Source organism: Neobacillus niacini, from assembly GCF_031456445.1.
Taxonomy (GTDB): Bacteria; Bacillota; Bacilli; order Bacillales; family Cytobacillaceae; genus Neobacillus; species Neobacillus niacini_I.
In genome coordinates this window covers 1-57,671 of the sequence record NZ_JAVDUQ010000025.1, presented here as the reverse complement: position 1 = coordinate 57,671, position 57,671 = coordinate 1, and the positions used below count along the sequence as shown (strand labels likewise).

57 protein-coding genes and 3 pseudogenes (1 of these 60 running past the window's edge) are annotated in these 57,671 nt (G+C 37.4%); 28 read left to right on the top strand and 32 right to left on the bottom strand.

From position 1 onward, the window contains the following. From copZ to J2Y67_RS18565, 3 genes are all read right to left on the bottom strand, one after another. Positions 1–116 carry the 5' portion of a copper chaperone CopZ gene (copZ, locus tag J2Y67_RS18575; RefSeq protein WP_310176362.1) on the bottom strand. Its footprint begins 91 nt before the window's first position, so the window shows 116 of its 207 coding nt (coding positions 1–116); its start codon is at positions 114–116; its stop codon lies beyond the left edge, outside the window. Positions 117–132: 16 nt separating this feature from the next. Further along, positions 133–453 carry a metal-sensitive transcriptional regulator gene (locus tag J2Y67_RS18570; RefSeq protein ID WP_310176360.1) on the bottom strand — a complete coding sequence of 107 codons (321 nt, stop codon included), beginning with the start codon at positions 451–453 and terminating at the stop codon, positions 133–135. 212 nt (positions 454–665) lie between these two features. Further along, positions 666–2,105, bottom strand: a complete 1,440-nt coding sequence (locus J2Y67_RS18565) for a multicopper oxidase family protein (protein WP_310176358.1) — start codon at positions 2,103–2,105, stop codon at positions 666–668. A 253-nt stretch (positions 2,106–2,358) separates the two neighbouring features. On the opposite strand from J2Y67_RS18565, the pseudogene J2Y67_RS18560 reads away from it, so the two are divergent. The 3 genes and pseudogenes from J2Y67_RS18560 to J2Y67_RS18550 form a co-directional block, all read left to right on the top strand. Continuing rightward, positions 2,359–2,712 (top strand): annotated as a pseudogene (locus J2Y67_RS18560) (insertion element protein); the annotation flags it as partial. Between the two features lie 111 nt (positions 2,713–2,823). After that, entirely contained in the window at positions 2,824–3,309 is a 486-nt protein-coding gene (locus J2Y67_RS18555; RefSeq protein ID WP_310176357.1) for a DUF2975 domain-containing protein, read from the top strand. Positions 3,310–3,319: 10 nt separating this feature from the next. After that, positions 3,320–3,538 (top strand): helix-turn-helix domain-containing protein, encoded by a 219-nt coding sequence (locus J2Y67_RS18550; RefSeq protein ID WP_091175162.1) that lies wholly within the window; start codon positions 3,320–3,322, stop codon positions 3,536–3,538. 662 nt (positions 3,539–4,200) lie between these two features. Here the strand turns inward: J2Y67_RS18550 and J2Y67_RS18545 are convergent. After that, positions 4,201–5,553, bottom strand: a complete 1,353-nt coding sequence (locus J2Y67_RS18545; RefSeq protein WP_310176352.1) for an Nramp family divalent metal transporter — start codon at positions 5,551–5,553, stop codon at positions 4,201–4,203. Positions 5,554–5,785: 232 nt separating this feature from the next. Further along, a complete protein-coding gene (locus J2Y67_RS18540) occupies positions 5,786–6,004 on the bottom strand; it encodes a hypothetical protein (RefSeq protein ID WP_310176351.1) in 219 nt (72 codons plus the stop codon). 48 nt (positions 6,005–6,052) lie between these two features. On the opposite strand from J2Y67_RS18540, the pseudogene J2Y67_RS18535 reads away from it, so the two are divergent. The 4 genes and pseudogenes from J2Y67_RS18535 to J2Y67_RS18520 all read left to right on the top strand — a co-directional run. Beyond that, positions 6,053–6,846 (top strand): annotated as a pseudogene (locus J2Y67_RS18535) (recombinase family protein); the annotation flags it as partial. 3 nt (positions 6,847–6,849) lie between these two features. Beyond that, a complete protein-coding gene (locus J2Y67_RS18530; protein ID WP_310176348.1) occupies positions 6,850–6,987 on the top strand; it encodes a hypothetical protein in 138 nt (45 codons plus the stop codon). Between the two features lie 635 nt (positions 6,988–7,622). After that, a pseudogene (locus J2Y67_RS18525) lies at positions 7,623–7,844 on the top strand (hypothetical protein); the annotation flags it as partial. A 106-nt stretch (positions 7,845–7,950) separates the two neighbouring features. Further along, positions 7,951–9,129, top strand: coding sequence for a M20 family metallopeptidase (locus J2Y67_RS18520; RefSeq protein ID WP_310176346.1), 1,179 nt, complete (start codon positions 7,951–7,953; stop codon positions 9,127–9,129). 180 nt (positions 9,130–9,309) lie between these two features. Here J2Y67_RS18520 and J2Y67_RS18515 read toward each other — a convergent pair whose 3' ends face one another. The 6 genes from J2Y67_RS18515 to J2Y67_RS18490 form a co-directional block, all read right to left on the bottom strand. Next, the gene (locus J2Y67_RS18515; RefSeq protein WP_310176344.1) at positions 9,310–9,858 is read right to left on the bottom strand and encodes a DUF3231 family protein; all 549 of its coding nucleotides are present in this window, start codon (positions 9,856–9,858) and stop codon (positions 9,310–9,312) included. A gap of 5 nt (positions 9,859–9,863) precedes the next feature. After that, positions 9,864–10,409 (bottom strand): DUF3231 family protein, encoded by a 546-nt coding sequence (locus J2Y67_RS18510; RefSeq protein WP_310176342.1) that lies wholly within the window; start codon positions 10,407–10,409, stop codon positions 9,864–9,866. Between the two features lie 97 nt (positions 10,410–10,506). Beyond that, the gene (locus J2Y67_RS18505; protein ID WP_310176341.1) at positions 10,507–11,229 is read right to left on the bottom strand and encodes an EcsC family protein; all 723 of its coding nucleotides are present in this window, start codon (positions 11,227–11,229) and stop codon (positions 10,507–10,509) included. 344 nt (positions 11,230–11,573) lie between these two features. Continuing rightward, positions 11,574–11,762: a hypothetical protein gene (locus J2Y67_RS18500; protein ID WP_310176340.1), complete on the bottom strand. Its 189-nt coding sequence runs from the start codon at positions 11,760–11,762 to the stop codon at positions 11,574–11,576. Between the two features lie 552 nt (positions 11,763–12,314). After that, positions 12,315–13,526, bottom strand: coding sequence for an ABC transporter permease (locus tag J2Y67_RS18495; RefSeq protein WP_310176339.1), 1,212 nt, complete (start codon positions 13,524–13,526; stop codon positions 12,315–12,317). Further along, positions 13,519–14,259, bottom strand: a complete 741-nt coding sequence (locus J2Y67_RS18490) for an ABC transporter ATP-binding protein (RefSeq protein ID WP_310176338.1) — start codon at positions 14,257–14,259, stop codon at positions 13,519–13,521. Before J2Y67_RS18490 ends, J2Y67_RS18495 begins: the two co-directional genes overlap by 8 nt. Before the next feature lie 613 nt (positions 14,260–14,872). On the opposite strand from J2Y67_RS18490, the gene J2Y67_RS18485 reads away from it, so the two are divergent. The 3 genes from J2Y67_RS18485 (at position 14,873) to J2Y67_RS18475 (ending at position 16,883) form a co-directional block, all read left to right on the top strand. Further along, positions 14,873–15,292 carry an HIT family protein gene (locus J2Y67_RS18485; RefSeq protein WP_310176337.1) on the top strand — a complete coding sequence of 140 codons (420 nt, stop codon included), beginning with the start codon at positions 14,873–14,875 and terminating at the stop codon, positions 15,290–15,292. 136 nt (positions 15,293–15,428) lie between these two features. Further along, positions 15,429–15,959, top strand: coding sequence for a tryptophan transporter (locus J2Y67_RS18480; RefSeq protein ID WP_310176335.1), 531 nt, complete (start codon positions 15,429–15,431; stop codon positions 15,957–15,959). Positions 15,960–16,310: 351 nt separating this feature from the next. After that, positions 16,311–16,883: an HTH-type transcriptional regulator Hpr gene (locus J2Y67_RS18475; RefSeq protein WP_310176334.1), complete on the top strand. Its 573-nt coding sequence runs from the start codon at positions 16,311–16,313 to the stop codon at positions 16,881–16,883. Here the strand turns inward: J2Y67_RS18475 and J2Y67_RS18470 are convergent. Continuing rightward, positions 16,880–17,224 carry a DUF1878 family protein gene (locus tag J2Y67_RS18470; protein ID WP_310176332.1) on the bottom strand — a complete coding sequence of 115 codons (345 nt, stop codon included), beginning with the start codon at positions 17,222–17,224 and terminating at the stop codon, positions 16,880–16,882. The genes J2Y67_RS18475 and J2Y67_RS18470 overlap by 4 nt on opposite strands. Positions 17,225–17,445: 221 nt before the next feature. Here J2Y67_RS18470 and J2Y67_RS18465 point away from each other — a divergent pair, with 221 nt between their 5' ends. Beyond that, entirely contained in the window at positions 17,446–17,625 is a 180-nt protein-coding gene (locus tag J2Y67_RS18465) for a hypothetical protein (protein ID WP_026574454.1), read from the top strand. 87 nt (positions 17,626–17,712) lie between these two features. Here J2Y67_RS18465 and J2Y67_RS18460 read toward each other — a convergent pair whose 3' ends face one another. Next, on the bottom strand, positions 17,713–17,808 hold the full coding sequence (locus J2Y67_RS18460) for a YjcZ family sporulation protein (protein ID WP_310176331.1): 96 nt from the start codon (positions 17,806–17,808) through the stop codon (positions 17,713–17,715). Between the two features lie 196 nt (positions 17,809–18,004). Here J2Y67_RS18460 and J2Y67_RS18455 point away from each other — a divergent pair, with 196 nt between their 5' ends. Further along, complete coding sequence (locus tag J2Y67_RS18455) at positions 18,005–18,880, top strand: peptidylprolyl isomerase (RefSeq protein WP_310176330.1); 876 nt, start codon at positions 18,005–18,007, stop codon at positions 18,878–18,880. A gap of 60 nt (positions 18,881–18,940) precedes the next feature. Here J2Y67_RS18455 and J2Y67_RS18450 read toward each other — a convergent pair whose 3' ends face one another. The 6 genes from J2Y67_RS18450 to J2Y67_RS18425 form a co-directional block, all read right to left on the bottom strand. Further along, positions 18,941–19,129, bottom strand: a complete 189-nt coding sequence (locus tag J2Y67_RS18450) for a sporulation YhaL family protein (RefSeq protein WP_310176329.1) — start codon at positions 19,127–19,129, stop codon at positions 18,941–18,943. Positions 19,130–19,237: 108 nt separating this feature from the next. Further along, positions 19,238–20,182 (bottom strand): 3'-5' exoribonuclease YhaM, encoded by a 945-nt coding sequence (yhaM, locus tag J2Y67_RS18445; protein ID WP_310176326.1) that lies wholly within the window; start codon positions 20,180–20,182, stop codon positions 19,238–19,240. Positions 20,183–20,237: 55 nt separating this feature from the next. Next, a complete protein-coding gene (locus tag J2Y67_RS18440; protein WP_310176324.1) occupies positions 20,238–23,240 on the bottom strand; it encodes an ATP-binding protein in 3,003 nt (1,000 codons plus the stop codon). Positions 23,241–23,258: 18 nt separating this feature from the next. Next, entirely contained in the window at positions 23,259–24,479 is a 1,221-nt protein-coding gene (locus tag J2Y67_RS18435) for a metallophosphoesterase family protein (protein WP_310176323.1), read from the bottom strand. Positions 24,480–24,598: 119 nt separating this feature from the next. Continuing rightward, on the bottom strand, positions 24,599–25,849 hold the full coding sequence (locus J2Y67_RS18430) for an ABC transporter permease (RefSeq protein WP_310176322.1): 1,251 nt from the start codon (positions 25,847–25,849) through the stop codon (positions 24,599–24,601). Then, a complete protein-coding gene (locus tag J2Y67_RS18425) occupies positions 25,842–26,741 on the bottom strand; it encodes an ABC transporter ATP-binding protein (protein ID WP_310176321.1) in 900 nt (299 codons plus the stop codon). The genes J2Y67_RS18430 and J2Y67_RS18425 overlap by 8 nt, the downstream gene beginning before the upstream one ends. Positions 26,742–26,867: 126 nt before the next feature. On the opposite strand from J2Y67_RS18425, the gene J2Y67_RS18420 reads away from it, so the two are divergent. After that, positions 26,868–27,053, top strand: coding sequence for a YhzD family protein (locus J2Y67_RS18420; protein WP_310176320.1), 186 nt, complete (start codon positions 26,868–26,870; stop codon positions 27,051–27,053). A gap of 39 nt (positions 27,054–27,092) precedes the next feature. Here J2Y67_RS18420 and J2Y67_RS18415 read toward each other — a convergent pair whose 3' ends face one another. The 4 genes from J2Y67_RS18415 to J2Y67_RS18400 form a co-directional block, all read right to left on the bottom strand. Continuing rightward, positions 27,093–27,881, bottom strand: a complete 789-nt coding sequence (locus J2Y67_RS18415; RefSeq protein ID WP_310176319.1) for an enoyl-CoA hydratase — start codon at positions 27,879–27,881, stop codon at positions 27,093–27,095. Positions 27,882–28,006: 125 nt separating this feature from the next. Next, positions 28,007–29,518: a coproporphyrinogen III oxidase gene (locus J2Y67_RS18410; RefSeq protein ID WP_310176409.1), complete on the bottom strand. Its 1,512-nt coding sequence runs from the start codon at positions 29,516–29,518 to the stop codon at positions 28,007–28,009. 115 nt (positions 29,519–29,633) lie between these two features. Continuing rightward, positions 29,634–30,503 (bottom strand): Cof-type HAD-IIB family hydrolase, encoded by an 870-nt coding sequence (locus J2Y67_RS18405; protein ID WP_310176318.1) that lies wholly within the window; start codon positions 30,501–30,503, stop codon positions 29,634–29,636. A gap of 141 nt (positions 30,504–30,644) precedes the next feature. After that, entirely contained in the window at positions 30,645–30,992 is a 348-nt protein-coding gene (locus tag J2Y67_RS18400; RefSeq protein ID WP_310176317.1) for a YlbF/YmcA family competence regulator, read from the bottom strand. A gap of 199 nt (positions 30,993–31,191) precedes the next feature. Between J2Y67_RS18400 and J2Y67_RS18395 the strand changes: the two genes are divergently transcribed. From J2Y67_RS18395 to J2Y67_RS18360, 8 genes are all read left to right on the top strand, one after another. After that, a complete protein-coding gene (locus tag J2Y67_RS18395; RefSeq protein ID WP_310176314.1) occupies positions 31,192–32,556 on the top strand; it encodes a YheC/YheD family endospore coat-associated protein in 1,365 nt (454 codons plus the stop codon). Positions 32,557–32,559: 3 nt separating this feature from the next. Continuing rightward, entirely contained in the window at positions 32,560–33,672 is a 1,113-nt protein-coding gene (locus J2Y67_RS18390) for a YheC/YheD family endospore coat-associated protein (RefSeq protein ID WP_310176313.1), read from the top strand. Further along, positions 33,650–35,014, top strand: coding sequence for a YheC/YheD family endospore coat-associated protein (locus tag J2Y67_RS18385; protein WP_310176312.1), 1,365 nt, complete (start codon positions 33,650–33,652; stop codon positions 35,012–35,014). The genes J2Y67_RS18390 and J2Y67_RS18385 overlap by 23 nt, the downstream gene beginning before the upstream one ends. Then, a complete protein-coding gene (locus J2Y67_RS18380) occupies positions 35,011–36,186 on the top strand; it encodes a YheC/YheD family endospore coat-associated protein (protein ID WP_310176311.1) in 1,176 nt (391 codons plus the stop codon). Before J2Y67_RS18385 ends, J2Y67_RS18380 begins: the two co-directional genes overlap by 4 nt. Before the next feature lie 89 nt (positions 36,187–36,275). Then, positions 36,276–36,488 (top strand): YheE family protein, encoded by a 213-nt coding sequence (locus J2Y67_RS18375; protein WP_310176407.1) that lies wholly within the window; start codon positions 36,276–36,278, stop codon positions 36,486–36,488. 74 nt (positions 36,489–36,562) lie between these two features. Then, a complete protein-coding gene (locus tag J2Y67_RS18370) occupies positions 36,563–36,754 on the top strand; it encodes a hypothetical protein (RefSeq protein WP_310176310.1) in 192 nt (63 codons plus the stop codon). 103 nt (positions 36,755–36,857) lie between these two features. Further along, positions 36,858–37,763: a PucR family transcriptional regulator gene (locus J2Y67_RS18365; protein WP_310176309.1), complete on the top strand. Its 906-nt coding sequence runs from the start codon at positions 36,858–36,860 to the stop codon at positions 37,761–37,763. A 111-nt stretch (positions 37,764–37,874) separates the two neighbouring features. Then, positions 37,875–38,984, top strand: coding sequence for an ABC transporter ATP-binding protein (locus tag J2Y67_RS18360; protein ID WP_310176308.1), 1,110 nt, complete (start codon positions 37,875–37,877; stop codon positions 38,982–38,984). Positions 38,985–39,020: 36 nt separating this feature from the next. Here J2Y67_RS18360 and J2Y67_RS18355 read toward each other — a convergent pair whose 3' ends face one another. Next, positions 39,021–39,173, bottom strand: coding sequence for a hypothetical protein (locus J2Y67_RS18355; RefSeq protein WP_310176307.1), 153 nt, complete (start codon positions 39,171–39,173; stop codon positions 39,021–39,023). Between the two features lie 338 nt (positions 39,174–39,511). Here J2Y67_RS18355 and J2Y67_RS18350 point away from each other — a divergent pair, with 338 nt between their 5' ends. Beyond that, positions 39,512–39,721, top strand: coding sequence for an alpha/beta-type small acid-soluble spore protein (locus J2Y67_RS18350; RefSeq protein WP_026574432.1), 210 nt, complete (start codon positions 39,512–39,514; stop codon positions 39,719–39,721). Between the two features lie 88 nt (positions 39,722–39,809). On the opposite strand, the gene fumC is transcribed toward J2Y67_RS18350, so the two are convergent. After that, positions 39,810–41,189: a class II fumarate hydratase gene (gene fumC / locus J2Y67_RS18345; RefSeq protein WP_310176305.1), complete on the bottom strand. Its 1,380-nt coding sequence runs from the start codon at positions 41,187–41,189 to the stop codon at positions 39,810–39,812. A 314-nt stretch (positions 41,190–41,503) separates the two neighbouring features. Here fumC and J2Y67_RS18340 point away from each other — a divergent pair, with 314 nt between their 5' ends. After that, positions 41,504–42,127, top strand: a complete 624-nt coding sequence (locus J2Y67_RS18340) for an NAD(P)-dependent oxidoreductase (protein WP_310176304.1) — start codon at positions 41,504–41,506, stop codon at positions 42,125–42,127. A 272-nt stretch (positions 42,128–42,399) separates the two neighbouring features. Here J2Y67_RS18340 and J2Y67_RS18335 read toward each other — a convergent pair whose 3' ends face one another. The 7 genes from J2Y67_RS18335 to J2Y67_RS18305 all read right to left on the bottom strand — a co-directional run bounded on the left by J2Y67_RS18335 (position 42,400) and on the right by J2Y67_RS18305 (position 51,675). Then, a complete protein-coding gene (locus tag J2Y67_RS18335) occupies positions 42,400–44,415 on the bottom strand; it encodes an ABC transporter ATP-binding protein (protein WP_310176303.1) in 2,016 nt (671 codons plus the stop codon). Beyond that, entirely contained in the window at positions 44,412–46,169 is a 1,758-nt protein-coding gene (locus J2Y67_RS18330; protein WP_310176302.1) for an ABC transporter ATP-binding protein, read from the bottom strand. Before J2Y67_RS18330 ends, J2Y67_RS18335 begins: the two co-directional genes overlap by 4 nt. 389 nt (positions 46,170–46,558) lie before the next feature. Beyond that, positions 46,559–48,598, bottom strand: a complete 2,040-nt coding sequence (locus J2Y67_RS18325) for a transglycosylase domain-containing protein (RefSeq protein WP_310176301.1) — start codon at positions 48,596–48,598, stop codon at positions 46,559–46,561. A 109-nt stretch (positions 48,599–48,707) separates the two neighbouring features. Further along, positions 48,708–49,166 (bottom strand): helix-turn-helix transcriptional regulator, encoded by a 459-nt coding sequence (locus J2Y67_RS18320; RefSeq protein ID WP_310176300.1) that lies wholly within the window; start codon positions 49,164–49,166, stop codon positions 48,708–48,710. A 104-nt stretch (positions 49,167–49,270) separates the two neighbouring features. Further along, a complete protein-coding gene (locus J2Y67_RS18315; RefSeq protein WP_310176299.1) occupies positions 49,271–49,426 on the bottom strand; it encodes a FeoB-associated Cys-rich membrane protein in 156 nt (51 codons plus the stop codon). A 21-nt stretch (positions 49,427–49,447) separates the two neighbouring features. Continuing rightward, positions 49,448–51,451 (bottom strand): ferrous iron transport protein B, encoded by a 2,004-nt coding sequence (feoB, locus tag J2Y67_RS18310; RefSeq protein ID WP_310176298.1) that lies wholly within the window; start codon positions 51,449–51,451, stop codon positions 49,448–49,450. Next, entirely contained in the window at positions 51,451–51,675 is a 225-nt protein-coding gene (locus J2Y67_RS18305) for a FeoA family protein (RefSeq protein WP_310176297.1), read from the bottom strand. The genes feoB and J2Y67_RS18305 overlap by 1 nt, the downstream gene beginning before the upstream one ends. Positions 51,676–52,028: 353 nt before the next feature. Between J2Y67_RS18305 and J2Y67_RS18300 the strand changes: the two genes are divergently transcribed. The 5 genes from J2Y67_RS18300 (at position 52,029) to J2Y67_RS18280 (ending at position 57,474) form a co-directional block, all read left to right on the top strand. Then, on the top strand, positions 52,029–53,159 hold the full coding sequence (locus J2Y67_RS18300; RefSeq protein ID WP_310176296.1) for a histidine kinase N-terminal domain-containing protein: 1,131 nt from the start codon (positions 52,029–52,031) through the stop codon (positions 53,157–53,159). A 270-nt stretch (positions 53,160–53,429) separates the two neighbouring features. After that, positions 53,430–53,972, top strand: a complete 543-nt coding sequence (locus J2Y67_RS18295; RefSeq protein WP_310176295.1) for a GNAT family N-acetyltransferase — start codon at positions 53,430–53,432, stop codon at positions 53,970–53,972. A gap of 193 nt (positions 53,973–54,165) precedes the next feature. After that, the gene (locus J2Y67_RS18290) at positions 54,166–55,473 is read left to right on the top strand and encodes a hemolysin family protein (protein ID WP_310176406.1); all 1,308 of its coding nucleotides are present in this window, start codon (positions 54,166–54,168) and stop codon (positions 55,471–55,473) included. 158 nt (positions 55,474–55,631) lie between these two features. After that, the gene (locus J2Y67_RS18285) at positions 55,632–56,060 is read left to right on the top strand and encodes a MerR family transcriptional regulator (protein WP_310176294.1); all 429 of its coding nucleotides are present in this window, start codon (positions 55,632–55,634) and stop codon (positions 56,058–56,060) included. 61 nt (positions 56,061–56,121) lie between these two features. Next, positions 56,122–57,474, top strand: a complete 1,353-nt coding sequence (locus J2Y67_RS18280; RefSeq protein ID WP_310176293.1) for a hemolysin family protein — start codon at positions 56,122–56,124, stop codon at positions 57,472–57,474. Positions 57,475–57,671: the final 197 nt, after the last annotated feature.

Sequence of the window (57,671 nt, the reverse complement as noted above, 5' to 3'; positions counted from 1 at the left end):
TCATTTAAATGAACTTTTACAGATTTTACACCTGCTAATTTACCAACACTGCCTTCAATAGAATTTACACAATGACCACAAGACATTCCCTTAACCTTTAATGTTATTTTTTCCATTTATAATCACTCCCAATTATTTTTTTATTAATCTTTCTATTGTTAAAAGAACCTCATCTAATACTTCTGTATCACCCTCGTTAATTCGTTCCAACACACAAGTTTTTAAATGTCCTTCTAGAAGAATCTTTGCAACACTGTTTAAAGCTGACTGTGTAGCTGCGATTTGCGTAATGACATCATCGCAATATGTGTCTTTTTCAATTAATCCTTTTATACCCCGAATTTGACCTTCAATTCGATTTAAACGGGTAACCAGATTTTTCTTGACTATATCGGAATGATGACTTTTTCTTCCTTCAGGAAGGTGACATTCATGATTAATGTTTTGATCCATTATATCGCCTCCACAATTACATTATACTATACCCCCCTACTGTATATGAATGATTTTTAAAAAGTTTTTTAACTAAATTAACCATTTTTAAATAAGGAGGATTAGTAGGTTAATTTTTCTACTTTCTACGTAAAATTAATTTTTAAATGTTAAAATCAATAAAAGGAAGAGCAAAATCTTAAAGAATTTGCCCTTCCTTTTTCAAATTAATCTTAGCTGTATTTTACCAAACTAACCATTCCACTTTCTGCATGATGAAGTTCATGGCAATGGAACAGCCAATTCCCAGGATTATTCGCTACGAATTGAATTTCATACGTTTCGTTTGGTTTGACGTTTAATGTATCTTTCATTACTTCAGATCCAGTAAATGGTTCACCGTTTCTTGATAGCACTTGGAAATGTTGTCCATGTAGATGCATTGGATGGTCTACTTTGGTCTCATTTTTTATTGTAAATCGAACTACATCGCCTTTTTTTACATTATAAGTTTCTGGATTCGGCATTTTTTTGCCATTTATCGTAAATGTAGTTCCGCCATCATTGGTACCTAAAATCATTTGATAATTTTTTGTTGGAGCCTGAATTTCCTTCTTACTGCTTTCTCCGTAAGTCGCAAAATCAAAGTATTTGTTTATTGTTCCTTCAGTTTTCACCTTTTGATTTTCATAACCTTTATAGGTTAAAGGGATAACGGCTTTTAATTTGTCATTACTTTCAGCGTAGATCTTAATACCCCAATTACCTAAATGATTTGCTTTAAATTCGACATCATAACGTTCTCCAGGTGCAATTTGTATAAGTTGATTACTAATCAATGCTGGTTTATTTACTTTTTGTCCATCATACCCTGCTACTTTGAATTCATGAGCTGGAATTTGAATATTTTGTGTAAACAAACCAGCATTCACAAATCTTAATTTAACTTTATCGCCTTTTTTCACCAAAATGGGTTGAATGTTTGGTGAAGCTTTTCCGTTAATAATTGGAGTGCCATACATATTCATCATCATATCGGATTGATTAGAATCCATTGTTTTGGAGTGATCTGTGCCTCCCATATTACTCATGTCCATATTGCTCATATCACCCATTCCATCCATTGAACCCATAGATGAACGTTCGCTTATTGTAATTGATTTATCAACATCTACTTTTTCACCATTTTTGGATTCGACAATTAATACACCATATAATCCATTGCCTATCTGGGTAGATTCATTAAGGTGAGAGTGATACCAATATGTTCCTGGCTTGGGTGAAGTAAATGTATAATCAAAACTTTCCCCCGATTTAATTGGTTTTTGTGATAAATCAGGGACACCATCCATTTTATTATCAAGTGATAATCCATGAAGATGGAGTGTAGTATCTTCTTTTAATGAATTTTTGAAATGAATGGTAACCTTTTGACCTTCCTTGACTTGTATTTCCTTACCAGGCACTGATCCATTGTAGGTCATCGCTGTTTCCACTAAATTATTGTTATACTTAATTTTCATCTCCTTTGCCTCTAAATTGAAAGAGACGGTGTTGCTTTTGCTGCTGCTCTTTTTATTTGCTTTGGCTGTGTTTTGATTATTGGAACATGCGGCTAAAAAAACAGACAAAATAATCAAAAATAATGGAATCATAAATCGTCTTCTTTTCATTTTTTTACCTCCGTAAAAGATTTAATTAATTTAATAAGTTAACAATAGTAAAAAATTGTGCAGAAAATATGAAATTCAGAAATAATTTGATTTAATTTTCCACTAATCCTATATTGTTCATTATTTCTTCTAAATTTAATAAAGTTTATTGGTCTAACACTCTTAAGTAATAATGCTATTAAAATACAAGATACTTTCCAAAAAAGGTCCTAAAAAACGAAAAATTGTATACGGGAGAAATCAAGCTTCCTAGGATAGAGGATTTCATACAGTAGATTGTACGACTGATTTATCATCTTATGAACCCAGCGATGTTGCAAGGATGCTTCTAAATGTAAATGACCATTCAACAAACAGCTTTATTCAACTTGTCAGGAGGAGAATTTCGCTGCTGGAACGACCTTTAACAACAGCTCGTGGGGATAAAAAAAGTTACATCTATGCTAATTTCAATCCTAAATATGCTCAGTATATGGTAACTATTTTGAGAACATATTATAACTTCTGCCGACCAATGAAAATGGGTAGTAAAAAGTTAACACCTGCACAACGATTAGGAATCACTGAAAAAGAATTTGATTTAAACGATATTATTTACTTTAAATAAAAAGGATATTCCATTAACAATAATAATATAATAAAAAACAATACTAATTTATTGTAAATCGATAAATTGTATGCTAAAATCATGTTGTCATTAAATAAGTGAGGTGTTTAAATGAATGGTAAACGAGGTTCAACCACTTTCTTAAAGGTAATTATTTTTCTGGCTGGAATTGCAGTGCTTGCTTTATGTATATTTTTAGTGCCCCGTATGGCGAATTTTGCAGCAAAATTGTATCCAAATATTGCCCCAATGAAATATCTCATTTTTATCGTGATGTATGGAGCGGCTGTGCCTTTTTACTTTGCTCTCTATCAGGCTTTCAACCTTTTACGGTACATTGACGAGAACACAGCGTTCTCGGAATTATCTGTAAAGGCGTTAAAGAACATAAAATGCTGTGCGATTACAATCAGTGGTTTGTATGTATTAGGTTTGCCACTCTTTCATTTTATAGCGAAGAAAGTTGACCCTCCTATTGGATTAATGGGACTCATCATCATTTTTGCTTCGTTGGTTATCGCCGTTTTCGCTGCTATCCTCCAACGGCTTCTTCAAGAAGCGATTAACATAAAATCAGAAAATGATTTGACGGTCTGAGGTGGAGGATATGACAATTATTATTAATATTGATGTGATGTTAGCAAAACGAAAAATGAGCGTAACGGAGCTTTCGGAGAGGGTTGGAATTACTATGGCGAATCTTTCTATTCTGAAGAATGGGAAAGCAAAAGCGGTTCGTTTTTCAACATTAGAAGCGATATGTAAGACTTTGGATTGTCAGCCAGGTGATATTTTGGAGTACAAAAGCGACGAAGACACTCAATAAAAACAGACAACAAATTTATTTAACGGGAGTCGATAGAGAATTTAAGGGATAGTCATTAAGCTATCCCTTCATTGCGTTTATTGATGTTATTTACTCAGAGAATTCCATTGAGAATTGCATTGATATTAGTGACAAAAAATATGATGTGATTAGCAATGTTTGCACCTCAAAAGGTAACCCGTTAATAAAATACCATCTTAATTTTTTTAGTAAAACCAACAAATTCCACCCGTTTTTACACAATAAGGTAATATTCTAGGGATATTTAGTAAAATCCCTTTCATTTGGAATTATTTTTCAACAAAATGACTGTTGTTTGTTAAAGTCCTCCGTAATTTTTATTCCAATCTACTCTTCAAAATTATACGAATTAGCATACGATTCATATTACGGAAAGCATATAAAAAAGTAGTTCGTTTTGGAGTGTTATTTTACATTTTGTACTCCAAAACTGAACTACTTATTATCAAAAAGTTGGTGCCTTTTTATTTTTCTATTTTGTTTTATTCACTAATTCTTTCAAGGCATCTGTTAGTTGATCGTTCAACGTACCCAACGCTTCTTTATCAAGAGTTTTTACTTCTGAACCAGTTATTGTTGGGTCAAGAGATTAACGGATAACAAATAAAAGGGCATAGAATGTTTCTATGCCCTTTTATTTGTTATCCAAAAAATGTCTGAAATAGTAAATATACATTTAAGCAGATAATCACCGTTGCTACAATCCAAGCAAGAATTTTAAGCCACAACGGATTGACAAACTCCCCCATTTTCTTTTTGTCGCTTGTAAATTTGATAAGAGGGACGACTGCAAATGAAAGCTGTAAAGATAGGATTACCTGACTCAAAATAAGAAGTTGAGCTGTCCTACTTTCTCCATAAAGAGCCGTTACAATAACGGCTGGAACGATGGCAATGAGTCGGGTGATTAGCCTTCTAAGCCAAGCAGGGAGGCGAATATTTAAAAATCCTTCCATGACAATTTGACCAGCCAAAGTACCTGTCAACGTTGAATTTTGCCCAGAAGCCAGCAATGCAACTCCAAATAAGATGCTCCCAAGTGTTGTTCCAAGAATGGGAGTTAGTAAATGGTATGCATCATTAATTTCTGCAACCTCCGTCATCCCCGCTTTATGGAATGTAGCAGAGGAAAGAATAAGGATAGCAGCATTAATAAATAAGGCAAAAAATAAGGCGATGGTTGAATCCCATGTTGCATATTTTATTGCTTGCCGCTTTCCCGAACTGTTTTGTGCATACTTGCGAGTTTGAACGATGGAAGAATGAAGGTACAAATTATGTGGCATAACCGTTGCACCTAAAATTCCAATCGCGATATAAAGCATAGTCGGGTTACTTATGATTTCTGAACTTGGTACAAACCCTTTTAATATCCCACCTACATCAGGCTTTGAAAGAAAGATTTCGGTTGCAAAACAACCTCCAATCGTAATAATTAGGACAATGACTAGCGTTTCAATATAGCGAAAACCCTTATTTTGTAATAATAGAACCACCAATACATCAAGAGCCGTAATGACGACACCATAAACCAACGGGATCCCAAATAACAGATTTAAAGCAATTGCTGAACCAATCACTTCCGCCAAGTCACAAGCTGCAATCGCTAGTTCACATAAAATCCATAATCCCATCGCAACTGGCTTACTGTAATGGTCACGGCACGCTTGTGCTAGATCCCTACCCGTCACAATTCCAAGCTTTCCAGCCAACGCTTGAAGGAGAATTGCCATCAAATTGGACAATAAGATAACAGAGAGTAATGTGTATCCAAATAACGATCCACCCGCAATATCCGTTGCCCAGTTACCTGGGTCCATATAGCCTACGGCGACTAAATATCCAGGGCCTGCAAAAGCAAGGAATTTCTTTATCCAGGATCCACTCTTTGGAATGCGAACAGTTCGATGAACTTCTGGTAATGTAGGCTGTGTTCGTTTATTCCTCCAACCATTATCCGTTGCCAATGGAAGTTTTTTTACATCTTCACTCATGAATCTCCCCCCATTATTGGTACACACTAATTTTTTTGCATCAGGTAAACTTTTTAAGTGAAAAAATTGCTCTTACACTTCGGATTAAATTATATGTTAGTTCAACAAAAATGTGAATTAAAAATTGCGTAAATGCAAAATATTTTCCCGAAAGGAAACTTTTTGGAGAATAGAAAATCATGAATTGAAAACATTTCATGAGTCTAATGAAAAATAAAATATGCATATCCTCTCAATTATAAAAAAACTGCCATTTCCTCATGGAAATGGCTGTTTCGTTTATTCTTTTTAAGAAAACGAAGAGCATTCTCATGATGAATCTGCTATTAGTTCGACGAACAATGACAATAACTCCAGCGGAAGCCATGGCGTCCTCAATCATATGTAGTAAAGCACTTTTTACGTTGATATTGTCTTCATTAAGTAAATCCAGACCTAAATATAGATTCATGATTAATCCAACAGAAGCACTTATACTAGCTTAGGAAGGAGAAAGTAAATGAGACTTCCAAGGAAAGTAAACTTCGCAGCCTTGTACTTACGGAAAAGCCGTCAAGATTTAAAGTTAGAGAAATTAACAAATGAAGATACCCTGCAAGCACAACGGATACTCATGCGAAACTTTTTAAAGGATGCTCCCTTTCCATACCATACATTTGAAGAATTTGTAACAGGGTCCAGCCTTGAGAAAAGACATGAAATGAGAATGATCATTGAGAGGATTAAACAAGAAAAATATGATGCCATTGTCGTTAAAGACATTTCTCGTTTAAGCCGCGGCAGCCAAAAAGAAGCTGGTATTTTATTTGAACTCTTGACCCAAAATGAAATTCTTATCATTACCCCTGACCGAGTGATTAATTGCACGGATGAAAATGACCTTCGAATGTTACGGATGGAACTCTTTTTATTCCATGAAGAATGGCAAATCATCCGTGGAAGGATGGTATCTGGAAGAAAGGCTGCTGCTGAAAGAGGATTTTTTATCGGTGGTCCTATTCCCTATGGATTTCAATTGGATGCCAAAACTAAAACACTTATTCCAAAAGAAGGTGAAAAAGAGATCGTTGAACAGATTTTCAAATGGTATACAGAAGATGGTTATGATTATCAGCGAATAGCTGATTTGCTAAATCGACAGCAAATTCCTTCCCCTGGAGGAAAACAATGGTTGAAAACTACCGTTAAAAGACTTCTAACAAATGAAAGTATGCAGGATTTTCAATTTACGGTAAAACGAAACTAAAGGGTGAAAAAGTAAAACTCCAACCGAAAGAACAGTGGACGGTTGCGGAAATGAATGACCATATGATTGATGAGGAACTATTCAAAAGCGCTCAGGAGCGGATCCAATCCATTAAAGTAAAACATGCCCCCCATTCATCCTTTAAGCAAATTGGTAAAATGTTCTCTATGTGGAAAGAATATGACTAAAAAACATACGAAAAGTTATTATACCAATGTCAAGGGTGAAAAAAATCCTATGCCCTTTATATGCTCTCCTGTTGCCAAAGATATATTTCTTATGAACGCGTTCTGGAACGAATAATCGATATTTTAAAAAACTTTGAAGAATTAAATGAAAAACTTCTTTTGAAAAAAATCCAGGAAAATGTTTCTGTTCCGAAACAGGAAAATCATTCATTATAAGCAATTGAAGAACTCCAAAAGCGATTAGAAAAACTCAAAAAAACTTCGTCTTCGCCTTTATGATGACTATGCGGAGAAAGGGATCATTGACCAAGATATATACCAAACCAAAAACAATCAATATGTGCAACAAATCGAAGAAACCCAGGTCAAAAGGAAGAGATACAAAAACAAGCAGAAGTAAAAGATAAACCTTTTTCCATTGATGCAGCCCAATCCCAAAGGAAAATTGGAAGTGTTTTGGATACCTTTGAATCATTAGAACCCCCATTCTAAAATGAACTTTTACATTTTATCTTTGATCGAGTGGAGTTAACGATAACAAATAGAACGAAAGAACAAAATCGGATTTTGAGTTGCACGTTGTATTAAACCTCCCTTTTTTCCAATAAAAAATTCCATAGTCACAAGTTGCAAACGCCCATCTCTTTGCCATCGCGATTGGCAAAGGTGCAGCAACGCTTACGGCTCTTGGGCAAATTGCGGCCATTTGGGTTGGGGGCGGAACCCTTGTCCCGTGGGCACTGATCCCTGCTGCAGCCATTTGTAAAGTGGACCCTTTTGATTTAGCAAGGCGAAATTTGGTCCCTGTATTAATCGGCTTAGTTGTCACAACAATTGTGGCGATGTTTTTAATTTAAGTGCAGAAAGAGGCTGAATGAACCAGCCTCTTTCTCAATTATTCTACATATATATTAAAAAGTGTTAAAATAGTATGAAAATAGTAAGTGATCTTGGAGGGATTTCATGCTTAATACGCTTTTTGCTAAGTTGGAAGGTTACTATGATGATATGGTTTCAGTTCGCCGTTATTTGCATCAACATCCGGAACTATCTTTTAAAGAGTATCATACGGCAAAATTCATTCAAGATTTTTATGAAAAACTGGGAATTGAGGTTAAAGGAAATGTTGGCGGCAATGGAGTGGTCGCAAAAGTCTATGGAAATAGACCTGGAAAAACCGTTGCTTTACGGGCTGATTTTGATGCTCTGCCCATTCAGGATGAAAAGGATGTTCCCTATAAATCCACTGTTCCAGGAGTGATGCATGCTTGCGGTCACGATGGTCATACCTCTACTCTCCTATTTCTTGCAAAAACTTTAAATGAACTTCGTGATGAACTAGCCGGAAATTATGTTTTCATCCATCAGCATGCAGAAGAATACGCACCGGGTGGAGCCATTTCGATGATTGAAGATGGCTGCTTAGATGGAGTAGATGTTATTTTTGGAACCCATTTATGGGCAAGTGAACCTACAGGTAAAATTCAATATCGAACAGGTCCAATCATGGCTGCTGCCGACCGATTTGAAATTGACATCCAAGGCCAAGGCGGTCATGGTGCCCAGCCGCACAAAACAAAGGATGCCATTGTTACGGCATCACAGCTTGTCCTAAATCTGCAGCAAATTGTCAGCAGAAAAGTAAATCCGGTAGATTCAGCCGTGGTTACGGTTGGTTCTTTTACTGCGCAAAACGCCTTTAATGTCATTGCGGATAAAGCAAAGCTTGTCGGTACGGTGAGAACATTTAACGAAGAGGTTCGCTCGTTTATTGAAAAAGAAATGAATCGAATCATCCACGGAACATGTTACCTGGCTGACAGCAGTTATGAATTTGTCTATGAAAGAGGTTATCCAGCTGTTGTGAACCACGAAAAAGAAACTGAATATCTTATCGGCTGTGCCAGTAAGGTTTCTGAGGTTCAAATCATTGAGGAAACCGAACCGCAAATGGGCGGAGAAGATTTCGCTTATTATTTGGAAAAAGTCCCAGGTACATTCTTTTTCACCGGGGCAAAACCGGTCGGAGTGGAAAAGCCAGCCCCGCACCATCATCCTAAATTTGATATCGATGAAAAAGCAATGTTAATCGCTGCGAAAACGCTCGGTACTGCCGCTTTACTGGTCAATATGAACGAATAAAAACTATTTCCCTGAACCAAATACTTATCAAGACCTAACTACAAAAATCCTCTTAAAAAATATAGGTAACAACATATTCATCATGGTCAATATGTTGTTACCTTTTATCTATGCGTAATCTGTTTAAACCTATTGTCAAAATTCGCTCTGCCTTTATCAAAGGAATTGTTTTCTAATCTTTCAATGTATCGGTGATCCAGGTGGATGAAAGAAAGGTGGAGCTTTAAGCCATCCACGTTTTTTTAAAAGGGGCTTCATTGTTGCCCCAAAAGTCATGTATTCCTGTAAAAATTTCAGCCAAATCAAACTAACATCGCTGCGTACTGACTGAGTTAAGGCATCTGCACAAAAGGTAATCCCAAGAACTAATTTAATATTAAGACTGTTTGCCAGTTCGTCATCCGTCAACTTGACACCGGGCGGAACTTCAAGTGGAAGTGAGACTGGCTTAGATTCATTTAAGGGTGGTAAGGGCACTCCTTCTGAACGCATAAGTATTATAAGCCGTTCTTTTTGCGACTTCAACATTTTTGCTACTTCATGAAATGCTTTACTCAATTCCGGATCAGTTGTGCTATTAATCCCAGCTTCTGAATGGACTAGCTCAGCTGCAATTTCAGATAGGAATGACCAGCACGACATAACTTCACCAACATGCAAGGGTGATTTGGGTTTTTCATCCATAAATGATTGCACGACACTTTTAACTGCTTGTATAATTTCTGGCAACAATTTCACCTTCCTGTATCAGATGTATAATACAGTGGCGGAACATTAAGCCACCCTCGTTTTTGCATCATTGATTTTAATATAAATAAATAGGTTATATGTTCCTGCAAAAATTCAGCCCACATCAAACCAACATCACTACGAAGGGTTTGAGATGAGGCATTTGCACAGTTTGCAATCGTCATCGATATTTTTTTCTTAATGCTGTTTGCCAGTTCACTATCCGTCAACTTGACACCGAGCGGAACACTATTTGGATCTGAGATTGGCTTAGATTCACTTAAAGGAGGTAAAGGAATTCCTTCAGACAGCATAAATTTTGTCAGCTGATCTCTTTGCGATTTGAACGTCTTAACAGCTTCATGAAGTGCTTTTTTCAATTCAGGGTCGTTTGTGCTATTCATTCCTGCTTCGGTCTGCACTTGTATCTCCGCACATAAAACCACATGAATCCAGCAACCCATGGCTTCACCGATGTGTAGAGGAGGCTTGGGCTCATCGTCTATAAACGATTGGACTACATTTTTAACAGCTTGTAATAGATCTGGCAAATACTTCACCTACCTTTCTTTCATTTAATTTGTCCTAAAGGTATATTTCTAATGCAGAACAGGTACTGAAATATATTCTTAAATTTTTTGTTAGAAGTTATAGTTCAGGGGCTTTTGTTAGTATCCGCAGCCTGTAAGCATTCATCGCGGTTTCGCCTAAATGTTTGAGGAGATTGTTGTTGGCATAAGCACCGACAAAGGCACCGATTCCCGGAACAAGCTGCAGCATTTTAGCAAAATCGATATAATCACGGTATTCCTGCTGGAACTTACGCCAATCCATTTCCATGAGCGTCTGCTTCCGTTCTTCCCAATTTTCTATTTCATTTAATGTCTTCCTTCGAACTTCATCACTTGAAAAAGCCAACTGAAAAACATGAAGAATAAACAGTCTTTCTTCATATTCATTCGTATTAAATCCATAAATTGAAGCTGCTTCAAACAAGAATTTCATTTTAATGGACAATAATAAGGGAAAGTCCGCTAGGCCCAGTAAGATTCCCCCTGCACCAGTTCCCGCCCCCTCAATCAATGCCGTCTTTTGAAACACAGTTGTTTTCCTGCGCATTAATTCATCCCGGTCTGCCAAGGTTAATCCGACTGCTTGATTTTTATTTGTGGTTATTTTCGAGCCGAATAAAGTGGTTTTCACCATTGCTTTGATACTCTCAGTAATGACCTGATGAACTTTTTCGGGAATCAATCCGTTTATTTTCCCTTGTGCTTTTTTTGAAAATCTACTTACCATACCCGAGCGTTTCGTGATTTTAAATTTCCAATCCGTTACCTCATCAAAAACCTTTAATTCATATTCATTCATGGAAACACAACCTTTTTATACTGCCTTTTATTATTTTACGGAAATCACTTCATAAAAGTTTCATTCGGCGGTTGATGGTAAACACAATCCTTGAATTTTCCGGTAAACGGTAAATGTGAATTAGTAAGAATATTATTTGCAACTTTAATGGAATCAATTTTTAAGATACGTCGGAGTTCTGAATTTGTTATTGTGGGCTTAATTAGGAGAAAGTAATCATTAATCTGTTGTATATGTGCATTTTTACCCTCCACTTCTCATTTAACTACTAAAATCAGGTATCCTTCTATAAAAATTACCATTTTGAGTGAATTTTCAACTCCAGATTGGGCACCCGTTTCATCCTAATTTCGTTTACCCACTGGTTTTGGCTCTTTACCCACCGGTTTTGGCTCTTTACCCACCGGTTTTGGCTCTTTACCCACCGGTTTTGGCTCTTTACCCACCGGTTTTGGCTCTTTACCCACCGCTTTAGGGAGTTTACATTCCGGTCCTCCCTTTTTACCCACCACTTTTTGCCTTTTACCTTCCACTTCTCATTAAAGCTACTAAAAATCAGGTATCCTTCTTTTAAAATTACCTTTTTAAAAGAGAAATTACCATTTTCAGTAGATTATTACCTACAGATTAGCCCCAAATTCAGCCTATTTTTGTTCACCAACCGGTTGTGGCTCTTTACCCACCACTTTCGAGAGTTTACATTCCGGTTCTCCCTTTTTACCCACCACTTTTTGCCTTTTACCTTCCACTTCTCATTTAAGCTACTGAAAATCAAGTTTCCCTCTTTCGAAATTACCATTTTCAGTAAATTCCTAACTCCAGATTAGGCACCCGTTTCATCCTAATTTATTTACCCACTGGTTTTGGCTCTTTACCCACCACTTTAGGGAGTTTACATTCCGGTCCTCCCTTTTTACCCACCACTTTTTGCCTTTTACCTCCATAAAAAACGCCAGGCATTTGCCTGGCGCAGGTCATTTTCAATTCATTTTTGGAGATATTTTCTTAATTTTAGATCCCTAGTTCAGGCTCACTTTCCACTTTCATCAAAATACTTTCCACTTCTGCCTAACCACCAACCCCGATCAAGCTTTTAACCGTTTCCTGCTATATACGTATACAAACATATAGGAGAAGGCCAGTCCTGCTGGAAGTTCAAGCAATGCAATCATGGTGTCTCCTTTTAGTAAAATAAATAAGGAGAACAGGGCAGCTTGCAATGCTAAGACGACCAACAATAATGATTGGAATGCAGCTGCCTTAAATAGTGATGAAACCGGATAAAGATCAACCCAAAGCTTGTTTTGATGGTGATTCCAAAGCGGAAGCAATTGGAATCCAGTTAAATATAGGAATAAAACAGCTAGCAAAATTTGCCCAAACCCAAACGAAATAAAATACAAAGCAAGAGCCCCAATAACCGTTAAGCGAACAAAAAGACCCAGGTAATCTGAGGAACGCAAAAACGTCCGTGAAAATAAATACAAATAAGTATTTTTCTGCAGAAAACGAATACGTTTCAATAAAAAATCGAGCCATTTTCTTCTTTTTACCGTATCCTTTAACTTTGGAACATCTGTGAACAGATTAGCGAGACGATAAAAAGCCGCCATTCTCTTCTCTTCTTGTTCAATCAACAAGTCCCATTTCAACCCGACCCTTCTCGTGCGAGCCCAAAACGACCAATAGTAAAATCCCATTACCAAAAGCATAACCAACAGGATAAAGAAATTTGCTTGTTTAAACAAAAGGAAGGTAAAAACAGCATTGATAAAATAGCGAACAACCATGTCCCAGCGATAAATCGATGGCTGAACAAAGTAGTGTATTTTCCAGCTCACCGCGATATTCCAGACTTTAACAATCAGTAGTACCGCAAAAAACAGTAAAAATGAATGAAAACCATTAGAGCTTACATGGGCATACATGGGCATCAAAACAGCTTGAACCATTAAAAGAATATACCCTTGAAAAACAAGGCTTACTATTCCCGAACGCCAAAAATAATCTCGCAGGCGGGTTTCAAGCGGAATGAGGAAAACCCGATCTGCCTCAAGCAAAAAATTATAGACAGGACTGTACGTTAAAAATCCCCCGATTAATACAGCAATAATCAGTTCCGCCGGGAATCCGGAAGAAAGCGTCTTAATCCAGTTCTGATAATAAAAAGCAGCTGCCCCAATTAGAAATACCAAGACAATTACAAGATGACCATTAAAAATATAACGCAGATAACTTCCTAACTCCTTCAGCCGGTGTCCAAAACGCTTATTCCAAAGACTTTTTTCATCAAACATATTTTTCTTCCTTTGTTAATTGAATATACAGATCATCTAAGGACGCATCCGGCATAGAAAATTCCCTGCGTAACTCAGCCAAGGTCCCCTTTGCACGGATTTTCCCCTCATGAAGAATGACAAACCGGTCGCAATATTTCTCAGCGGTGGCAAGGATATGGGTCGACATGAGAATACCTGCCCCGTTTTCTTTCATTTTTTTCATCCTATCCAAAAGCGATTGGATTCCGAGTGGGTCTAAACCCACAAATGGTTCGTCGACAATATAAAGTGCAGGCTGAACTAAAAAGGCACACATGATCATGACCTTCTGCTTCATCCCTTTTGAAAAATGAGCAGGAAACCAATTTAATCGCTTTTCCATTCGAAATTCCGAAAGCAATGGAGCCACCCTTGACTTATATTCCGTTTCATTCAAACCATAAGCCATCGCGGTTAACCGCAAATGTTCATCCAATGTAAGTTCTTCATATAATATCGGTGTTTCCGGTACGAAGGTGAACAGCCTTCGATAGGCCTCTTTATTGTCCGTAAAAATTTGATCCTTAATTTTTATTTCTCCGCTTCTCGGCTCCATTAACCCAATAATATGTTTAATCGTGGTACTTTTTCCGGCACCATTTAAACCAATTAGCCCGACGATTTCTTTTTCCTTTACTTCAAATGAAACATCTTTTAAGACGGGATTCTTTGTATAGCCCCCGACAAGGTGTTCAATCGTTAATAAAGACATGTACAACGTCCTTCCCTTGCATGATATTAATTTCCATTTTAACAAATTGAGCGCGATAAAAATAGAAATTCAATTTTTTAAGATTTTTTGTATAGAACTCGTCAGATGGGATATTATAATATTCGAAGGGGAAACAACTTACTTCGATGAAGAAATTCATCAAAACTTGAAATGAGGTGTCTGTTAAAGACAATTTCCTTTCAAACAAGTAGCTTCTATTCGTTTCAAAATAAGGGGATGGTTGTTTTGTACAATGTGCATGCTAACCATTTAGAGTTCATTAACACCAAGGTTTATTGAAAAATAAACCAAGTTTATTCACAAATAAACTACAAATGAGGTGTTTACCGCAGATCGCCACCTGTTTTTATAAGTTGAGATAACATATAAAAACAAACATAGGGGATGGTCAGCTTGAACAATGATGTTTCTTTATAAAAACACTCTAAGGAAAAATGAGGTGTTTATCAAAGAACACTCCTAAATGAACGTTCCAATTGAAGCAATTCCCCTTCGAGAGGGCGGAATCCTATACGGATTCTGCTCTTTTCTTTTGTATTGGTTCTGAATCATGGTAAAATAAGACAAACGTATTGGAAAGGTTGTGCATATAATGAGCGATTGTATTTTTTGCAAAATTGTTAATGGTGAAATCTCATCCGCAAAGGTATTTGAGAACGAACATGTATTGGCTTTTTTAGATATTAGCCAAGTGACAAAGGGACATACTCTCGTTATACCGAAAGTACATAAAGAGAATATTTTTGAGTTAACACCTGAAATCGCCCGAAACCTCTTTGAAGTTGTCCCGGAAATTGCTAAAGCCTTAAAGCAGGAATTTGAACCCGTTGGTTTAAATGCTGTGAATAATAATGGAGAGCAAGCAGGACAAACAGTATTCCACTATCATTTGCATTTAATTCCGCGCTATGGAAAAGGTGATGGCTTTGGTGCCGTTTGGAAAAATAACCAAAGTGATTACACGCCTGCTACCTTGCAAGAAATGGCGGTTGAAATCAAAAGGCATTTTTAATTTTTAAATTCTCTGAAAACTATTTCTTTATCATTTTAATCATAATGTGGTATAATGATTTCAAGTTTTTCGCTGCAGGCAATGAGTGCACTGCAGGAGAAACCAATAGCAGAGATTAGAAGAGGAGAGTTGAGAAATGAATACAAAGAATCTGGTTGCTTTAGCATTACTCGTGGGGATTGGGGCTGTTTTACACGCGGTGATTCCGCCAATTTTTCTAGGCATGAAGCCGGACATGATGTTATTAATGATGTTTTTAGGAATTATTTTATTTCCTGAGTTTAAGAATGTTTTACTTTTAGCCATTGTTACAGGAATTATTTCCGCATTAACAACCGGTTTCCCAGGAGGTCAAATTCCGAATATCATTGACAAACTTGTCACTGCTTCCGTGTTTTTTGGCTTATTTGCAGCTTTAAAACAATTCCGTAATTCCGTGATTAGTGCTGCTGTTTTAACGGCTCTTGGTACATTAGTATCTGGAACTGTCTTTTTATCGTCCGCTTTTGTAATTGTTGGATTACCTGGACCTTTTGTTGGACTTTTTGCTGCAGTTGTTTTACCTGCAACTGTTGTAAATACTGTCGCTATGGTAATTTTATATCCAGTTGCACAATCAGTCGTTAAAAGAACAAAATTGGCCTCACCGTCTGTTATTCAAAAATAATGTTCGGATTACGATCTAGAAAAGAACCCTTCGGGTTCTTTTCTTTATATAATGTTTACAATTTATGGTTTGAACCTAAGAACCTGTCAATTGTATTCCTCATTTTGGCTACATAAAACAGCTTATTGGAAAATTTTTTATAAAATAGAATATTCAAAAGGTTGGAATTAATCCAGAATACACGTAAAATAGGGATAAGAATTATGTCGTAAACCTTTGTTTCTAGAAAATTATCAAAAAATTTGCAAGATTATTGTAATTTCTAAAAATTTTGTAAATTTATATCTTTATTAATTTTTATTTTATTGGCATAATGATAATAGAGAAATAAAAAAGTAGGTGAAATTGGGGATGTCAGAGAAACAATATTCTATGAAAGAAGCGATGCTTTTTAGCCAGCGAATAGCTCAATTAAGTAAAGCTTTGTGGAAGTCGATTGAGAAGGATTGGCAACAGTGGATAAAACCTTTTGATTTAAATATTAATGAACACCATATTCTTTGGATTGCCTATCATCTAAACGGTGCCTCCATTTCCGATGTGGCAAAATTCGGAGTTATGCATGTCTCGACAGCTTTTAATTTTTCAAAGAAGTTAGAAGAAAGAGGATTACTCAAATTCTCGAAAAAGGAAAACGACAAACGGAATACGTATATCCAGCTTACGACTGAAGGGGAAAATGTCTTGCTTCAATTGATGGAGACATATGAACCGAACAGCAATGCCGTATATACCGGTGCCCTCCCACTTCGCGATTTATATGGGAAATTTCCAGATATCATTGAAATGATGGCAATTGTTCGAAATATTTACGGGGATGACTTTATGGAAATTTTCGAACGATCTTTCCATAATATTGAAAGTGAATTTACGGAGCAAGACGGCAAATTGAGAAAAGCCAAATCAGAACAAGAACTAGTCTAATCAGCGTATAGGTATTTTTTCAATTCCAGCATTAAGGGTAAATAAATTCCCTGGTAAGAGCAGGCCTGAATTATTTCTTTACTATCTAATTTTTCAGATAATAAATATAAAAACTCGGTAAAAAGCGGTTGAAAATGAACAAATCCTTCCGCTTTTTGTTCTTCCATTTTTATGCTCAATTCGTCACAAATTTGCATGAATTCCCTTACTTCTTGTTCTGAAAGCCCTTTTTCAATAATCATCCTGTAAAAATCCTGTTTAGGATTATTGATTAATGCTAATAGAATTTTTTGATGATACTCAAGCAATTGAATCCTTTTTTGTAATTCGTGATTCTCCATTGGAATGACCTCATTTCAAATCAATACTTTTAAGCTCATTATTTACCATTTCAACATGAAGGTAAACACATTTTTTATTTTCAAGTTTAACAGTTTTTTTACATGAATCATATCGAAAATATCAAAGCTTTTTTTCTTTCACTCTTTTAGACTATCTTTTTTTAACATTTTTTGATATTGTAATTAGAGTATACTTACGAACAACAAGGAGGGAATCGCTGATGATCTCCATTTTTATTGTCTTTGCAATCTTTATCCTGTTTTATGTAAATAAAATGACCAATTCCCTTTGTATTCAAAAAGAAATTCCAGAGGATCGGCAGCATAAGGTATTCCGGACCATTAATGTCCTAATTACCATTTTACTTGTATCGTCATACGTTGAGATTTTGTATACATAACATATATTATTATCCAGCATGACGAGTCAGTAAATTCTTCATAAAAAGTAAAGCGATGAGATATCTCATCGCTTTTCATTTTGACTTTTAATAAACCCAAGCCGCTCCAATGATAATTAAAAGAATAAAAAGGACAACGATTAACGCAAATCCTCCACCATATCCTCCTGCTACACCTGTCATATGTTTCCCTCCTTCATGATGATTACCATATCCCTATTCTAGCTATGCTTATTTCGCCTAGGCATCACGGGAATTTCTGATAAAAGCCCAATTTTCATGGCTTAAATTTTTGCTGTTATTCCCTTTTATGTTATAGTATAGCTTGTGGTCAAGTATTGTGTTCCACAAGAATTTACTGTAAAGGAAGAGGTTCATCGTGAAAAAATGGTTATTAGCCCTTACGTTAGCCTGCGGGGTTATTGCATTAAGTGCCTGTAATCAATCGGGTTCATCTGATACCGTAGCAAAAAGCAAGGTTGGAGACGTAACAAAAGAAGAGCTTTACCAAGCCATGAAAGACAAGATTGGAAATCAAGCCCTGCAACAGTTAGTTTACGAAAAAGTTCTTGCAAAGAAATACCCAGTTACAAATAAAGAATTGGATGCCAAAGTTGCACAGTTAAAAGAACAACTTGGGTCTAATTTTGAAGCTGCTCTTGCACAATATGGCTATAAAAGCGAAGCTGACTTAAAGAACACAATGAAAGTTGGCATGATGCAGGAAAAGGCGGCAATGAAAGACGTAAAAGTTTCTGACAAAGAATTAAAAGATGCCTATGATAAATATCAGCCTGAAATTAAGGCACGCCATATCCTTGTGAAAGATGAAAAAACTGCTAAAGAAATTAAAAAGAAATTAGATGCAGGTGCAAAATTTGAAGATTTAGCTACAAAGTACTCACAAGATACTGGTTCCGCCCAAAACGGCGGTGATTTAGGCTGGTTTGGCACTGGAAAAATGGACCCTGCTTTTGAAAAAGCTGCATATGCGCTGAAGGTTAATGAAATTAGTGACCCGGTTAAATCACAGTTTGGCTATCACATTATCCAAGTGACAGACAAAAAAGCGAAAAAATCCTTTGATCAAATGAAGAAAGATCTTGAATATCAAGTAAAATCTTCAAAGTTAACCAATGATGACATTAACAAAGCCATGCAACGTGAGCTAAAAGCTGCAGATGTAACCGTTAGTGACAAAGACCTTAAAGACGCTCTTAAACCGGAAACAACAACTGCTGCACCACAGCAATAATTTTAAAAACCCATAAAAAAAGAAGAGTGACTCCGATTGTGAGTCACTCTTTCCTTTGTGCTATTCCCCTGCTGCTTTTTCACCTTCACGCCGCTCTTTTTCCTTTTCTAGGCGCTCTAAATAGATTTCCCCTTCTTTTTCAATACTCTCCATTTCCAGCAAGCGTTCCTCCCTGCCGGTCTTAATAGCCATTAAAGCACTAATAGCAATTCCTGCTACGACTGCAAATACCCAAATAGGAATAGACATATTTTTTACTCCCTCCACGAATGGTTGTCCATGTTTTTACTACAATGTATTCGGATTTTCTAATTTTATTCTTATCTAAACAAAAAAGATAACCCGTTAGGGCTATCTTTATTTATGAAATGCTGGTTTATAAAAGGAGCGGTTATCCAAAGCAAAAATTCGCTCCGTAAATTCTCCGGGTTTTACTCTTTCAAGTGAACGGTCAAGCATGTTCATTTTAGCATCCAAATTATCGATATAATGAAGGATTTCCGCCTCTTTAATGAGTGGCGGTTTCGGACTGCCCCATTCAGTTTTTCCATGATGACTAAGAACAAGGTGCTGCAGAATTAACACTTCCTCTCCGGAAATGCCTAATTCTTCGGCAGCTTTACCAATTTCATTCACCATGATGGTAATATGGCCGAGAAGATTTCCTTCAATCGTATACACCGTTGAGATTGGTCCAGATAGCTCTAAAACTTTCCCCATATCATGTAAAATAACTCCTGCATAAAGAAGATCACGATCAAGACTAGGATACAAGGAGGAAATAGCCTTGGCCAAATCAAGCATACTGACCACATGGTAGGCCAGGCCGGAAACAAACTCGTGATGATTTTTTGTTGCTGCCGGATAGACTAAAAAAGCTTTCTGATGCTTTTTAATTAAATGCCTTGTGATTCTTTGGATATTAGGATTTTTCATATCAAATATATATTGGGTCAGCTTGCTTGTCATTTCATCTTGACTTAGCGGTGCAGTCTCAAGAAAGTCATCGAGCTTAACATGGTCGTTAGGTCCTGATTTACGAATTTGTCTAATTTTCAACTGACTTTTACCGCGGTAATTTTGAAGTTCCCCCAGAATTTTTACGATATTTTGAGGTGCATAGTTTTTCTCATCATCTTCACCAGCATCCCACAGCTTAGCCTCAATTTCCCCGCTTTGGTCTTGTAATATAAGCGTCAAAAAAGGCTTGCCATTACTAGCCGTCCCTTTCGTGGCGCTTTTAATCAGTAAAAACAATTCGACTTGGTCACCAACATTATAATAAAGAATTCCTTTACTCATAGTATTCCAACGCCCCTTCCCTATGAAACCTAGTATAACATATTGGTCTATTACACTATGATGGAATCTCGACAATCCCTTTATTTAGCAAGAGAATATTTTCGTGTGAAAAATTCGAAAGCAAATGGGTATGACAGGTAAAAAATAAAATTTGATTTTGTTTTAAACTCTTTAATAGTTCGATGATTTTTTGTGTTCTTCTAGCGTCAAAATTAACAAAGCTATCATCAATGATGATTGGAAAGTGATACTTTTCATAAAGCGTGGTGGCTAAGGCAAGTCTTATGGAAACATAGACTTGTTCTGTTGTCGCTTGACTAAGTTCATTTGCCTCAAAGATCGTGTAATCCTTTCTTTCGATTAAAAAGCCCGTCCCCGATTTTTGAAGATGAATTCGATAGTATCTCCCCTCTGTAAGGAAAACTAAATACTCCTCCGCTTTAGACAGCATTCTCGGCAGGTATGTATTTTTATATTTTTCAACCGTTTTAGACAGAATATCTTGAGCAAGGCAATAAACAGACCATTCCTTTGCCATTTCTTCCAGCTCAAATTTTTTCTGTTTAAATTGATGAAGAAGCTCAGAATAAACTCCCCCCTCTTCGAGGACCTGAATCTCATATTTAATAGAGGCATCTTCCTCTTGCAGCGCTGTCAATCTTGCTTTTAAACGGATGGCTTCATTTTGCTGCTCAATCACTAATTCTTCAATATTATGAATGTGTAAAAAGCTCTCGCGGTCGTTTTCAGCTATTATGGAATATTGAAGCTGCTTTTGAATATCCTTTAATCGTTCTTTAAAATTCTCTTGTTTTTCTGCTTTTACCCCAAGCTCGTAGTATTGCTCTTCAGTCGCAACCATTGCTTCATCAAAAAGCTTTTTAATTTCCTCTTTTAAATGCAGCTGCTCCCGCTTCTTTTGTTTTAATTCATTTTCTAAATCCTGGAGTTTTGCTAGTCTCTCTTGGCACATGATCTTTTTCTCATGCTCCGTTTTTAATTTCTCCCTAAGTGCATAGCCTTTTTTGTGAAGGTCCATATGAACTTCTGATAAAAAGCGATTTGTAAAAAATTCAAGACTATTCTCAATGGATAATTGTCTTTCCTTAATTTGTGAGATGCGCTTATGCAGTTGGCTCTTTTCTCTCCATAGCGTTTTATATTGTTCAATAAACTGGAAAGCCTCACGTAAATGGGACTTTGCAATATACTCAGGAATTTGCAGTTGACTGGCCAGAGTAAATAGTTTTTCCTTATATTTTGCTGATTCTATTTCCCATGCTTCAAATTTAGAGATTACTTTATCATATTGGTCATTCTGCTGTTCAAGTCTCATTTTCAATCCTTGTAAATGTTCTTTCCGGCGATTATCTAAAAGTAATTGTTCCTGAAGTTTAATCAAGTTTGCATATTCCGTTGAATCTAGTTTTTGGATTAATTGTTTCTCTTTTTCCCTTAAAGAATCTAAAGATTGATTGAAGTCCTGTCCTTTTGGTTTACCGAAGCTTTTTGCCATTAAAACCCCTGTCAAAACAGCAGCAATAACACCAATAGATACTAATCCCCATTGCCTTGTAAAAGTTCCGTATAATACTAGTCCAAGTAAAATGATTTCAAATAGAAGAAATTGAAGCTTTTTTTGCTTCTGTAGTCTTTTCCATGCATTTTGTTCGCGTTCCTTTGCCAGACGGTAAAATTCAATTTTGTCTTTAATTGAACTTAATTCGTTTTCTAAACTTTTTTTGTCTTCTCCATTTAGTTTTTCCTCAAGCAGGGCCCTGTCTGTACGAGGGAGAACCTTACTTTCCGCCAATTCAACCTCTTTCTCCATCCTTTCAAGAGCAGCTTTTTCCTCCTGAAACCTCTCCTCTAATTCCAGTTTCAATTCACCAAGCTTTTGACCTCGGCTCGCAACCACTTCCACTTCATTTTTGACGTAGATATTTGTATTAATGGCAAGAAGTTCCTCTTCCTTTACCGGCAAATGGAGACGGTCAAGTATTTCAGACAGTCTCCCTTGATAATCTTGAAGCTTTGTCTGATCCTGCTGTTTCTCCAGTTCTAACTGGTCATATAAAGGGATTTGATCCAATACTGTCATCAATGCTGATTCCTGTTCAAGGAATAAATTGTCTGGCTGTAAGGCTGTTAATTCCTCTTTTAAGCTTTCGATTCTCTCAAGCATGCTTAGGATCTGAGCATCATACGGGTAAAGCATTTGATTTACTCTTTCAAACCTCACTATCCCTTGGGTTGGGAATTGAATTACCCCTAAATCAGACAGCTCATTTTTTATCGATATTTCCTCTTTAACTAGTAAATGAATTTTCTTCCATTCATTCAATTTTTCATTGCTTTCTTGTATTTCTGACAGTAAGTGATGGATGCCCGCCATTTCCTCCTGAATGGATTCTTGTTTTTTAATGAAAGAATCATATTCTTCATTTTTAGCTACAGCCTTTTTCAGCTCTCCATTTAGTGTATGGAGCTCCTGTAATTTTTCATTTAGTAATGGCTTTTTCCCGCCTGGCTTAAAGCGCGTATCCAGTTCTTTTTGCAGCACCGATTCCGCTTCTGATAATCGTTCAGTTCCTAATGTACCTGCGGAAAACAAGAACTTTCCGATCTCTTCGCCTTTCATTTGATGAATGTTCTGTAATCCATTCAGGTTAAAAGAAAAAATCGCTTGAAATAAACCTTTATCAAAATTCCCCAATAATTCCTTAAGAAGCTCTTCTCCACCCAGTGTACCGTTTTCTAACCAAACCTTTACATCTCCGGCGGATTTCCCTTTGATCCGTTCAATGACAGCAAAACCAAATTCATCATGAGAAATTCTAATTTTCCCTCCATATTTATCATTATGTTTTGGCTCATAGCGCAACTCAGTAGATTGCTGCTTAGTAGGAAAACCGAATAAAATTCCATGAATAAAGGCCATGATGGTTGATTTGCCCGCTTCGTTCTCTCCAAAGAAAACTTGGAAATCAGCAAGGTCTTTGATTTGCATATTCTCCAATTGACCAAAGCCATAGATATGAATCTCGACAATTTTCAAATAAACCCCTCCTTCCCTCTATGATTGATAAAGTAAGTTGATTAAAAGTTTTTCGGCTTTTTCGACTATCTCTTTCTGATCGATATTTGATAAATCGGAGAGATATTTTCTCCCTAAACGATGATCATATAGTGTTGCTAATGTATCCTCTTCGGCTCCGTAGTCCTCCACCGTTTTAAACATCTCGGCATAAAAATTTGCCTCAGCCTTTAAGTGTTCCTTATTCACTTGAACATTTTCAGCTACGCTTAGTTCCACAATCCATACAAACTCCCTCTCCTCCTTTTCCTCTTCGAGAAGGAGTTCCAGAAGTTCGCTATTTATACTCTTTTTTTCCTTTGCATCTTCTAAATGGACATTTTCTAAAAACAGGGATAAAAGTGTGCCCGTTTTCTTTTTCCTTATCCCATTTATTGTTGTTTGACAGAGCTCTAGAATCTGATGGAAGTTTTCTGCTGAAGAGGCATCAATGACAGCATCCTCCCAAACAATATCAGAGGTTTCGATAAAATTGAAGCTTCTTTCAGATCCATCTAATGTCACATGATAAAAGCCTTTAGGGCCCTTTTCTTTTTTATTTCTCCCCTGCAGGTTCCCGGGATAAAGAATCGGCGGATTTTCAGAAAGAAAAGCCCGTTTATGAATATGCCCCAATGCCCAATAATCAAAGTTTTTCTCATATAAATCCTTAATCGAAAAGGGTGCATAGTTACCATGTTCCTCACGGCCACTTTCATTTCCATGAAGAATTCCGATATGAAAATCTGCGCCCTCAATTTTTTGATAATCATCTATTTTCCTATCAAACACATGGCGTTCGGGGTAACTAAAGCCATAAAGATGAATCCGGTTTCCGTTCTGGGTTTCGAGCTGCTTCATTTCAACCTCCTGGCTAAATATATGTACATTCTCCGGCATGTCGAGATGTACCCAAGTACCGTTTAAATGGTCGTGATTGCCGTGGATGACAAAAACGGGAATATGATGCTCAGCCAGCCTCAACATTTCTGTCCGAAATCGGGATTGCGCACGCAGGCTGCGGTCTTCTCCGTCAAATAAATCTCCGGCAAAAATGACAAAATCGACTTTGCGAAGTATCGCTTCATCCGTTAGCCTTTTTAAAGCCGTGAACGTACTTTCCTTGACTCTAGATAAAATACCAGCAGGCAAATATTTCAATCCAACCATTGGGCTATCCAAGTGAAGATCAGCAGCATGTATAAAGGATATTTGCTTCATAAAATTTTCCTCTCATGGTCTTTTCTTTATTTTAACATCTCCAAAAACCGAATGCACGTTCTGTAAAAAATATTTAAAAAGAATATCTGCAGTGGCAGATATTCTTTTTAAAAGCTTATTTATTTTTCGTTTAATTGAAGTGCTTTTTTAATATCCTTATAGGAATTAGATTTCCCATACATTAAAACGCCTCCTTTATATACACGTGCACCAAATACCGCTAATGCTACGATTGTTCCGATAAGGAGGGCGATGCCAATGAACGACTCCCAGGCGGGGATATTCAGCATTCCAACCCGTAAAAACATAATCATCGGGGTAAAAAAAGGAATATAGGATGTAACCGTGATAAAGGATGAATCCGGCTTTCCTAGACCAAACATGGAAATCATAAAGCCTCCGACGACGAGTAAGGTCATCGGCGTAATCATCTGCTGCACATCCTCGATCCTGCTGACCAGTGATCCTAAACAAGCCGCAAGTGTTGCATAGAGAAAATAGCCGAGAATAAAGAATATAACCGCATAGGAAATCGTTTCAACCGGGATGTCCCCCAAACTAGTAACACCGAAAAAACCTTCCTTCAAGGATTCCATATTCTGTTTTAATGAGACATAACCGATTGACAAAAAAATGGCAAGCTGAGTTAAGCTTAAAAGACCAATTCCGATTATTTTCGCAAACATCTGCTTGATTGGTGAAACACTTGAAATTAATATTTCCATTACCCTTGAAGATTTTTCGATGGCCACTTCCATCGCAATCATATTCGCGTACATAATGACCGAGAAATAAATGATGAAAAGCAGAACATAAACTAGTCCCCTTGCCTGGTTTAATTCCTCTTCTGTTTTCGCATTTTTCTCCAGAGCCACTTTCTTAATCGAAACAGGTTCATAAAGCTTTTGTAGCTGTGCCGGTGTTAAGTGGATTTTTGTAGCCGCCAGCACCGTTTTTACTTGCTGGAGGCTGGTTTGCAGGTCGGTAAAAAGGGCAGAATCAGCAATGCTCATTGCTTTAAAGGAAGCTTCCGGCAATTTTTCCTCATTATAACGCAGCTGAATCATTGCGCTGTAATCACCTTTTTCAACGGCTTTTTCTGCTTTTTCGAAACTGCCTTTATAAAGAGTAAGTGAAATATCCTTATTTATCATGCTTACTTGCTTTTTTAAAGGCTCATACAGCTGCCCGGTTTCATCCAGTATTGCAACCTTTTCTTTTCCGTTATTTTTATCAAAAGCATTGATAATATTGTGAATGTTAGTTAAGCCTAGAACGATTGCTACTGTTAACAATGTAGTAAAAAGAAAGGATTTTGTTTTTAATTTATTTACATAGGTATGGAATAAAATAATCCAAAAACTATTCATACGAATCCCCTACCTTCTCAATAAAAATATCATTTAAGGAAGGCTCCTCAAGTTCAAATTTACGAATAAAGCCTTTGCCGACAATTTCCCGTAAAATTTGCTCTGCAACCCTTTCTCCTTCAATCTGCAGATGAATTCCTTCCATCGTCTCTTTTGCTTTTAACACCCCAAAATGACTTTTTAAAAAATCTAGTGGAAAATCAGCGTGAATAACCAGATTCTTTTTGCCAAAAGTACGCTTAATCTCTTTCAAGGATCCATGAACAACAGGGCTTCCCTTATGCAAAATACATAGATGTTCACACATTTCCTCCACATGCTCCATCCGGTGACTTGAAAACACAATGGTCGCACCGTTTTCCTTTAGGGCGACCACTGCCTCTTTTAATAGTTCTACATTGATGGGGTCAAGACCGCTAAAAGGTTCATCCAGAATTAACAGCTTTGGTTTATGTATGACAGCAGCAATAAATTGAATTTTTTGCTGGTTTCCTTTAGAAAGCTCTTCAATTTTTTTATTCTCATATTCCGGGATTTTAAAGCGGTTTAGCCAAGTATGTAATTCCTTTACGGCTTCTGCCTTTTGCATCCCTCTTAGCCGCGCTAAGTAAACAATTTGCTCCCTGACCTTTAGTTTAGGGTACAAACCTCTTTCTTCTGGAAGATATCCGACCAAGTGGCTTGTTGAATAATCAATCGATTTACCATCCCACGTTATTTTCCCATCACTTGGTTCAAGCAATCCTAATATCATTCGGAAGGTAGTTGTTTTGCCGGCACCATTTGCCCCTAAAAAACCAAACATCTCTTTTTCCGGTATCATAAGCGATAAATCATTTACGGCAATAAACTGTCCAAATCGTTTTGACACAGACCTAAGTTGAAGTACCAATTTTCCATCACTCCTTTACCATTAGTACGAGAAGAACTGCCGAAAAGTTTCTTTTTTTTATTTTGCTAAATTTAAAGAATTATGCAAAAATAATAGTATTAATCTATTAAATAGGGGGATTTCAGGATGATAACTTATAAAATAACTGCATTTGAACCAAATGGGGAAAAGATTTTAGATGAAGCCTTCCAAGCAGACCATGATGATGCAGCAAAAGAATTAGGCACGAAACTATTATCAGAAAAAAACTTACTAGAAAAAACCCATCGTGTCACCTCTCCAAGCGGTAAACTTTTACTTTTTCACTCTTAAATCATATCAAAAAAGAAGCCAAATGGCTTCTTTTTTACATTATTTTCCGATAAAGTTTGGTTTTCTTTTTTCAATAAATGCTTGAATACCTTCTTGGTGGTCATGGGTTTGCCGCATTTTACATTGCCCGTACTTTTCTAATTCCAAAATTTTAAGCAATTGCGGGCGGTTTTTTTCTGCTAAAATCTTTTTCGTTTTGATCATCGCCTGTATAGGACGGCTTAACCAATCTGAAATTCTGGTCTCCAGTGTATCCTCGATATCACCTTCTGCCACTTCTTGGATGAGTCCGAGCGCCAAAGCCTCATCTGGTTTCATCATCTTCCCATCCCAAATAATCTGCTTTGCTTTTAATTCTCCTACTCTCTTTTCTAAAAAGAAATGGGCCCCGCCATCAGGGATTAGCCCAATGCCGATAAAATTCATGGCTAATTTACTAGTTTGATCTGCAATAATATAGTCTGTTGCCAATGCTAAACTAAATCCTAAACCTGCTGCAGCACCAGAGACAGCACTAATCGTTAGCTTCGGTATGCTGTAAAGCGTTACAATTAGTTCACTTATGCAATCCATAACGGGAAAAAACTCACTCTCATCCGTATTCGAAAGCATGGTTTTAATATCTCCACCAGCTGAAAAGGCTCTGCCTTTTCCTTTTAACACGACAATATCGATTTCATCCGAGTCACTGATTTCTTTTAACTTGATGACTAAACCCTTAATTAAATCAATGTCCATTGCATTCATTGCTTCCGGCCGGTTCATCTCTACCATTGCCACACGGCCATTTACAGTGACACTTACCTTTTCTGTAACAGAATGATTCATCGCTATCAAAACTCCCCCCATTTTTTCTCATTTCTATTATAAATGGAAATGGAAGGGATAAAAACAAGTTTTCACAATATAGGGAATTTTCCTTGCTAAACTGTAACAAAAAATTCCCCTGCTGCTTAGGCAGGAGAACCTTTCTCCGAAAATAGCTCATTTAAGATTTTAATCTTTTCTTCTGTATAGGCTTCAAAACTGTCATTATAGGTTTTCGGATCTTTTGGATTGGCAAAGTGAGTGATTTTTCCGGTTACCGGGTCAATAAATTTACTTGCAGCACCGCAGCCAAGACCAATAATGGTCTGCTGTTCCTCCATAATCATGATGTTGTAGATGCTTTCCTGATTCGGAAGCGAATAACCGACATTCTCGAGATTACCAAGAATATTTTTCTGACGATATAAATAATACGGCACATAGCCATGATCCTCTGTCCAAACTTGCGCAAGCTCCATCATTTTCTCTACTTCAGAGCGTTCAGCGACCTTGTATTTTTCCCGATTCTGAGTCATTTCAGAAGCCCGTTTGAACGATAGCGTATGAACCGTTAACGATTCTGGCATCAGTTTTTCCGTTTCAGCAAGTGAATGGGTAAATTCCGGCATTCCTTCCCCCGGCAGACCGATAATTAAATCCATATTAATGTTATTCATCCCCATAGAACGGGCCAAATGAAATTTATCAATCGTTTCGGTTACGGTGTGGTGCCGTCCGATTGCTTTTAGGGTTTCCTGCGTATAAGACTGAGGATTGATACTAATTCTGTCAATCTTCCACTTTTTCAAAACCTCTAATTTCTCAGGAGTAATCGTATCAGGTCGTCCTGCTTCGACAGTGATTTCACGAATCTTTTCAACATCGGGAAATGATGCATACATTTCTTCATAAAGCATGTCCATTTCTTTTGCGGTAATACTAGTCGGCGTCCCTCCGCCATAGTAAACGGTTGTAATTTGAATTCCTTTTTCTTTAAGCCATTGGCCAATTTTTTTCATTTCATAATGAAGTCCGCCTAGGAAGGAATCAACTGATCCTTGGCGGCCATTGATTGCATAGGCCGGGAACGTGCAATAAGCACATTTTGTCGGGCAAAATGGGATCCCGATATAAATACTAACTTCTTTTTGCAATGAATATAAATCAGGTACCACCGACAGCTGCCTGTCCACAATCTGCTGCATTAAGTTGATTTTTTCATCTGTAATCAGATAATCATCCTTTAACTGCTGATGAGCAAGCTCCATAGGGACACCTTCTTGAACTTTACGATGGAGCAGCTTCGTTGGTCTAACCCCGGTCAAAATCCCCCATTTTTGAATCATCCCTGTAAAGTCCTGCAACACTGTTAAATAGACATGAGCAACAGCATTTTTAATTTGTTTAAATGTTTCTTTATCTGAAACAGCCGGCATCAGTTCTTTTTCGTATTCCGCTGTTCTCTTTTTTCCGGATAGGCTCATTAATTCTGCCGAGACTGTCACAAATTGATTTATTTGGATAGAAAACTTTATCCTTATATCTGCTTTTTCATCATATTCTTTTAGAATCTGTGATTCTTCAAAAAACAAATTGGCAATCAACCGGAGCGGCCGATCAAATCTTGTATCCTCTAACCCTAAAATGGATATTTTCAATAAACTCACCTCAAATTAAGCTTCCTTAAGTGTACAAAAACACTATATTAAGGTCAATATAATGAAAACCAAAAGAAAAAGATACCATAGGCAATGCCATGATATCCTCTATATATTATTTTTTGATAATATTCATTTTCCTTAAAAATTCGATTGGCTGCTGCTTTCTAAAATGTTCTTTCACCATATAGGCAACTCCATTCTCGTTTTGAGAACGTGTTACCCAATCAGCAGCTCTCTTCACTTCAAAGCAGGCATTCCACATTGCTACCCCAAGTCCAACCTCTTCAATTAGCGGGATATCATCGATTCCTTCGCCAATCACGACCATTTCCTTTGTACTAATCCCGAGCTGCCCTCCAAGATACCTCAATCCGCTTAATTTTGACACCCCTGCAGGAACAATATCCAAACGGAGTGAATCCAGCTCAATCATATCAATTTCGGTGTACATTTTCTCGAGCGCTATTTTAGCATCCTTAAGGTCGCTTTCTTTTTCAAAATAAACCTCGATTTTCGGTGAGTTTACCGGCTGATCATGTAAATATTCGCTTAAGGACGGAACAAATTGCTGGGAATAGAAAACGGGGTCACCGGATGTAAAAACCGTTTTCGCCAATAAATTATTATGAAGCTTTAATTTATTGGCTAATGAAAATTGTTCATGGACAAGCCGAATTTGGCAAGGTACTGTTTCTAACAATCGTACCGTATCATAGGTGATTTCTTCATTAATCCTTTTCATGTAGATGGGCTTTTCTTGCACACTGGATATAAAGGCGCCTTGATGGGTAATGAGTGGTGTTTTTATTTTTAAAGCCCTGGCAACTTTACGCGCCGAGGGAAAGCTTCTTGAAGTCACGAGCGTTACGTAAATCCCTTTCTGCTCCACATATTCAATGGCTTCCTTCGTTGATTTATGAATTTTTCCATTTGATTGAAGAAGTGTGCCATCAATATTTAACGCAAGCAAGCGATAAATCATAATGTTGCCCCCTGTTCTTTGGTGAAATTACCCTTATATCACATTTATGTTTTTTTACCTATTTATAGAACAAAGGGAGAAGTTGTTTTTTTCAATAAAAAAGCGTTCAGATCTAATCATCTGAACGCTTTTTTATTCATTTTAGATGTTGCCATACAACTCTTCTAACGGTTTCATAATTAATTGGTTTAATTCCCCGATAATCATACTCATTCTTTGTTCAGCCTGCATGAGACGGGCGATTTTTTCATTTTGCTGAACAAGTGCCACCGTTGACTGCGCCTGTTGTACCTCAGCTTCAGAGATATTTTGTCCCATCATTTGTTTTTGCTGAATATTCATTTGAATTTGGCGAAATTGATCAAACATTTGTTTCGCTGCCGGATCTGCATTTACTTCGCTATACATTTGTTTTAATTGTGCAAACTCATCACTCTGACGAATCGATGTTTCTAATGCATATGCTGCATCATATAAATTAACAGCCACTTTATGCCCACTCCTTTTTTAAATCAACAATTACTCTCAACTATACCAAATTATGACGAGTAAAGCGAGAATGTCACAAATTCCCGTAGCCCTCCCATGTTTCTTTTTATTAAAATCACAATTTCGATTATTTTTACATAGGATATTATATCAGCTAATGCCTATTTTTTTTATATTCTTCAGCAAATGAGGAGTGATCATGTCCCTAATTTTAACCAAAATCACTATTATCCCAAGGAAACCTGCCCATAAAGACGACAATCATGTATTCATGTCGAATGAATTAATGAAAAAATTACATTTAAAAAGAGAGTGGGAATTAAATGTAACAGTAGGGAAACAAAGCATTCTAACAAAAATCAAAACGACAGAAATGGTCGCAAACGAAATCTCACTTTCAGAAATCTTCATAAAAGATTTATGCTTACCTCTAAAACAATATACGTTCCAAACAAAATTTGATATAGAGACACACACTTTGTTTCTTGGACCAATTATTGGACTTTTAACAGATTTTAATTTCAAAAACCTGGAAGAACCTAATTTTCGTTCAGTCCATACGTTCTGTGAGGAGCTTCACCAGGTTATTTCTGAAGCAGGGGGTTTTTTTTATGTTTTTTCCGATGATGAATTTTCTAATCAAGGATATTACCTTGAAGAAGGGAAATGGATTCCTTTCAAGCTCCCCTTACCAGATGTAGTCTACAATCGCATTCACTCACGGAACCGGGAAAAGTCCAGCCAATTTGGAAGCTTTCGTGAAAGACTCGAACAATTAAAGATTCCCATGTTTAACGATCGATTTCTTTCTAAATGGGATGTATATGAGCAATTAATCCAAGAAAAATTTCTTCACTCCTATATTCCGGAGACAAAAATCTTCACGAAGGAAAATCTTGAAGAATTCACGCAAAAATATGAAATGGTCTTTATTAAACCCATCCATGGGAGTCAGGGAAAAAATATTTTCAGATTAACGCGTGATCAAAACGGTTATAGTTTGAAAACTTCCATAAAGAAAGTTCCGAATGAATGGTTAACAGTTGACTCCATCGAAAATATCTATAAGCAAATAAAAATGATTCAGGGTAATAGAATTTATATTATCCAGCAAGGTATTCATCTAATGATGAACGAATCCTGTCCAATGGACTTTAGAGCTTTATGCCATAAAAATATTGAGAATAATTGGTCAGTTACCTCCCTTATAGCACGAATTTCACATGAAGAAGAATTTGTATCAAATATTGCCAGAGGTGGAACGGTTATGAAGCCCCTACCGGCCTTATATACCGCCTTAGAAAAAGAAATGGCCGCTAAGCTTATTTCGCAAATGAAAAAACTTTCGATTGATACTGCCACAACGATCAGCCGGTATTCTCAAGGAATTACAGGCGAGCTCGGAATCGATATTGGAGTGGACAATGAAGGGAAGCTTTGGCTTATTGAAGTGAATTCCAAGCCATCGAAAAACTTTGAGGACGGGAATAGGAAAATTCGCCCTTCAGCAAAGGCAATTATCCGCTTTTGTACAAAACTTTCTTTTGATAAAAAGGAGGATTAATCATTGATTGCATTCGGTATTATGACGTTAAATATGGATAGTGAGACTTCCTATCTTGATGGAATTGCAGCAAATGCACACACTTGCGGTATGGATTGCTTCCGCTTTATTCCTTCCCAAATTCATCCCCATACCCTTCAAGTAAAAGGAAAAAAATTCGATTCAGGGTCAAAGAGCTGGGTGGAATGTGAATTTCCCATTCCTTCCATTCTATACGATCGCTGCTTTTATGGAGACGATGAACATTCGAAGCAATGCATCCCAATCGTCTCCTGGTTAAAGAGCAGAGATGATATTACCTTTTTAGGATATGGTCTGCCGAATAAATTAGACCTCTACGAAGCATTACGCAGTTCAATATTATCCGCTTATTTACCGGCTTCCTTCCCGGTAGATGATATAACCGTGTTATTAAAAGAGTTAAATAAAACAAAAAAGATCATTTTAAAACCGATTAATGGCTCACAAGGCTATGGCATTTATTATGTAAAAAAGAATGACAAAACCTTCCATGTCAAAACAGAAAAAAATAAAAAAATCATTTCACGTATTTTTCCAAACGAGGCGAAATTAACAGCATGGTTAAAGACTTTATTGAAACAGCATAAATATCTTTATCAACCATATCTAGAACTATTTAATGATGACTTTCAGCCATTTGATATCCGCATTTTTATTCAAAAGGACGAAAAGGGAGTATGGGTTGAACGTGGAAAAGGAGTTAGGGTCGGAACCACAGGTGGAATCCTGTCAAACTTAAGTGCAGGCGGTTCAGCCATCGACTTCACCACATGGCTCTCCACCTTACCCGCACATAATAAAGAATTTATTTGCAGTGAATTAGAATATATTATTACCAATCTTCCTCCATTACTTGAAAAAGCGTTTTTGCCTTTATTTGAAATTGGTGTTGATATTGGACTGGCGAAAAACGGGTCCCTTTGGATTTTGGATATGAATTCGAAGCCCGGAAGGAAGGTTCTCATGCAGACCCGGAAAAACTTAAAAGAAACACTTGACCTTGCGCCGCTTCTCTATGGAAATTACCTTTCGCAATCTGATTTGTCTGATTTACAAGAAAGGAAGAACTTGTATGAGAAAACATTATCGAATTGAGATTGCTTCAAACAACCAACATATTGTTTTCTGTCCCCCTTACATCTTAAAGGGAAAAACAATCAATAGAATGGCTTTCGGTTCCAAATCCATCGAGGTTCATTTTTTCCCGCATCCAGATAAGAATGACCGAATTGTTCTTAGTAAGGCCATCCAAGAAGCTCTCTCCTTACCAGATCTGGGTGTTCCGCTGCACGTTTTTTTAGATAAGCAAACACTTCATATCGGACCGCTTATCGGCATTTTTACCGCTGGATTCACCCCCTTTCCCGAACAGCCGATTGGTGAGAGAACACAGCTATTTGCAAAGCTTCTCTCCGTTAAAAATTCTGTAGGCGCCCTGCCTTTTGTTTTTGGTGAACAACATATTGATTGGGAGCAGGGGATCATCAATGGGCATTTTTACCACAAAAACAAATGGAAAACCTTTGATGTTCCATTCCCCAATGTCATTTATGACCGGCTCCCAAATCGGAAGAGCGAAAGGAATCCTAAATTAATAAAAGTGAAAGAAAGACTTCAAAAGGATTACCTTATTCCTTGGTATAATCCGGGATTTTTCAATAAACTTGATGTTTATGAAAGACTTCAGCAGGATGATGTAGTCGCTAACTTCTTACCCGAAACCATTCCGTTTACATCCTTTTCATTAATTGAAACGATGCTGGCCAAATTTGGGCATGTTTATATCAAGCCTAAAAATGGCAGTCTTGGATTGGGTGTCCATCAAATCATTTATGATAAACATACCGGCGAATATTTCTGCCGTTACCAGGATGAAGACTTTGTGAATCGTTTGCGGAAATTCTCAAGCCTTGAAAAATTATTTCCAAATGTTTTTGCTAATCAAAGTTTAGATAAGATGCTGGTCCAACAGGGAATCCATTTGCTTCGTCACGAAATGCGGCCGGTTGATTTTCGCGTTCATACCAATAAGGATGACGAAGGAAAATGGCAGGTAACGGCCATTGCAGCGAAAATTGCCGGGCTTGGCAGTGTTACAACCCATAAAAGAAGTGGTGGAGACATTAAAACCATCGGAGAAATTTTCCCAGAGGAAGAAAGTACACTCTACTCCGAGAAACTCTCAAATGCAGCCCTCTTATTAAGTGAAGCCCTCGAACGAAATATGGAAGGAATCATTGGTGAAATTGGCTTCGATCTAGGAATTGACCGAAATGGAGACGTTTGGCTTTTTGAAGCCAATTCGAAACCGGGAAGATCGATTTTCAATCACCCTGAATTACAAGAGTTTGACTTATTAACCCGTAAACTCGCCATTGCATTTGCTATCTTTATTACCGAGCAATCCATCCTGCATCCTGAGGAACTTTTCAAATGAAAATATACTACGACATGGTTGCAGCACAGTGGTATCAAAGTGAGATAGAAGGGATCTATACATTTGGAGGAGAAAAAAAACCGATTAGCTATAATCAAGCCGATACGGATCATTTGAGCTTTGAATTGGGGATAAAAAATAATCATCTTGGACCGCTCATTGGGATCATGACGGCTCGAAAAAGAAATGGGGCGGTTACAGGAAACGGACCTCTCTTTATAGAACTCCAAAAAAAGCTTATTTCACATGGTGGAATAAGCTTTATCTTTACATCCGAAGGAGTTTACCATGATAGTATTGAAGGATATACATTCCTTCCTAGTCAGGAGAAGTGGATTAAAATTACTGCCCCCTACCCTAATCTTGTCTATAATCGAATACCCTTTCGCAAATCAGAACAGGCTGAAAGGAGTCAACGTTTTTTCCAAATCTTGAAGGATAGAAAAATTCCTTTCTTCAATCCATGTTTTATCGACAAATATGAGCTATATTATCTCTTTAAAAACCACCCGATTCTCCAAAAATATTTGCCTAAAACGATTTTAGCTGCCCATAAAGAAGACCTTTTTTCCTTTCTTCAGAAACATGGAACGATTTATTTAAAACCTGCTCAATCAGCGAAAGGAAAAGGAATTTACCGATTGAAACAAATCGAAAATAATAAAATTTGTCTTCAGGGACTTAATAAAAATGAAAATTTCCCTACTTTTCATTCCTTTTGGGAGCACTGGGAAAAGGAATTAACAATGAAGAATTATTTGGCACAGGAAGAGATTGACTCAGCCCAATTTGAAGGAAATCGCTTTGATTTTCGAATTCTCGTCCACGCAGAACAAAATGATTATCAAGTTACAGGAATAGGAATCCGCCAATCGTATCATCAAGATCTTACAACTCATGTTCCTTTAGGAGGCAGACTTCTTCCCTATGGGCTGCTCCAAACAAATGAACACGATGATTTTATTCAAACCATCGTCAAACATGCAGGAAGGGTTCTATCCGATGAGCTTGGATTCTTTGGCGAATTTTCCATTGATGCCTGTGTCAGCCATTCCGGTAATTATTATCTTTATGAAGTCAATTCAAAACCCATGAGTTTTGACGAAACAGAAATCGAAGATAAGAAAATTAACCAGCTTTGTAGCTTATTTTACCAAATCGCTAATTTTTAATTTTTTAATATTTCCATGAATTCAATATTTCATTCTTCCCGTGAACAAGGTAAGCTAAAGGGAGACAACTATTGTGGGGGATGATTACCATGCTCATGCACTTTCAATTTAAGCCGCTATTTAAAAATCAAAATATTCCCGGCTGGTGTTTTTCCTTTTACTATAAGAAGCAAAGATATACAGGGATTTATCATCAAACAGGAAAAATCGAATGGACTCTTGCTACCCCATTACACGAAGAAATTGAATCGTTAACAAGCCAGGTTCACGAACTTATGCTTTATCACGTTTATGATCACTAATCATTTCTTTTACGTATGAAAACGAGACCTTTCCACAAACTAATAGTAGAAAATGGGAAAGGGAGCGATAGTCTTTGAAAAAAGAAAAAGATATTGTAACAAACTCAGATTTGGAATACGAAGGCCGTAACCAAGTTTATCTTGATATCGACCGAATGATGAATGAGGGGATGGCAGGCGGATCGGTTCATGCTCGTTATGATTCGACCAATATTGAAGAAGCCCGCGACCTCGTAGAAGAAGAACCGCCATATGAATGCGATTAAAAACTAGGTTGAGCCGTTTTTCGGTTCAACCTTTTTTTCTGCTTTAACCTGATATAATGGAATGAAGATACATACAAAAAAATTTGATACGGGGAAATGAGCGATGTTGAAAAAATTATTATCATTGTATGATGGCGCAGTTTTATTTCCTAAAAAACCTGACCAACCTTCCGAACAATTTTATATCTTTTATAACCAGCTCGAAAATGAATGGATAGGTATTCCAAAAGAGAGAATAACGGATCAAGAATTCATGCTGCTAAAAACTCTTTACGAATGGATTGATTTTCCTGTTATCCCATCAAGCGATACTTCAAAAGGATGGTATAAATTTTTATTTACAAATGGACAGCCTCCTTCCGGTAGTCCGGATATCCAAATCAGATTTATCCATTTCCACTTTAAAGGAAATGGCTTGGAACGAATCGAGATAGAATCTGCATTAAAAGGTTTTTTTTCCGAAGATGTCATCATTATTTGGGAAAATGGAAATAGCGGTATTGTGATAGAAGAAAAAAATGAAATGTCTCTTTCGGAGAAAGATTTATTTACGATGTCCGGAACCCTTGAAAGTGACTTTTACGCAAAAACATTCTTTTATATTGGAAAATTTACCCCCTTTACAAAAGAACTTGCTTCGCAATATTTGCGGGAAAAAGAATACTTTACATTTGGACAAAACCATCTGTCTGAAAGCAGCTTTTTTACTTTTCAGCGTGTTTTTCCAGCCTTTTTAACGATTCAGTTGCCTGGTCATCTCCGGGAGATGGTTCATCAAGAGCTTTCAGGAGTATTTAATGAAGACCCTGATATGTATATAACGATTAAAACCTTTCTTGAAAATAATTTAAATGCCAGTTTAACTGCAAAAAAATTGTATATTCACCGAAACACACTTCAGTATCGAATTGATAAATTTATCGAGAAAACAGGGATTCAATTAAAGGATTTTTTCGGTGCCTTTACCGTCTTTCTAGCCTGTTTACTCTTCGAACATCAATCAAAATAACACATTGCCCAAAAAAGCGTTTTCATTTTTTGTGCAACCTGTCTATATCGAATTTTCCCCTTTCTTTGTAAACTGAGTATAGAATAAATCGATTTAGGGAGGTAGAACAAAATGGCTGAGTTAAAATTAAATAATATTTATAAAATTTACGATAATAAGGTTACGGCAGTTGAAGATTTTAACCTACATATTGATGATAAGGAGTTTATCGTTTTCGTAGGTCCTTCCGGCTGTGGGAAATCAACAACGCTCCGTATGATTGCCGGTTTAGAAGAAATTTCAAAGGGAGATTTTTTCATCGATGGCAAACGAGTAAATGATGTCGCTCCAAAAGATCGTGATATTGCCATGGTATTCCAAAACTATGCATTATATCCGCATATGACCGTGTATGATAATATGGCCTTTGGCTTGAAGCTTCGGAAATTCCCAAAAGACGAAATTGACCGTCGTGTAAAAGAAGCGGCAAAAATCCTTGGTCTAGAACCATATTTAACCCGTAAACCAAAAGCGCTCTCCGGCGGTCAGCGCCAGCGTGTTGCGTTAGGCCGTGCGATTGTTCGTGATGCAAAAGTGTTCTTAATGGACGAGCCGTTATCAAACCTTGATGCTAAGCTTCGTGTTCAAATGCGTGCAGAGATTGCAAAGCTTCACCGTCGTCTTAACACAACAATGATCTATGTAACCCATGACCAAACCGAGGCAATGACAATGGCCACTCGCCTCGTCGTCATGAAAGATGGGATCATCCAACAGGTAGGATCACCAAAAGAAGTTTATGAAAAACCGGAAAATGTTTTTGTTGGCGGCTTTATTGGGTCTCCTGCGATGAACTTCTTAAATGGTAAACTGGAAGATGGAAAATTTATAGTTGGAAAAAATTCCATTGCTGTTCCGGAAGGTAAAATGAAATACCTTCGTGAGCAAGGCTATATTGGAAAATCCATCATTCTAGGAATTCGTCCGGAAGATATTCATGATGAGCCTGTTTTCATTGAAGCTTCTGCCGGAACAAAAATTTCTGCAAAAGTCGATGTAGCTGAATTAACAGGCGCAGAATTGATGGTTTATTCGACAATCGGAGAACAGGATTTCGTTGCCAGACTTGATTCACGTGCGGATGTTAAACCTGGAGATACCATCGAACTTGCCTTTGATTTAAATAAAGCTCATTTCTTTGATGTTGACAGCGAATTCCGTATTCGTCCAAACAATGATTAATAGATCTTCTTTGGAATAAGCCCGTTTTAGACGGGCTTATTCTTTTATGAATACAACTGTATCGGCCAAACAGGATGGACAGCGATAAAGATGAGGGCATTTATTCCCTGAATAGGTATCGTGATATCCATCTTCCATTTTCATTAAATCAATTTCCATATAGGGACTGTAATCATCATAAAAATCCATCAGTCTTCCACTTTCCAACATAGGATTTCCACAATTCGTGCATAGTAAGTATACTTCCCGCAATCCATTACATACCGGGCACACTGACATAGCTCTCACCCTTTAAGTTTATAAGATGGCTTTAGTTTGCTCTTTTTAGAAAACAAAAATAGTGGAATAAATTACCAACGAATCATCCGCATAAGCACTTTATTTTTAAACATAATAGAGAATACAAAGCAACACACAAACACAGAGAAACATTTCTAGCGTGGGTTAGGCCAAGGAGGCAATGGTTCAACCATTATGGTTCAATTCCATACTGACCCCAAATTAATTAAGAGGAGTGTTATTCAACTATGGCAAGTAACAACAACTCTAATCAACTTTTAGTACCAGGCGTTCAACAAGCACTTGATCAAATGAAGTATGAAATTGCATCAGAGTTTGGCGTAAATCTTGGTGCAGATACTACTTCTCGTGCAAATGGATCTGTTGGAGGAGAAATCACAAAACGTCTTGTTGCAATGGCTGAATCTCAGCTTGGCGGCGGCGCATTCAACCGTTAATTTAAAGGTAAATGGGTAAATAAAAATAAATAATATGGCTAAGCCCCCTCTTTCGAAGAGGGGGCTTTCATGTTAAGTGCTTCCTATATTACACCATTTTTTCAGGTTTAATCCATTCGTCAAATTGTTCCGGTGAAACATAACCTGTTTTCTCGGCAGCTTCTTTTAGGGTTGTATTTTCTTTAAATGCCCGTTTCGCTATTTCTGCGGCTTTTTCGTAGCCGATATACGGATTTAAGGCTGTGACAAGCATTAATGAATTTTCAACGTGCTGCTTGATTACCTCTACATTTGCCTCTATTCCTTTTGCACAGTTTTCATTAAACGAGCGCATTCCGTCAGAAAGTAATGTAATGGACTGAATTAAATCAAAGATAATCATTGGTTTGAACACATTTAATTCAAAATTCCCTTGGCTTGCGGCAAAGCCAATCGCGGCATCATTCCCAAAAATTTGGCACGCGACCATTGTTAAGGCTTCACTTTGAGTAGGGTTGACTTTACCTGGCATAATGGAACTTCCCGGTTCATTTGCCGGAATCATGATTTCACCGATGCCGCTTCTTGGCCCGCTGGCAAGCCATCTTACATCATTAGCTATTTTCATTAAATCGGCTGCAAGTGCTTTTAAAGATCCATGTACAAAAACAATTTCATCATGACTGGTTAAAGCCTGGAATTTATTTTCCGAGGAACGAAAGGGATGTCCTGTCAGCTCTGAAATTTTTTCAGCCATTTTTACGCCAAACTCCGGATGCGCATTAATGCCCGTTCCTACTGCAGTTCCACCAATAGCAAGATCAAGTAAATAATTACAGGCATCTGTAATCATTTTCTCATTTTTTTCAAGCATTGCTCTCCAGCCGCTGATTTCCTGGCCCACTGTTAAAGGTGTTGCATCCTGAAGATGTGTTCTCCCGATTTTGACTAATCCCTTAAAGGCATTCTCTTTTTCCTTCAGTGTGTCTTTAAGTTCCTTTAGAGAAGGGATTAGGTGCTCGATTAATTTTTTATAAGCAGCAAGATGCATTGCAGTTGGAAAGGTATCGTTTGAACTTTGTGACATGTTTACATCATCATTGGGATGTATTTTCTCGGCTTTTCCCTGACTTTCAAGCGTTTCATTTGCCCGGTTGGCGATTACCTCATTTACATTCATATTGGTTTGCGTACCGCTTCCTGTCTGCCAGACGGCAAGAGGAAAGTGCTCATCATATTTCCCGTTTAGGATTTCATCGCATACACCTGTGATAGCTTCTGTTTTGATTTCATTCAATTTGCCAAGCTGTCCGTTGACCATTGCTGCTGCTTTTTTTATGTAGGTTAAAGCATAAACCATTTCTAATGGAATTTTTTCTTTTCCAATTTTAAAATTTTCCTTGCTCCGTTGTGTTTGTGCCCCCCATAACTTATCTGCAGGCACTTGGACCTCTCCTAGAGTGTCCTTTTCAATTCTGAATTTTTTCAAAAAACCCACCTCACAATTTTTGTCTCTACATATATATTCCCAATCTTATCCATTTTATTTATAAATGTGTTTTTAGGTGAGGTAAGTTTCAAAAAAAAACTGCAGACATTTTGTCTGCAGCCTTATGCTTTCACGATGGTATATATAATATAATAGGATAGGATTAAAAAACTTCCGATTGTAAGCACAACTGAATATTCAGACATCAAATGTCCCTCCTTATAAATATACTTAAACAATTTTAAGTTATCATAGGAAGTGAAGTAACCCTGTGATAAATATCAACAATATACGGCTAAGGAAGTGAATTTTTTGTGAACATTTGCCTTTTGGGAGCAACAGGGAGAGTGGGATCAATTATTTTAGATAACGCTCTATCAGAGAAACATGATGTAAAAGCACTGGTAAGAGATCCAAATAAAATATCTTTAAAGAGCGATTCCCATCTTTCCATTATCGAGGGGAATGCTTTAGACGAGATTAAAATCTTAATGGCGATGAAAGGTGCGGATGTAGTTGTTAGTGCTTTGAATACGGACGGCACTGCTACGCTTTCTGAATCCATGCCGCTGATTATTAAAAATATGAAGAATGAAGGGATTAAACGAATCGTAACCATTGGCACGGCTGGTATTCTACAAGCTCGTTCAGCACCACATCTTTATCGCTTTCAATCAAAGGAATCTAAACGAAAGACAACTCGGGATGCAGAGGAGCATTTGCGTGCATATCTCATTTTGAAAGAATCCGGGCTTGATTGGACCATTGTCTGCCCTACTCATTTGCCGCTTGGGGAAAGAATCGGTCAATACCGCTATGAAAAAGATATTCTTCCGGGAAATCCTTCTTCTATTTCTGTTTTTGATACGGGTGATTTTGCGTATCAGCAATTGTTTAGGGATGAATTTGTAGGATTTCGGGTGGGGTTGACTTATTAGAATACTGTTTTTCCTTAATTTCGATGTTTTTAAAACAAAATAAATCTCTTTAGGAGAGCATTTTAAGTGAAAAATTACACTTCAATGTGAATTTTCGGATTTTATTTGCGAATCTATGTTGTTTATTTGCGAGTTGACTAGTTTTATTTGCGAATTAAAACCCTTTATTTGCGATCTATTGAGTTTTATTTGCGAATCAAAAAAGCATCACACTATTCATAGGAGCCCAAGAAAAAGGGGCTGAATCAAATCGATTTTAGCCCCCCTAATCACTATCCCGCAAGCTCCCCTCCACCCTTTTGGAGCTGGTACATTTGATAATATTTTCCTTTTAACGCCATTAAAACCTCATGAGAGCCTTGCTCGACAATCTTTCCCCTATCTAAAACAAGAATTTGATCCGCATTTCGAATCGTTGAAAGTCGATGAGCGATGATAAAGGTGGTTCTCCCTTTTTTCAAAACGTCCATCGCTTCTTGTATCAAAGCTTCTGTTTCCGTGTCAATACTGGATGTCGCTTCATCTAAAATCAAAATAGCCGGATTAAATGCAAGCGCACGGGCAAAGGAGATTAACTGACGCTGACCGCTAGATAACGTACTGCCTTTCTCAATGACAGGTTCATCATAGCCATTCTCTAAATTCCTAAACACCTTTTCAGCGCCTACATCCTTTAAGGCTTTCTCCACTTTTTCCCTTGAAATTCCTGGGTCATCCAGGCTTACATTGGAGGCAATGGTCCCTGTAAATAAATACGGATCCTGCAAAACAATCCCCATATGATTTCGAATCGTTTGCCGTGGAATACTTTCAATATCCTTTCCATCAATGGTGATCTTCCCTTTTTGGCAATCATAGAAACGGAACAGCAAATTCATTATCGAACTCTTTCCTGACCCCGTATGTCCAACGAGCGCTACCGTTTCTCCGTGATTTGCTTCAAAAGTAATATCTTTTAGGACATATTCCCCTTCTTTGTAGCCGAAAGAAACGTGATCAAACTTAACGTTTCCTCTAAACCTTGGGATTCGTTCGTCACTGACATTTTCCCCCGGTTCATCCATGAGCTTAAATACGCGTTCTCCGGCAACTAATGCTTGCTCCAAATTCGCCAATTGATTCACAATCCCTTGGACAGGCTGGAATAACCGGTTTACGTAGTCAACAAACGCGTACAGCATCCCTAGGGAGATGACCGCAGAAGGTGCCAGGGACTGCCCGCCAAAGTACCAGATAAAAGCGACAAACACAAGATTTCTTAAAATCCCCACAAGGTTATGGGAAGTGAGTGCATTTAAACTTAACAATTTGTTTTGAAATTTAAAATGTTCCTGGTTTAATTTTTCAAAATCAGCTTGTGTATCGTTTTCCCTGTTAAACGCTTGAATAATACTCATTCCCGAAATCGATTCATTGACCATTGCATTAATATCACTATTTCTTGAGCGAATCACCCGATTATATTTCGATGCAAATTTTCGATAAACCAGCATCCAGGCATATAAAATTGGTAATAACAACAGACAAATCGCAGCAAGCTTCACATTTAGAATAAACAAGGCAATATAGATTCCGGTAATATAAATGGCGCTAGTGAAAAATGTCGCTAGAACTGTTACATAAAGCTCGCGGATTGCTTCCGTATCATTGGTAATTCGGGCCACCACTTTTCCAGCCGGAAGGTTATCAAAATATTGAATGGACAGCCGCTGAATATGCCCATACACATCCTCACGCATTTTTTGAATAATGCGGTTGGCTGATTTTTGCAGGAAAAATTTTTCACCGTATTGAAATAGGGCTGATACCACCAATAATCCGAAATAAATGAGGATTAATTGGAAAATTCCTAGGACTTCAGGCTGATAAAAGGCAAGCAATTCACGGCCTTTAAGAATTTCAGCCTTGTATTCTGCCTTTTCATTCCCTTTTTTAACGGTTAAGATTCCATTCTGAAAACTTCTTTTTCCATCGAAATCAAGCTTTTGTTCGATAAATACAAATTTTGAGCCAATCTGAAGAATGCGGACATGTTTCCCTTTTTGTTCACCGTCTGAAAAATACTTTTCTCGTTTATAATATTTTTCGTGATAATTTACCGCCATTTTTCCATTAGTGGTTTCATACCAATCCGATTCGATTCCCAATATATGTTGATCAATAATATTCTTCGCAATAAACGGACCCGCCAAGTCTGCCGCCACGGAAATAGTCAGCATCAATAGGGCTGCAGCGATGATTTTTTTATACGAAAGTGCATATTGGATTAATCTTTTACCCGTTGTCATGCTGACACCCCCTCTTCGGCTTTATTTTCAACTTGCTGGCGAATGAATTGTTCCTTATACCAGCCGTTTTGCTCCATGAGCTGGTTGTGTGATCCTTCTTCTATGATTCTCCCTTCATCCAGGACAAGGATATGGTCCGCATGCTGTACAGCTGACATCCGGTGGGTGGTAATAATCGTTGTTTTATCCTGTCGTACCTTACGGATATTCTCAATAATTCTTTTCTCCGTTTTGGCATCCACCGCTGATAAGGAATCGTCGAGAATAAGAATTTCCGGTTTTTTAATCAGCGCTCTGGCAATCGAGATTCTTTGTTTCTGCCCTCCCGAAAGAGCAACCCCTTTTTCGCCGACAAGTGTATTCAACCCCTCCGGAAGCATTTGCAAATCCTTTCGAAAAGCCGCAAGCTCAATCGCTTCCTCTAAATCCATTTCACTTGCTTCTTTATTGCCGAATAAAATATTCTCTTTTACACTTCTAGAAAATAGAACATGATCCTGTGGAACATACCCAATCCAATTACGAACTTGAGATAAACTCAATTCTTCTATTGGAGCCCCGGAAATAAATAAATCTCCTGTCCCTAATGGATATTGTCTTAACAGCTGTTTAATAAACGTCGTTTTGCCGCTGCCGGTTTTTCCAACAATTCCAAGTGTTTGACCTTGAAGCAATTGTAGATTGATATTTTGCAGGTTATCCATTTTGGATGAAGGATAACGGAAGTTTACCTGTTTATAATGAAGTGAGTCTGCTGTAGGAACCTCCATTGGCTGAAGCGGATTTTCTACCTCTTCACGGTAAGAAAGAGTCTCATTTACCCGGTCAAGTGACGCATTTCCTCTTTGCATCACATTAATTAACTCACCAATGGCAAACATCGGCCAGATCAACATTCCCAGATATACGTTAAAGGATACAAGTCCTCCCAATGTAATAGCCTGATGGAACACTAAATAAGCTCCATATCCAATTCCGATTAAATAACTGATTCCAACAAGAACCTTGATGGTCGGATCAAATAAGGAATCAATCTTTGCTACTTTAATATTTTTATGAAAAACATCTTCGGTTAATTGATGGAATCTGGCTGCATCCGCTTTTTCCTGTACATAGGCACGAATAACTCTGACACCGGCAACGGATTCGAGTACACGGTCATTTAACTCACCGAAGGCGTCCTGAGCTTCCATAAAACGGGTGTGTATTCTTTTTCCATAAATCTGCATTAGCACCGCCATAACCGGTAACGGAATAATCGCAGCCAATGTTAATTTCCAACTGATGAAAAAACCCATAGTAAGAAGAAGGGTGAGCATCCAAGCACTAGAATCTACCAAAGTAAGAATCCCAAAACCTGCTGTAATAGAGATGGCTTTTAAGTCATTTGTTGCCCGGGCCATCAAGTCTCCAGTACGATTGTTTTCATAAAATGCCGGAGTCATTTTTAAGAGATGCCTCATAAACTTTGATCTTAGTTTTCTTTCTACAAGGAAGGCACCCCCAAATAATTGATACTGCCACACGTAGGTGATTCCATAAGACGAAACCATGATCACCAATAGTATTTCTAAGTATTGCAAAATTTTATGTTTACTCATTTCACCGAAATGAATATCATCAATAGCCATTCCAATTAATTTTGGCGGAAGGACATCCAAGATCCCCACAAATATTAACAGAAAGATCGCTATTGTATACCTTTTCCAGTTTTCTTTAAAAAACCAGCTTAATTTTTTTAACACTGAAAACATTGTTGTATTCCTCCTTTTGGTTGTTCAACCATCTATCCGCCATCGAGCTCATCTTTGTTATTAGCAAGTCTAATTCCTCCAAATTTAATCATCACCAGTTCCTCCTCGTATTTTTTCATTAAAAATAAAAAGAGACATACCACACCGCATTGGTGCAGTATGCCTCATTAAAAAAGAGACAAAAAAACACACATTACGAATCGGTTAAGAAACGTAACCTGTGTTGTTCTTAAAAAATTCTTTGAAAGGAAAGAATCAAATAAAGAGCCTATTCGGACAGGTTACATTAAAATATTTATTTTTTCCTAACATTTTATTCCCTACAATCATGTTCATTTTGTAACCCTCCTTTTTCCTTTTTTTTCTTCTTTTGTTAGATTATCACCAGTTTATTCAAAAGTCAATTCCCATTCTTCAGAATATTTCAGCCCAGACAGCAGTTCCATAGGCAATAATCTCAGAAGGTGATTCCATTTTTCTTCCCACTTATTCACCTCATTATGAAACTGCTGAAAGAAGTTATTTTCTTCCTGTTTTCTCTCTTCAATGTAAGAAGAGATATGCGGAACATGAAAGCTTTCAACAGGTGCATAGATTAGAGCCTCTTTCATCACTTCACGAAAAACAATCGCCGCACCCGTACCGCTTGTTGTTGTTAAATAGTGATTCTCATCTGTTTTATCATATCCAACCCAAATGGCCCCCACGAGCTGTGGGGTATAACCAACAAACCATTGGTCCTTCACTCCCGATATTCCTTTAATCGGCACTTGAGTAGAACCGGTTTTACCGGCAACTTCCCTTCCCGGTATTTGGGCGCCCCGGCCTGAACCTAGTTCCACGACACCTAGAAGCATGGTTGTCATCTGATCGGTTACCGATTTGGTTGTCACCCTATTCTTTTTTTCTTTCCACTGTCCAATCGTTTTTCCATCCGCATTAACAATTTTTCTAATAACATGTGTTTTTTCCCTGTATCCATTATTGGCAAAAACCGTGTACGCTTCTGCCATAGCCATCGGCGATACCCCTCTTTCCAATCCTCCAAGAGCAATGGAAAGACTGCGGTCATTTTTTTCTAATGGGAGCCCAAATCTTTTAATTGATTCAATCCCTTTATCAATTCCAATTTCATTTAATAACCAAACGGCAGGAACATTTTTAGAATCTTTCAGCGCATCATACATTGGGACCTCACCGGCATATTTGAAATCGTAATTCTTCGGTGAATAATCACCAAACTTCATTGGTTCATCTTTTAACATGTCAGTGACTTTCCAGCCTTCTTCAAGGGCAGGGGTATAGACCGCAATGGGCTTAATCGATGAACCAGGTTGTGCCATTAATTGTGAGGCACGGTTATAACCTCGAAATGTATGTTCCCCTCTTCCTCCAACAAGAGCCCGAATTCCCCCCGTCTTTGGAGCCACCAATACGCCACCGCTTTGCAGGAGCGGATCATGACCATTCGGAAATAATGCATCATTTTGATAGGCTTTTTCCATTGCTATTTGCATGGTTGGGTCAAGTTCTGTATATATTTGATACCCTTCTGTTAATAATTCATCCTGTGAGAGGCCATAAACCTTTATTGCTTCATCTAAAACCTGATCCACATAGTAAGGATATTTTCCTCGGAACGGATCACCGCCTTTATCATTTAACACAACCTTTTCTTTTTTTGCTTGTAAAAATTGACGATTAGAAAGATATCCTTGTTTTTTCATTTCATCCAAAACAAGATTTCGTCTTTTTATTGCTTTTTCTATATGCTCATAAGGATTTAATGCGGAAGGGGATCGGATTAAACCAGCAAGTAAGGCTGACTCGCTGATGGTAAGATCCTTTACATCCTTAGCAAAATATTTAGCCGCTGCCTCTTTAATTCCCCAAGCTCCCTCTCCAAAATAAATTTTGTTCAAGTACATTTGAAGGATTTCCGGTTTGGAATATTCCCTCTCAATTTTGAGTGCTAAGAAAACTTCCTCTATCTTTCGTTTCAATGTCTTTTTTGAGGTGAGCAGCGTATTTTTCGTTAATTGCTGGGTGATGGTACTCCCGCCTTCTACTAGCCCACCCGCTTTTAAATCACGGACCAATGCTCTTGAAGTACCGATCAAATCAACCCCATGATGCTGATAAAATCGATGGTCCTCAATGGCCACTGCCGCATTTTTCATCGATTTAGGAATTTGTTTAATCGAAACCCCTTCATTTTTATTAGCTGATATTTTACTTGCTACTTGATTATTGCGGTCGTAAAAAATGGTCGGTTGTGGCAGTTCATCTTTAAGAGACGATATATCAAGGTCTTTTACATAGAAATGCAAAAATCCAAAAATGCCGAGAACAATCGTAGAAACGGATAATACCGTCACTTGACTCATATGCCATCGTTTCCAATTCTTCCAAATATCTTGAATTCTCATTATTAGCTCCTTGATGTTAAAAAAATGGCATTATTTTCTTTTCCCCAGTTTTTCCGAAATTTAATCATAAAACAAAAAAGACGGGGAGCGCCCGCCTTTAAACTTCATCCTATTCATTGTTTTTAGTCAATTCTTTAAAACGCTGTCTTGACCGTTTTTCATCAAAGCTGCTAAAGATTCGATAATTCTTTGAATCTAATATGCGAAAATGCTTACTTAGAATATTTTGTTGAAGGATAAATCCATTTTTCTTTGAAACAAGCCTCCACCAAATACGACCGCCTAAAGTTTTCATTTTTCGGAAATCAATTCCTTCTCGCGCTACCGTCTCCAGCACTTCAAGCGGTTCATTCCCGAATAAAAATTGAACTGTTTCCGTTTCCCTAAATAGAGCGCAAATGGCTACTACTGTTGACCAGTTGGCTAGAACTCTGCCCTTTTCAATTTGAACCAGTGTTTTCTTGGACACACCAATGATTTCAGCCATTTTGTCCTGAGTATAACCCGCTTCCGTACGAATCAAACGGAGTTTTTCAGAAACTAGTTTTATAATATCTTCCCTGGTCACTTGAAACCCTTCCTTCGGTGGATTCTAGTGCAATTTTACACAAGTTTGCCCACTTTTAAAAGTAAAAAACTGCTATCATTCTTGATAACAGTTTTTTACAAGAATTATTTCATTTCCGGAGGGGTTCCGCATCCGCTTGTGCACGATTTTCGAAGATCGCATGCGGCGCATTTTCCCTTTTTCGATTTATTAATAAATTTGACTACCGCCCATGAGGCATATCCAAATATTGCTGCACCAATAACGATACTGGCTATCATATTTTCCACCCCTACATAAGTTTAGACAAGTCCGAATAATTTTCCGCCCTGATAAACGATTACCGCTAACACATAGGCAATGGTTAAGGCATAAACCATCGAGAAAGCAGTCCATTTCTTAGAGCCTGTTTCTTTAAAGATTGTAGCAACAGTCGCTAAACATGGAATATAAAGCAGGATAAACACCATAAAGCTATAAGCGGAAAGCGGCGTGAAATAATTGGATAACAGGCCTTGTAAGGTAGCATTCTCAGGAACGAAATAGATAATATTCATGGTTGAGATAATCGCTTCTTTTGCCAAAAATCCTGTAATTAACGATGCTGCCGCCTGCCATGTTCCAAATCCAATCGGTTGTAGTAATGGAGCAATTACATTTCCGATTGCCGCTAAAAAGCTATGATCCATATCTACTTTTAACCCGCCTGGGCCTGCGTAGGATAATAGCCAAATAAAAACAGAACCTCCAAAAATAAAGGTGCCGGCTTTCCGAACAAATCCCTTCCCTTTATCCCAAGTACTCCTCCATAAGGATTGAAATTGAGGAAGGCGATAAGGCGGAAGCTCGATCACAAATAACGAAGTTTCCGATTTTAATATGGTAGAGGAAAACAGCTTCGCTAAAATTAATGCCACCACAATCCCAAGTACATAGAGACTAAGAACAATCAGGGCTTTATTTCCAACGAAAAAGCCGCCAACGAATAAAGCATAAACAGGCAACCGGGCCGAACAAGACATTAATGGTGTCAACAAGATGGTTAAAAGCCTCTCGCGTGGTGTTTCAATCGTTCTCGCTGCCATGATTCCCGGTACATTGCAGCCAAATCCAATCATCATAGGGATAAAAGCTTTACCGTTTAATCCCACTGACTCCATAATCCTGTCCATTACAAGGGCAACACGTGCCATATACCCGGAGTCTTCCAACAAGGATATAAAGAAAAAGAGAATAAAAATTTGCGGAACAAACACAAGAACGCCGCCAACGCCGGCAACTAGCCCTTGCAAAATTAAATCCTGGATAAAAGTGGATGCATGAATAAGGTTTAAAACCTTTTCAATTCCGACCGTAACCGGGCCTGTTATTAAGGCATCCAGTCCATCTGATAAAGGTGTTCCGAGCCAATCAAACGTTAACATAAACATGCAGTACATCAGCAGCAAAAAGATAGGCATTCCCAAAAATCGATTGGTGACGATCCGGTCGACTTTTTCGGAAAGTGGAACATGCGCCTCATTTTTATTAACGGCAGTCGAAATGATTTTCTCGATTACTTCTTTTCTTTTTAAATAAATATAGTTTGGAAGTGATTTAACATCAAGATTTTGTAAAAGCTGTGACTCCACATTTGTTAAAATCTCTTGCAGCCTTTTAGAGCTTACCAGTTGTGATAGGTAAGTTTTTACATATTCATTTCCTTCCAACCATTGCAAGGCAAGCCATCGTGGTGAATGTTCCGTTTTCCCTGTCATTTCTGCAGTCAGCTCGGTAATGGCTGTTTCGATTACATCCCCGTAAAAAACTAGATTTTTTTGCTTTGACTGGACGGATTCTGTTCCAATCACTTCAACTAGCCGGTCGCACCCCTTTCCGCTTCTTGCTACTACAGGAACAACAGGTACCCCAAGAATTTCTGAAAGCTTGTGCACGTCTATTTGGATGCCGCGATTTTTTGCAACATCAATCATATTTAGACCAATGAGGGCAGGTTTTTCAAATTCAAGCAATTGAAGCGTTAGATGTAAATTTCTTTCTAATTGAGAGGCATCTAAAATATTAAGCAAGCGATCCACTGGTTCGTTTAAAAAGAAAGAGGTAACGACCCCTTCATCCTTTGAAAGGGGATTTAACGTATAAACACCCGGTAAATCTATTAATCTGCCAATATTTTTTTTAAAAACCCCAACCTTTTTTTCAACCGTTACCCCGCTCCAGTTCCCTACATACTCATAGGATCCTGTTAGATTATTAAACAATGAGGTTTTCCCGGTATTTGGGTTCCCAATAAGAGCAATTTCCATTATAATTTTTCCACCTCAATCTGATTGGCTTCCCTGCGGCGAATACCAATACACTGACCGCATGATTCAATCATAATGGGTCCGCCGAATGGCATTATGCATTTGACACAAACTTCAGAGCCTTCTGTAATTCCCAAATCAAGCAAGCGTCTTCGGACAAGGTGACCAACATGTGAAACATCAATAATTTTTCCTTTATCCCCTGCTTTTAATAACCCAAACATGTATATCACCCTTTTATAGAATTAAGAAAGAATATTTTCGGCTTCAAGAATTGTCCAGCTTCAGCGCCTAGCCCCTCTAGGTCACAAGCCAATCCGTCCAAAAGGTTAAAGAACAACCTTTCGGCCGGCTCGTCTTGTGCTTGTCGGGGCTGACCAAGGCGCTTCCGCTTTTCTTTTTGTTAATTGAGAATGATTATCTTTATTTATGAGGTTATTTTATCACTAAAATAAGCCTATCTGCATTAAAAAAATGTGACAAAAGTTTGAAAAAAATTTTCAGTCTCTTTCAAAAAGGAATTTTCCCCTTTATCAGCGAATTATTTGGTATTAAGACCTTAGGGGGAAAGTTCAGCATGTTATCTGAAGTAAAGTCAGATTTACTCGCCTTTTTTGTTAAAAACAAAGAGAGTTTGATAGAGGAATGGGAAAAGTTAATTATTATTTCGAATGGGGACCCCTATAAGATGAAAATCCGTGCTAATGGGGAAGCACTATTCAATGTAATTGTTAATATAAACGAACTGACCGAAGAGAAGCTTATCGAAATGATTCATAAGCTGGCCATTGAGGTTTCTGAGGAAAGAGTAAATGCAGATGCAAACATTGGAGATTTTGTCTACAATGTGAACCTTGGCCGTTCCGTTTTGTATAGTAATTTAGGAAAAACAGGCTTGGAGTGGCCGGATTTACAAGAATCCATCAATGAAATCAATTTTTGCTTCGATAAGTTTATTTTTTTTGCTGCTTCCCATTATTCGGAGGCAAAAAATCAAATTATTGAAGAAAAGACGAAGTTTATTGATTCCACCCACCAGGACCGTTTGACCCTCCTTGGACAAATGACATCCAGCTTTATTCACGAGTTTCGAAACCCGCTTACATCCATTCAAGGGTTTATTCAATTATTAAAGGCTGATTTTCCAAATATGCGTTATTTAGATATTATCTCCAGCGAGTTAGATCAATTGAATTTCCGGATTTCCCAATTCTTGCTATTATCAAAAAAGGAAATTATCGGAAAGGATAAGGAGTATTTTAAGCTAAATAAATTGATTGAAGATGTTTTAAATTTTCTTTACCCAAGTATTCTCGATAGCAAAGTCAAAATTAAAAACGATTTACATGAGGATTTAACCCTTATTGGCTATTCGGATGAGATTCGGCAGGTTTTTATCAATATTATCTTTAATGCCATCGATGTCCTTAATCATCACCGACGTGCACAGCCAACGATTTCCATTAATAGTTCTGTCGAAAATAACAGGTTTGTTAAAGTGACCATTTCCAATAACGGACCTATGATACCGTCTGAGCTGCAAAAGACCATTTTCGAACCTTTTTTCACCACAAAGACGCTTGGTACAGGGCTTGGTCTATTTGTATGTAAGGAAATTATTGAAAAGCATAAAGGTAGTTTATCCTGCTATTCCTCACCTGAAGTTACGACTTTTTCCATTACCTTACCTATTAATGTGGAAAATTAATTGACCATACTTGTTAAGGCTCTTTTCGTAAACTTTGTTGCTTTTGGAGCTTAATAAGGTTCATTTACTAAGTTTGTAGGCAATTTTCGCAAATATTCATACGAAAAGATGCCACGAAGCATATAGTTATACGGGTTGATGAACTTATACGAAAAACAACAATCTATGCGAAAATAGCCTTTGTTAAAATCCCAGTCAAAGCACTGGGATTTTTATATCCCAAATTTTCTTTCCTGCATATGATGTACTAAAAAATCAGGAGAAGAAGACATGTTTACATTAAAGGTAGATCATGATATTGAGATTCAATTATTTCAGTCTCATCATTCGTTAAAGCTTTTTCAGTTGGTGGAAGAGAACCGTGAACATCTAAGAGAATGGTTGCCATGGGTGGACAGCATGACATCTTCCTTTCAATTCGAACAAATTATTCCCATCTGGCTCCAGCAATTTGCTGAAAATAATGGTCTATATGCCGGGATTCTATATAAGGGTGAACTCGTTGGCTCAATTGGTCTGCAGCAAATCGATTGGCACAATCGCTTTACCAGCATTGGATATTATCTTGCCAAAAACGCGGAAGGATATGGCATCATTACCCGCTCAGTCCGTGCCATGTTAAATTATGCCTTTTTCCAATTAGGTTTAAATCGGGTAGAAATCCGCTGTGGCATTAAAAACACAAAAAGCCGTGCCATTCCTGAAAGACTTGGCTTTGTAAAAGAAGGAATCATCAGAGATGGAGAGCAATTATACGGACGTTTCCATGATCTCTTTATTTATAGTAAACTTGCCAGGGAATGGGTGGGATAAGAATCTGAAAATGTTTTAAGAACAGCTGCCGACTTGACGGCTGTTCTTTTAATTTGCCCTTAAAACCTTTTTTTGAAATAATATAATTAATGTTTCTTAACCGTTGTCAAGTAGAAAATCCAAATAGAGGATATAATGTATACAAGAGTAAATTGTAAGTGAGGTGGCTGCCTTACCGCATGTAAGGTGTTCAATGGTTTGGATGAATGTAGTGATTATCGCAATACTTATTGCATTTACAGCATTTTTTGTTTCTTCGGAATTTGCCATGATTAATGTCCGGACAACAAGAATTGACCAATTAATATCTGAGGGAAAAAAAGAAGCAAAACTTGCCAAAAAGGTTATTACGAATTTAGATGGATATTTATCTGCCACCCAGGTAGGAATTACCATCACGTCATTAGTCTTGGGCCGGCTTGGGGAGCCAACCATTCGAAAAATTTTAGAACCCGTTTTTAATAGTATTGAACTGCCTTTTTCCCTAAAAGAAGTCATATCTTTTATCATCGCCTTTTTAATTATTACTTTTTTTAATGTAGTCATTGGGGAATTAGCACCAAAAACGATAGCCATTCAGAAATCAGAGGAAGTTATCTTACTTTTTGCCCCCCTACTCATTTGGTTTTACCGGCTGATGTATCCTTTTATTTGGATTCTTAATCGTTCCGCACGATTGGTAAGCGGGCTCTTTGGGATAAAACCGGTTTCTGAGAATGACATGGTTCTTTCGGAAGAGGAATTACGAATGATTCTTTCTCAAAGCTATGAAAGCGGCGAAATTAATCAGTCGGAATACCGTTATGTAAATAAAATTTTTGAATTTGACAATCGAATTGCCAAAGAAATTATGGTACCTAGAACAGAAATTATTGTCCTGTCAAAAGATGCAACGATGGAAGACATTATTGCAACGGTTAAGGAAGAAAAATATACTCGGTACCCTGTAATTGATGGAGACAAAGATAATATTTACGGAATTGTTAATATTAAAGAGGTTTTGACGGATTGTATCCAACAAAAATGCAATGAACAGGAACCCTTAATGACCTATTTAAAACCGGTTATTCATGTGATTGAAACTATTCCCATCCAAGAATTATTAGTGAAACTGCAAAAAAGTCAATCCCACATGGCGGTACTATCGGATGAGTATGGAGGAACCGCGGGCATTGTGACCGTTGAAGATATCCTTGAAGAAATTGTTGGGGAGATTCGTGATGAATTCGATATCGATGAACTTCCTTTAATCCAGAAAAAGGATGAAGATCATTTTATTTTAGATGGAAAGGTTCTTATTAGTGAAGTAAATGATTTATTAGGGACAACGCTTGAAGAAGAGGACGTTGATACCATCGGCGGCTGGTTTTTAACTCGAAAATTTGATGTACATAAAGGAGATTCCATCGAAAAGGATGGATTCATCTTCCAAATAAACGAAATCGAGGGTCATCATATCCTTTATATTGATGTATCGAAGACAAAAGCGCCTTCTGAATAGGAAGGCGTCATTGCTACATAAATTATTTGAATATTTTGATTCAACCGTTCATATATTTAACTTTTTACCATAAAATGATAGTATCAACCAGTTTTGCAACCGAAACGTTTGACTGTATGGTTTAATTTATTTATAATTATTGTTAATTTTAAAAATGATTGAGGTGGTATGATGGGGCTGTCTATCGTATCGGGGAACTAGCAGAAAGAGCCAAAGTATCAAAAAGGACCATTGACTACTATACTTCAATTGGTCTTTTGAGTGCTAAACGTTCAAAATCCAATTACCGTATATACACCGAAGAGTCATTACAGGACTTACAGTTTATCGAGGAATGTAAGAGTTTGCATTTTCCATTAGACGAGATTAGAAGAAAGCTAGATATCAAGAAAGAGAAAATTATTGATGCAGAAGTTGAACATTACGTAAAATCGGTTACAAAGCAAATGAAACAACTTCATAGTGATTTATTTGATCTTCTTCCGCTTTTGGAAAAATTGGATGATCAGCAAAGAGAAAAATTAACCAATAATCTTAGTTTATTGAGAGCAACATTAATGAAATCTCTTTTGAATGTAACAAATTAATTTTTGTATAAAATTGGGAGGTGACTCCTTACTCGTCTAAAAACGAGCTAAGGGAAATTATTTGGACATATTTAACTTGGTTATTATAGCCATTTTAATTGCTTTGACGGCTTTTTTTGTAGCTTCAGAGTTTGCAATTGTGAAAATTCGAAGCACAAGAATCGATCAATTGATTGAAGAAGGTAATTCTAGGGCAATTTCAGCCAAAAAGGTAATCTCGAATCTTGATGAATATCTGTCTGCATGCCAATTGGGTATTACTATAACCGCTCTAGGTTTAGGTTGGCTTGGGGAATCGACCATTGAAAGAATCCTGCGTCCAATATTCCTTGGATTGCATGTTGCAGAAAGCGTCACCCATGTACTGTCAATCGGTATTGCTTTTGCAGCCATTACCTTTTTGCATGTTGTAATCGGGGAACTCGCACCAAAAACATTAGCCATCCAAAAAGCTGAGATGATTTCGTTGGCTACAGCTCGCCCACTTATCCTATTTTATAAAGTGATGTTTCCCATCATCTGGGCATTAAATGGATCAGCTCGAGTTACCGCCCGCCTATTTGGCTTAAAGCCTGTTTCCGAAAATGAGATTGCTCACACGGAGGAAGAACTTCGAATTATCTTATCTGAAAGCTATAAAAGTGGTGAAATTAACCAATCTGAGTTTAAGTATGTAAATAAAATTTTTGAATTTGATAATCGGATTGCTAAAGAAATTATGGTTCCGAGAACTGAAATTGTATCTTTGTCCAAGGATGATACCTTAGAAACATTTCTCCAGGTTTTACGGGAAGAAAAATTCACCAGGTATCCGATTATTGATGGGGATAAAGATCATATTATTGGACTTGTGAATATTAAAGAAATGACAACGGATTTGATCGGAAATGAAAAACCTTCCACTCAAACATTGGAACAATTTATTCGTCCAATTATTCGCGTTATCGAGACTATTCCTATTCATGATTTGCTTGTAAAAATGCAAAAAGACCGGATGCACATGGCCATTTTAATGGATGAATATGGCGGAACCTCCGGACTTGTCACCGTTGAAGATATCCTTGAAGAAATTGTCGGCGAAATTCGCGATGAAACGGATATGGACGAAATTCCGATGGTCCGTAAAATTAATGAGAATCATTATATTATAGATTCAAAGGTTTTAGTCAGCGAGGTAAATGACTTATTGGGAGTCGAAATTGAAGATGAAGATGTCGATACCATTGGCGGCTGGATTCTCACTGAAAACTACGAAGCCAAAGAAGGCGACTCGATTCTTCATGAAGCTTATACCTTTAAAATCCTTGATATGGAAGAGCATCATATTAAATATATTGAAGTAATGAAAAATGCGAGTGATGGTGAACAGACTATCCAAAAAATTGCATTATCCAAATCAGAAGTACTATCTTAATCAAACAACAAAACAGACCTAGTTCAATGGTCTGTTTTGTTGTTAAAATGCTTAAAAATGTAACCGGATACACCAAATAGATTAGAAAAACCGGGCATGTTTTTTGAACATATCCCTGTCAAGTAGACAGTATAAAATTAACCACCTTCTTCAGCGGCTTACATGGTAGTTGATTGAGGGTGCACTGTCAAGGAATG

Bases quoted from the DNA above. Each gene is read 5' to 3' on its own strand.
- J2Y67_RS18570 (WP_310176360.1), bottom strand. From the start codon at position 453: ATGGATCAAAACATTAATCATGAATGTCACCTTCCTGAAGGAAGAAAA.
- J2Y67_RS18565 (WP_310176358.1), bottom strand. From the start codon at position 2,105: ATGAAAAGAAGACGATTTATGATTCCATTATTTTTGATTATTTTGTCT.
- J2Y67_RS18555 (WP_310176357.1), top strand. From the start codon at position 2,824: ATGAATGGTAAACGAGGTTCAACCACTTTCTTAAAGGTAATTATTTTT.
- J2Y67_RS18550 (WP_091175162.1), top strand. From the start codon at position 3,320: ATGACAATTATTATTAATATTGATGTGATGTTAGCAAAACGAAAAATG.
- J2Y67_RS18545 (WP_310176352.1), bottom strand. From the start codon at position 5,553: ATGAGTGAAGATGTAAAAAAACTTCCATTGGCAACGGATAATGGTTGG.
- J2Y67_RS18540 (WP_310176351.1), bottom strand. From the start codon at position 6,004: ATGAATCTATATTTAGGTCTGGATTTACTTAATGAAGACAATATCAAC.
- J2Y67_RS18530 (WP_310176348.1), top strand. From the start codon at position 6,850: ATGAATGACCATATGATTGATGAGGAACTATTCAAAAGCGCTCAGGAG.
- J2Y67_RS18520 (WP_310176346.1), top strand. From the start codon at position 7,951: ATGCTTAATACGCTTTTTGCTAAGTTGGAAGGTTACTATGATGATATG.
- J2Y67_RS18505 (WP_310176341.1), bottom strand. From the start codon at position 11,229: ATGAATGAATATGAATTAAAGGTTTTTGATGAGGTAACGGATTGGAAA.
- J2Y67_RS18495 (WP_310176339.1), bottom strand. From the start codon at position 13,526: ATGTTTGATGAAAAAAGTCTTTGGAATAAGCGTTTTGGACACCGGCTG.
- J2Y67_RS18490 (WP_310176338.1), bottom strand. From the start codon at position 14,259: ATGTCTTTATTAACGATTGAACACCTTGTCGGGGGCTATACAAAGAAT.
- J2Y67_RS18485 (WP_310176337.1), top strand. From the start codon at position 14,873: ATGAGCGATTGTATTTTTTGCAAAATTGTTAATGGTGAAATCTCATCC.
- J2Y67_RS18480 (WP_310176335.1), top strand. From the start codon at position 15,429: ATGAATACAAAGAATCTGGTTGCTTTAGCATTACTCGTGGGGATTGGG.
- J2Y67_RS18475 (WP_310176334.1), top strand. From the start codon at position 16,311: ATGTCAGAGAAACAATATTCTATGAAAGAAGCGATGCTTTTTAGCCAG.
- J2Y67_RS18470 (WP_310176332.1), bottom strand. From the start codon at position 17,224: ATGGAGAATCACGAATTACAAAAAAGGATTCAATTGCTTGAGTATCAT.
- J2Y67_RS18465 (WP_026574454.1), top strand. From the start codon at position 17,446: ATGATCTCCATTTTTATTGTCTTTGCAATCTTTATCCTGTTTTATGTA.
- J2Y67_RS18460 (WP_310176331.1), bottom strand. From the start codon at position 17,808: ATGACAGGTGTAGCAGGAGGATATGGTGGAGGATTTGCGTTAATCGTT.
- J2Y67_RS18450 (WP_310176329.1), bottom strand. From the start codon at position 19,129: ATGTCTATTCCTATTTGGGTATTTGCAGTCGTAGCAGGAATTGCTATT.
- yhaM (WP_310176326.1), bottom strand. From the start codon at position 20,182: ATGAGTAAAGGAATTCTTTATTATAATGTTGGTGACCAAGTCGAATTG.
- J2Y67_RS18435 (WP_310176323.1), bottom strand. From the start codon at position 24,479: ATGAAGCAAATATCCTTTATACATGCTGCTGATCTTCACTTGGATAGC.
- J2Y67_RS18430 (WP_310176322.1), bottom strand. From the start codon at position 25,849: ATGAATAGTTTTTGGATTATTTTATTCCATACCTATGTAAATAAATTA.
- J2Y67_RS18420 (WP_310176320.1), top strand. From the start codon at position 26,868: ATGATAACTTATAAAATAACTGCATTTGAACCAAATGGGGAAAAGATT.
- J2Y67_RS18415 (WP_310176319.1), bottom strand. From the start codon at position 27,881: ATGAATCATTCTGTTACAGAAAAGGTAAGTGTCACTGTAAATGGCCGT.
- J2Y67_RS18405 (WP_310176318.1), bottom strand. From the start codon at position 30,503: ATGATTTATCGCTTGCTTGCGTTAAATATTGATGGCACACTTCTTCAA.
- J2Y67_RS18395 (WP_310176314.1), top strand. From the start codon at position 31,192: ATGTCCCTAATTTTAACCAAAATCACTATTATCCCAAGGAAACCTGCC.
- J2Y67_RS18385 (WP_310176312.1), top strand. From the start codon at position 33,650: ATGAGAAAACATTATCGAATTGAGATTGCTTCAAACAACCAACATATT.
- J2Y67_RS18380 (WP_310176311.1), top strand. From the start codon at position 35,011: ATGAAAATATACTACGACATGGTTGCAGCACAGTGGTATCAAAGTGAG.
- J2Y67_RS18375 (WP_310176407.1), top strand. From the start codon at position 36,276: ATGCTCATGCACTTTCAATTTAAGCCGCTATTTAAAAATCAAAATATT.
- J2Y67_RS18365 (WP_310176309.1), top strand. From the start codon at position 36,858: ATGTTGAAAAAATTATTATCATTGTATGATGGCGCAGTTTTATTTCCT.
- J2Y67_RS18360 (WP_310176308.1), top strand. From the start codon at position 37,875: ATGGCTGAGTTAAAATTAAATAATATTTATAAAATTTACGATAATAAG.
- J2Y67_RS18355 (WP_310176307.1), bottom strand. From the start codon at position 39,173: ATGGATTTTTATGATGATTACAGTCCCTATATGGAAATTGATTTAATG.
- J2Y67_RS18350 (WP_026574432.1), top strand. From the start codon at position 39,512: ATGGCAAGTAACAACAACTCTAATCAACTTTTAGTACCAGGCGTTCAA.
- J2Y67_RS18335 (WP_310176303.1), bottom strand. From the start codon at position 44,415: ATGACAACGGGTAAAAGATTAATCCAATATGCACTTTCGTATAAAAAA.
- J2Y67_RS18330 (WP_310176302.1), bottom strand. From the start codon at position 46,169: ATGTTTTCAGTGTTAAAAAAATTAAGCTGGTTTTTTAAAGAAAACTGG.
- J2Y67_RS18325 (WP_310176301.1), bottom strand. From the start codon at position 48,598: ATGAGAATTCAAGATATTTGGAAGAATTGGAAACGATGGCATATGAGT.
- J2Y67_RS18315 (WP_310176299.1), bottom strand. From the start codon at position 49,426: ATGATAGCCAGTATCGTTATTGGTGCAGCAATATTTGGATATGCCTCA.
- feoB (WP_310176298.1), bottom strand. From the start codon at position 51,451: ATGGAAATTGCTCTTATTGGGAACCCAAATACCGGGAAAACCTCATTG.
- J2Y67_RS18305 (WP_310176297.1), bottom strand. From the start codon at position 51,675: ATGTTTGGGTTATTAAAAGCAGGGGATAAAGGAAAAATTATTGATGTT.
- J2Y67_RS18300 (WP_310176296.1), top strand. From the start codon at position 52,029: ATGTTATCTGAAGTAAAGTCAGATTTACTCGCCTTTTTTGTTAAAAAC.
- J2Y67_RS18295 (WP_310176295.1), top strand. From the start codon at position 53,430: ATGTTTACATTAAAGGTAGATCATGATATTGAGATTCAATTATTTCAG.
- J2Y67_RS18290 (WP_310176406.1), top strand. From the start codon at position 54,166: ATGGTTTGGATGAATGTAGTGATTATCGCAATACTTATTGCATTTACA.